The sequence below is a fragment of the Streptomyces sp. HUAS TT7 genome (assembly GCF_051550175.1).
GTDB lineage: Bacteria > Actinomycetota > Actinomycetes > Streptomycetales > Streptomycetaceae > Streptomyces.
The window spans coordinates 4,585,819-4,642,428 of record NZ_CP196175.1; the positions used below are offsets into that span (position 1 = coordinate 4,585,819).

52 protein-coding genes and 1 tRNA gene (1 of these 53 only partly in view) are annotated in these 56,610 nt (G+C 71.3%); 35 read left to right on the forward strand and 18 right to left on the reverse strand.

The features are described from left to right. Positions 1–651: 651 nt before the first annotated feature. A complete protein-coding gene (locus ACSHXC_RS20710) occupies positions 652–1,794 on the forward strand; it encodes a Dyp-type peroxidase (RefSeq protein ID WP_438292999.1) in 1,143 nt (380 codons plus the stop codon). Between the two features lie 362 nt (positions 1,795–2,156). Here ACSHXC_RS20710 and ACSHXC_RS20715 read toward each other — a convergent pair whose 3' ends face one another. Genes ACSHXC_RS20715 through ACSHXC_RS20735 form a run of 5 tightly spaced genes read right to left on the reverse strand, consistent with a single transcriptional unit; the run spans position 2,157 to position 7,830 of the window. Then, positions 2,157–3,146, reverse strand: coding sequence for an ABC transporter ATP-binding protein (locus ACSHXC_RS20715; RefSeq protein WP_438293000.1), 990 nt, complete (start codon positions 3,144–3,146; stop codon positions 2,157–2,159). Beyond that, entirely contained in the window at positions 3,143–4,141 is a 999-nt protein-coding gene (locus ACSHXC_RS20720; protein WP_438293002.1) for an ABC transporter ATP-binding protein, read from the reverse strand. The genes ACSHXC_RS20715 and ACSHXC_RS20720 overlap by 4 nt, the downstream gene beginning before the upstream one ends. A gap of 8 nt (positions 4,142–4,149) precedes the next feature. Continuing rightward, complete coding sequence (locus tag ACSHXC_RS20725) at positions 4,150–5,136, reverse strand: ABC transporter permease (protein WP_438293003.1); 987 nt, start codon at positions 5,134–5,136, stop codon at positions 4,150–4,152. Then, positions 5,133–6,068 carry an ABC transporter permease gene (locus tag ACSHXC_RS20730; protein WP_438293004.1) on the reverse strand — a complete coding sequence of 312 codons (936 nt, stop codon included), beginning with the start codon at positions 6,066–6,068 and terminating at the stop codon, positions 5,133–5,135. The genes ACSHXC_RS20725 and ACSHXC_RS20730 overlap by 4 nt, the downstream gene beginning before the upstream one ends. Before the next feature lie 13 nt (positions 6,069–6,081). Further along, entirely contained in the window at positions 6,082–7,830 is a 1,749-nt protein-coding gene (locus ACSHXC_RS20735; RefSeq protein ID WP_438293005.1) for an ABC transporter substrate-binding protein, read from the reverse strand. Between the two features lie 186 nt (positions 7,831–8,016). Here ACSHXC_RS20735 and ACSHXC_RS20740 point away from each other — a divergent pair, with 186 nt between their 5' ends. From ACSHXC_RS20740 to ACSHXC_RS20755, 4 genes are all read left to right on the forward strand, one after another. Then, the gene (locus ACSHXC_RS20740; protein ID WP_438293006.1) at positions 8,017–9,225 is read left to right on the forward strand and encodes an NAD(P)/FAD-dependent oxidoreductase; all 1,209 of its coding nucleotides are present in this window, start codon (positions 8,017–8,019) and stop codon (positions 9,223–9,225) included. Positions 9,226–9,255: 30 nt separating this feature from the next. Continuing rightward, complete coding sequence (locus ACSHXC_RS20745) at positions 9,256–9,570, forward strand: (2Fe-2S)-binding protein (RefSeq protein WP_438293007.1); 315 nt, start codon at positions 9,256–9,258, stop codon at positions 9,568–9,570. Further along, entirely contained in the window at positions 9,545–11,089 is a 1,545-nt protein-coding gene (locus tag ACSHXC_RS20750) for an NAD(P)/FAD-dependent oxidoreductase (RefSeq protein WP_438293008.1), read from the forward strand. Before ACSHXC_RS20745 ends, ACSHXC_RS20750 begins: the two co-directional genes overlap by 26 nt. Positions 11,090–11,415: 326 nt before the next feature. Beyond that, positions 11,416–12,123, forward strand: coding sequence for a GntR family transcriptional regulator (locus ACSHXC_RS20755; protein WP_189967787.1), 708 nt, complete (start codon positions 11,416–11,418; stop codon positions 12,121–12,123). 15 nt (positions 12,124–12,138) lie between these two features. Here the strand turns inward: ACSHXC_RS20755 and ACSHXC_RS20760 are convergent, their stop codons facing one another. Then, entirely contained in the window at positions 12,139–13,020 is an 882-nt protein-coding gene (locus ACSHXC_RS20760) for an AraC family transcriptional regulator (protein WP_438293009.1), read from the reverse strand. A 217-nt stretch (positions 13,021–13,237) separates the two neighbouring features. Here ACSHXC_RS20760 and ACSHXC_RS20765 point away from each other — a divergent pair, with 217 nt between their 5' ends. Continuing rightward, on the forward strand, positions 13,238–16,402 hold the full coding sequence (locus ACSHXC_RS20765) for an ATP-binding protein (protein WP_438293010.1): 3,165 nt from the start codon (positions 13,238–13,240) through the stop codon (positions 16,400–16,402). On the opposite strand, the gene ACSHXC_RS20770 is transcribed toward ACSHXC_RS20765, so the two are convergent. From ACSHXC_RS20770 to ACSHXC_RS20795, 6 genes are all read right to left on the reverse strand, one after another. Further along, entirely contained in the window at positions 16,380–17,171 is a 792-nt protein-coding gene (locus ACSHXC_RS20770) for an ABC transporter permease (RefSeq protein ID WP_438293012.1), read from the reverse strand. The two genes, ACSHXC_RS20765 and ACSHXC_RS20770, sit on opposite strands and share 23 nt — an antisense overlap. Continuing rightward, complete coding sequence (locus tag ACSHXC_RS20775) at positions 17,168–18,148, reverse strand: ATP-binding cassette domain-containing protein (protein WP_438293014.1); 981 nt, start codon at positions 18,146–18,148, stop codon at positions 17,168–17,170. Before ACSHXC_RS20775 ends, ACSHXC_RS20770 begins: the two co-directional genes overlap by 4 nt. Positions 18,149–18,391: 243 nt before the next feature. Beyond that, a complete protein-coding gene (locus ACSHXC_RS20780) occupies positions 18,392–18,811 on the reverse strand; it encodes a TOBE domain-containing protein (protein WP_438293016.1) in 420 nt (139 codons plus the stop codon). A 466-nt stretch (positions 18,812–19,277) separates the two neighbouring features. Continuing rightward, complete coding sequence (locus tag ACSHXC_RS20785; protein WP_438293018.1) at positions 19,278–19,925, reverse strand: disulfide bond formation protein B; 648 nt, start codon at positions 19,923–19,925, stop codon at positions 19,278–19,280. A 14-nt stretch (positions 19,926–19,939) separates the two neighbouring features. After that, entirely contained in the window at positions 19,940–20,101 is a 162-nt protein-coding gene (locus ACSHXC_RS20790; RefSeq protein ID WP_438293019.1) for a hypothetical protein, read from the reverse strand. 571 nt (positions 20,102–20,672) lie between these two features. Continuing rightward, positions 20,673–20,746 (reverse strand) — tRNA-Gly (locus ACSHXC_RS20795). A gap of 229 nt (positions 20,747–20,975) precedes the next feature. On the opposite strand from ACSHXC_RS20795, the gene ACSHXC_RS20800 reads away from it, so the two are divergent. The 3 genes from ACSHXC_RS20800 (at position 20,976) to ACSHXC_RS20810 (ending at position 22,325) form a co-directional block, all read left to right on the forward strand. Beyond that, positions 20,976–21,161, forward strand: a complete 186-nt coding sequence (locus ACSHXC_RS20800) for a hypothetical protein (RefSeq protein WP_159047789.1) — start codon at positions 20,976–20,978, stop codon at positions 21,159–21,161. A gap of 79 nt (positions 21,162–21,240) precedes the next feature. After that, positions 21,241–21,816, forward strand: a complete 576-nt coding sequence (gene dcd / locus ACSHXC_RS20805) for a dCTP deaminase (RefSeq protein ID WP_167158741.1) — start codon at positions 21,241–21,243, stop codon at positions 21,814–21,816. A 2-nt stretch (positions 21,817–21,818) separates the two neighbouring features. After that, complete coding sequence (locus ACSHXC_RS20810) at positions 21,819–22,325, forward strand: phosphoribosyltransferase (protein WP_114040692.1); 507 nt, start codon at positions 21,819–21,821, stop codon at positions 22,323–22,325. Positions 22,326–22,397: 72 nt separating this feature from the next. Here ACSHXC_RS20810 and ACSHXC_RS20815 read toward each other — a convergent pair whose 3' ends face one another. Then, complete coding sequence (locus ACSHXC_RS20815; protein WP_438293021.1) at positions 22,398–23,357, reverse strand: YIP1 family protein; 960 nt, start codon at positions 23,355–23,357, stop codon at positions 22,398–22,400. A gap of 97 nt (positions 23,358–23,454) precedes the next feature. On the opposite strand from ACSHXC_RS20815, the gene ACSHXC_RS20820 reads away from it, so the two are divergent. Then, positions 23,455–23,643 carry a hypothetical protein gene (locus ACSHXC_RS20820; RefSeq protein WP_438293023.1) on the forward strand — a complete coding sequence of 63 codons (189 nt, stop codon included), beginning with the start codon at positions 23,455–23,457 and terminating at the stop codon, positions 23,641–23,643. A gap of 213 nt (positions 23,644–23,856) precedes the next feature. After that, positions 23,857–24,924 carry a hypothetical protein gene (locus tag ACSHXC_RS20825; RefSeq protein WP_438293025.1) on the forward strand — a complete coding sequence of 356 codons (1,068 nt, stop codon included), beginning with the start codon at positions 23,857–23,859 and terminating at the stop codon, positions 24,922–24,924. Between the two features lie 106 nt (positions 24,925–25,030). On the opposite strand, the gene ACSHXC_RS20830 is transcribed toward ACSHXC_RS20825, so the two are convergent. Further along, the gene (locus tag ACSHXC_RS20830; protein WP_438293026.1) at positions 25,031–27,322 is read right to left on the reverse strand and encodes a (Fe-S)-binding protein; all 2,292 of its coding nucleotides are present in this window, start codon (positions 27,320–27,322) and stop codon (positions 25,031–25,033) included. Positions 27,323–27,571: 249 nt separating this feature from the next. Here ACSHXC_RS20830 and ACSHXC_RS20835 point away from each other — a divergent pair, with 249 nt between their 5' ends. The 9 genes from ACSHXC_RS20835 to ACSHXC_RS20875 all read left to right on the forward strand — a co-directional run bounded on the left by ACSHXC_RS20835 (position 27,572) and on the right by ACSHXC_RS20875 (position 36,690). Beyond that, the gene (locus ACSHXC_RS20835) at positions 27,572–28,426 is read left to right on the forward strand and encodes an NAD-dependent epimerase/dehydratase family protein (protein ID WP_438293028.1); all 855 of its coding nucleotides are present in this window, start codon (positions 27,572–27,574) and stop codon (positions 28,424–28,426) included. 13 nt (positions 28,427–28,439) lie between these two features. Next, the gene (locus tag ACSHXC_RS20840; protein ID WP_438293030.1) at positions 28,440–29,480 is read left to right on the forward strand and encodes an MraY family glycosyltransferase; all 1,041 of its coding nucleotides are present in this window, start codon (positions 28,440–28,442) and stop codon (positions 29,478–29,480) included. Further along, on the forward strand, positions 29,477–30,244 hold the full coding sequence (locus ACSHXC_RS20845) for an FkbM family methyltransferase (protein WP_438293031.1): 768 nt from the start codon (positions 29,477–29,479) through the stop codon (positions 30,242–30,244). Before ACSHXC_RS20840 ends, ACSHXC_RS20845 begins: the two co-directional genes overlap by 4 nt. A gap of 147 nt (positions 30,245–30,391) precedes the next feature. After that, complete coding sequence (gene dnaK / locus ACSHXC_RS20850) at positions 30,392–32,254, forward strand: molecular chaperone DnaK (RefSeq protein WP_438293033.1); 1,863 nt, start codon at positions 30,392–30,394, stop codon at positions 32,252–32,254. Continuing rightward, a complete protein-coding gene (gene grpE / locus ACSHXC_RS20855) occupies positions 32,254–32,892 on the forward strand; it encodes a nucleotide exchange factor GrpE (RefSeq protein WP_438293034.1) in 639 nt (212 codons plus the stop codon). The genes dnaK and grpE overlap by 1 nt, the downstream gene beginning before the upstream one ends. Before the next feature lie 45 nt (positions 32,893–32,937). Beyond that, positions 32,938–34,122, forward strand: a complete 1,185-nt coding sequence (gene dnaJ / locus ACSHXC_RS20860; protein ID WP_438293036.1) for a molecular chaperone DnaJ — start codon at positions 32,938–32,940, stop codon at positions 34,120–34,122. Between the two features lies 1 nt (position 34,123). After that, on the forward strand, positions 34,124–34,591 hold the full coding sequence (locus ACSHXC_RS20865; RefSeq protein ID WP_438293038.1) for a heat shock protein transcriptional repressor HspR: 468 nt from the start codon (positions 34,124–34,126) through the stop codon (positions 34,589–34,591). 161 nt (positions 34,592–34,752) lie between these two features. Beyond that, positions 34,753–35,727, forward strand: coding sequence for a LuxR C-terminal-related transcriptional regulator (locus tag ACSHXC_RS20870; RefSeq protein ID WP_438293039.1), 975 nt, complete (start codon positions 34,753–34,755; stop codon positions 35,725–35,727). Positions 35,728–35,901: 174 nt separating this feature from the next. After that, positions 35,902–36,690: a helix-turn-helix transcriptional regulator gene (locus ACSHXC_RS20875; protein ID WP_438293040.1), complete on the forward strand. Its 789-nt coding sequence runs from the start codon at positions 35,902–35,904 to the stop codon at positions 36,688–36,690. A 5-nt stretch (positions 36,691–36,695) separates the two neighbouring features. On the opposite strand, the gene ACSHXC_RS20880 is transcribed toward ACSHXC_RS20875, so the two are convergent. Beyond that, positions 36,696–37,673 (reverse strand): helix-turn-helix transcriptional regulator, encoded by a 978-nt coding sequence (locus tag ACSHXC_RS20880; protein WP_438293041.1) that lies wholly within the window; start codon positions 37,671–37,673, stop codon positions 36,696–36,698. Positions 37,674–38,013: 340 nt separating this feature from the next. Here ACSHXC_RS20880 and ACSHXC_RS20885 point away from each other — a divergent pair, with 340 nt between their 5' ends. Further along, the gene (locus ACSHXC_RS20885) at positions 38,014–38,346 is read left to right on the forward strand and encodes a (2Fe-2S)-binding protein (RefSeq protein WP_053726447.1); all 333 of its coding nucleotides are present in this window, start codon (positions 38,014–38,016) and stop codon (positions 38,344–38,346) included. Between the two features lie 112 nt (positions 38,347–38,458). Here ACSHXC_RS20885 and ACSHXC_RS20890 read toward each other — a convergent pair whose 3' ends face one another. Continuing rightward, positions 38,459–38,872, reverse strand: a complete 414-nt coding sequence (locus ACSHXC_RS20890; protein WP_438293042.1) for a pyridoxamine 5'-phosphate oxidase family protein — start codon at positions 38,870–38,872, stop codon at positions 38,459–38,461. Positions 38,873–39,004: 132 nt separating this feature from the next. Between ACSHXC_RS20890 and clpB the strand changes: the two genes are divergently transcribed. Together clpB and ACSHXC_RS20900 are read left to right on the forward strand one after the other, a co-directional pair. Continuing rightward, positions 39,005–41,611: an ATP-dependent chaperone ClpB gene (gene clpB, locus ACSHXC_RS20895; protein WP_438293043.1), complete on the forward strand. Its 2,607-nt coding sequence runs from the start codon at positions 39,005–39,007 to the stop codon at positions 41,609–41,611. Positions 41,612–41,732: 121 nt separating this feature from the next. Then, entirely contained in the window at positions 41,733–42,266 is a 534-nt protein-coding gene (locus tag ACSHXC_RS20900) for a YbjN domain-containing protein (protein WP_438293044.1), read from the forward strand. Positions 42,267–42,279: 13 nt separating this feature from the next. On the opposite strand, the gene ACSHXC_RS20905 is transcribed toward ACSHXC_RS20900, so the two are convergent. Further along, positions 42,280–43,410 (reverse strand): hypothetical protein, encoded by a 1,131-nt coding sequence (locus ACSHXC_RS20905; RefSeq protein WP_438296719.1) that lies wholly within the window; start codon positions 43,408–43,410, stop codon positions 42,280–42,282. Between the two features lie 185 nt (positions 43,411–43,595). After that, positions 43,596–44,810, reverse strand: coding sequence for a pyridoxal phosphate-dependent aminotransferase (locus ACSHXC_RS20910; RefSeq protein WP_438293045.1), 1,215 nt, complete (start codon positions 44,808–44,810; stop codon positions 43,596–43,598). Positions 44,811–44,923: 113 nt separating this feature from the next. Between ACSHXC_RS20910 and ACSHXC_RS20915 the strand changes: the two genes are divergently transcribed. The 12 genes from ACSHXC_RS20915 to kynU all read left to right on the forward strand — a co-directional run. Then, positions 44,924–45,223: a hypothetical protein gene (locus tag ACSHXC_RS20915; protein ID WP_438293047.1), complete on the forward strand. Its 300-nt coding sequence runs from the start codon at positions 44,924–44,926 to the stop codon at positions 45,221–45,223. A 390-nt stretch (positions 45,224–45,613) separates the two neighbouring features. After that, complete coding sequence (locus tag ACSHXC_RS20920; RefSeq protein WP_438293048.1) at positions 45,614–46,138, forward strand: DUF2617 family protein; 525 nt, start codon at positions 45,614–45,616, stop codon at positions 46,136–46,138. 84 nt (positions 46,139–46,222) lie between these two features. After that, positions 46,223–47,800 carry a polyamine aminopropyltransferase gene (locus tag ACSHXC_RS20925; RefSeq protein ID WP_438293050.1) on the forward strand — a complete coding sequence of 526 codons (1,578 nt, stop codon included), beginning with the start codon at positions 46,223–46,225 and terminating at the stop codon, positions 47,798–47,800. 73 nt (positions 47,801–47,873) lie between these two features. Next, complete coding sequence (locus ACSHXC_RS20930; protein ID WP_438293051.1) at positions 47,874–48,755, forward strand: SRPBCC domain-containing protein; 882 nt, start codon at positions 47,874–47,876, stop codon at positions 48,753–48,755. Between the two features lie 78 nt (positions 48,756–48,833). Further along, positions 48,834–49,622: an aldose 1-epimerase gene (locus ACSHXC_RS20935; RefSeq protein ID WP_438293053.1), complete on the forward strand. Its 789-nt coding sequence runs from the start codon at positions 48,834–48,836 to the stop codon at positions 49,620–49,622. A 24-nt stretch (positions 49,623–49,646) separates the two neighbouring features. Further along, a complete protein-coding gene (gene pyrE / locus ACSHXC_RS20940; RefSeq protein ID WP_053726438.1) occupies positions 49,647–50,195 on the forward strand; it encodes an orotate phosphoribosyltransferase in 549 nt (182 codons plus the stop codon). Between the two features lie 245 nt (positions 50,196–50,440). Then, positions 50,441–51,463 carry a class II fructose-bisphosphate aldolase gene (fbaA, locus tag ACSHXC_RS20945; protein WP_438293055.1) on the forward strand — a complete coding sequence of 341 codons (1,023 nt, stop codon included), beginning with the start codon at positions 50,441–50,443 and terminating at the stop codon, positions 51,461–51,463. Positions 51,464–51,637: 174 nt separating this feature from the next. Next, positions 51,638–53,092, forward strand: coding sequence for an MFS transporter (locus tag ACSHXC_RS20950; protein WP_438296721.1), 1,455 nt, complete (start codon positions 51,638–51,640; stop codon positions 53,090–53,092). Positions 53,093–53,453: 361 nt separating this feature from the next. Continuing rightward, complete coding sequence (locus tag ACSHXC_RS20955) at positions 53,454–53,867, forward strand: DUF3151 domain-containing protein (protein ID WP_344377267.1); 414 nt, start codon at positions 53,454–53,456, stop codon at positions 53,865–53,867. 178 nt (positions 53,868–54,045) lie between these two features. Further along, positions 54,046–54,876, forward strand: coding sequence for a DUF3152 domain-containing protein (locus ACSHXC_RS20960; protein WP_438293057.1), 831 nt, complete (start codon positions 54,046–54,048; stop codon positions 54,874–54,876). 102 nt (positions 54,877–54,978) lie between these two features. After that, positions 54,979–55,839, forward strand: a complete 861-nt coding sequence (locus ACSHXC_RS20965) for a tryptophan 2,3-dioxygenase family protein (protein ID WP_386159863.1) — start codon at positions 54,979–54,981, stop codon at positions 55,837–55,839. Further along, positions 55,832–56,610, forward strand: the 5' portion of a protein-coding gene (gene kynU, locus ACSHXC_RS20970) for a kynureninase (RefSeq protein ID WP_438293058.1). Its footprint extends 412 nt past the window's final position; 779 of the gene's 1,191 nt are visible here — the first part of the coding sequence; its start codon is at positions 55,832–55,834; its stop codon lies beyond the right edge, outside the window. The genes ACSHXC_RS20965 and kynU overlap by 8 nt, the downstream gene beginning before the upstream one ends.

Genomic DNA, 56,610 nt, shown 5'->3' on the forward strand with positions numbered 1-56,610 from the left:
GCGCTGGGTAGGCTCCCTGGGTGACCCACGCCCCTGGACGGCCCCCGGATCCCGGGCCCGCACCGACGCCGGACATCACGTACACGCGGTGCAAGCGGTGCGGTACGGAGTTGGCGGGGCTTGACGGGCGGTATTCGTGCGGGGTGTGCGGGTGGTCCAACCACTGGTCCGAGGGGCATCGGCCGCTGCCCGTCGCCGGGGATGATCCGGATGCGCCTCCGCCGCCGGTCAATCCCTTGGGGGAGCAGTAACGGACCGGTGTTTGGCTTGAGTTGGGGGCGGCGGGGTGCGCTGGGGCTCCGCCCCAGACCCCGGGAGGCCCCTCCCCACCCCTTCCCGCTGTGACACTCTGCGGCTCCGCCGCGTGGCCGCCGGGGGTGTGGGGAGGGGATTCCGGGTGTGGTTTCTGGGTGCGGGCTGGTCGCGCACACGCGGCGGAGCCGCACAATGTCACAGCCCCGCGCCCCTTGGGGGCTGCCCAGCAGCGGACCGTGAGTGGGTGCTCGCGCAGGGGCAAGGGGCAGGGCGTACGGGGCGCCCCCACCGGCGGCCCGCCGCGGCACGCAGGGCCGGGGAAACCCGGTGACCCGGCGACGTAGGTGTATCGTGCGCAGCACCTTCGTCACGAAATGTACTGTTTTGTACGATGACTTGAGTGTTCCCAGGCTCTCCAGGATCCGTCGCCGCACCCTCCTCGCCACCCTGCCCGTGGCTTTCGCGGTGAGCGGATGTGACTCCGCGCCCCCGCGCGAGGCCTCGCGGCGGCCCGCTGAGGGGGCGCCCCGCGGGCCCGTGCGGCAGGCCGGGGTGACCGAGCCGCGGGCTCAGCACGTCCTCGTCCTCTCCTACGACCTGACGCCGGGCACGCGAGGGGCCCCTGGGCGGGACGCCGTACGGCGGCTGCTCGCGCGGTGGAGCGAGGCGCTCTCCGGGATCGAGGCGGGAGCCACCGCGACCGTCGGGATCGGGCCCGCGCTGCCGGCGAGGCTCGGTGTCGGGGCACCCGAGGGGCTGCGGGAGCTGCCCGCGTTCGACGGGGAGCACCTCGACGCGGGGGCCGGCGGCGGTGAGATCGGGGTACAGATCTGTGCGGCGGACCCGTGGGCGTGCGAACGGGCCGCCGGGCTGCTCGCGGGCGCCGGCACCGGGGTGCTGCGGCCGCGCTGGCGGCAGGCCGGGTTCCTGCCGGGCGAGCTGCCCGGGCCGCAGTCCGGTCCCTTCACGGCCGTGCGCGACGGCGAGACCCCGCGCAATCCGCTCGGCTTCAAGGACGGTACGACGAATCCCACGACCGAGGAGAGCGAGCGGTGGGTGTGGCTGCCGGGGCCCGGTCCGTACGCGGACGGCACCTTCCTCGTCGTACGCCGGGTACGGCTGCGTGCCGAGGAGTTCGGGCGGCTGCCCGTTGCCCGGCAGGAGCAGATCATCGGGCGCCGCAGGCGTGGGGGTGAGCCGTTGGGGGGTGGCTCCGAGCGCGACGGGGCGGACCTGGACGCGCGGAGTCCGGAGGGCGGTTACGTTCTGCCCGCCGATGCCCATGTGCGGCTTGCGAACTCCCGGCTCGACGACGGTGCTCGCATGCTGCGGCGCGGCTACTCCTACGAGAACAGCCGGGCTGACCGGGGGTTGCTCTTCCTGGCCTACATGAAGGACCCCGCGCTCTTCGTGCGGGTGCAGCAGCGGTTGGTCGCGGGCGACGCGCTCAACTCCTTTGCCGAGCACTATGGTTCGGCGCTGTTCTATGTGCTGCCGGGGGCGGGGGAGGATCGGCCGCTTGGCAGCGGGGTGCTCTGACGCTCCGCTGGGGGTGGGGGGATTTCGGGTGCGCCTTTCGGGTGCGGGCCGGTGGGGGCTGGTCGCGCAGTTCCCCGCGCCCCTGGCGGGGTGGGGTTCGGGCTCCCTCGGGCCGTGCCCCGAACCCCCTGACGTCCGTCAGCCTGCGGGCTGTGGGTGGCTGGTCGCGCAGTTCCCCGCGCCCCTAGCCGGATCGATCCTGGCCAGTGTCGGCATCTTCAGCCCGTCCGGCGTTTGAGGACGAGCGCCCTTTAGGCGCGAACGGGGTCTGGGGCGGAGCCCCAGGACCAGCCGACGGGCCGCAGCAGAGCAGCCATCCCCCGGAGGGTCTCGGGAAGGGGCGGGTAGGGGAGCAACCAGCGTCAGCCCGCCCCCGGGAAGTGGCAGGCCACCTCCCTTCCCTCCCCCGGGATCACGGCCCGCAGCACTGGCGCCTCCGTACGGCACACCGCCGCCGCCCGCGCGCAGCGCGGATGAAACGCACACCCCGCCGGCGGCGACGCCGGGCTCGGCGGGTCGCCGAGGAGCGTGATCCGCTCGCGGGCCCGCTCCGCCGCCGGGTCCGGCAACGGCACCGCGGACAGCAGCGCCTGCGTGTACGGGTGGGCCGGCGCCCCGTACACCCGCTCCTTCGCGCCGATCTCCACCACCCGCCCCAGATACATCACCGCCACCCGGTCACACACCCGCTTCACCACCGACAGGTCATGCGCGATGAAGAGATAGGCCAGGCCCAGTTCCTTCTGCAAGCGCTCCATCAGGTTGACGATCTGAGCCTGGACCGAGACGTCCAGGGCCGACACCGGCTCGTCCGCCACCACCAGCTTCGGGTCCAGGGCCAGGGCCCGGGCTATGCCGATCCGCTGGGCCTGGCCTCCCGAGAACTCGTGCGGGTAGCGGTCGATGTGCTCGGGGATGAGCCCTACGAGGTCCATCAGTTCGACCGCCCGGGCGCGGGCGTCGGCGGCCGAACACCCGTGGGCCAGAAGGGGATCAGAGATGATCCGGGCCACCGTCTGGCGCGGGTTCAGGGACGAGTGCGGGTCCTGGAACACCATCTGGAGGTCCTTGCGCACCGGCCGCAGCTCGCGCCGGTTCAGACGGCTGATGTCGCGGCCCTCGTACGCGATCGTGCCCGATGTCGGTTCGAGCAGCCGCACGATCATGCGGCCCGTCGTCGACTTGCCGCAGCCCGACTCCCCGACCAGTCCCAGCGTCTCGCCCGCCGCCACGTCGAAGCTCACGCCGTCCACCGCCCGCACGGGCGCCGAGCGGCTGCCCCGGCCCGGGAAGTGCATCCTCAACTCCCTTACGGACAACAGGGGTTGGAGGGAAGGGGAAGCATTGCTCATGACGTCACGCCTTCGTACGCGGGGAGGTGGCAGGCCGCCGGGTGGCCGGCCGGGCCGCCGAGCAGCGGGCGCTCGGTCGAGCAGCGGTCCTGCAGCGCCGTACTCGCGCCCGCCGCCCGCGGGCAGCGGGGTGCGAACGCGCAGCCCGGGGCCGGGTCGAGCAGGGAGGGCGGGCTGCCCGGGATGGCTCGCAGGGGGGAGTCGTCGCTGTCGTCCAGGCGGGGGAGCGAGTCCAGCAGGGCCCGGGTGTAGGGGTGGGCCGGCGTGGCGAACAGGGCGTCCACCGGGGCCTGTTCGGCCGCCCGGCCCCCGTACATCACCAGGACCTCGTGAGCCACCCGGGCCACCACCCCCAGGTCGTGGGTGATCATGACGACCGCCAGGCCGCGCTCCTGCTGCAGCCGTGCGAGCAGTTCCAGGATCTGGGCCTGGACGGTGACGTCGAGAGCCGTCGTCGGCTCGTCCGCGATGAGCAGCTCCGGCTCGCAGGCAAGGGCCATCGCGATCATCGCCCGCTGCCGCATGCCGCCGCTGAACTGGTGCGGGTACTCGCCCGCACGCCGCGCCGGCTCCGGGATGCCGACCTCGGCGAGCATCTCCACGGCCCGCTTACGAGCTTGTGCGCGCCGGGAGTTGAAGTGCACCCGGTGGTGCTCGGCGATCTGCTCGCCGACCGTGTAGTACGGGTGCAGGCTGGACAGCGGGTCCTGGAAGATCATCGCGATGCGGCGGCCGCGCACCCGGTTCAGGGCGCGTTCGGGCAGGCCCACCAGCTCCTGCCCGTCCAGGGTGATGGAGCCGGTGACCTCCGCGCCGGTGTGCAGGCCGAGCACGGCCATGGACGTGACGGACTTGCCGGACCCGGACTCGCCGACGATGCCCAGGGTGCGGCCCCGGTGCACGTCGAAGGAGAGCGAGTCCACGGCCCGTACCGGACCCCGGGGAGTCGGGAAGGTCACGCTCAACTCCCGTACGGACAGGAGCAGTTGATCCATGGACGGCATCACAGCCTCACTCGCGGGTCGACAACCGCGTACAGAAGGTCGACGGCCAGGTTGGCGACGACGATGAAGGTCGCGGCGAGCAGCGTCACGCCGAGGATGACGGGCTGGTCGCCGGTGGACAGGGCGCCGTAGAAGAGCCGGCCGATGCCGGGCAGGCCGAAGATGGACTCGGTGATGACCGCGCCCGCGAGCAGCCCGCCCAGGTCCATGCCGAACAGCGTCAGGATCGGGGTCATCGCGGAGCGCAGGCCGTGCTTGACGACGACCGTGCGACGCGGCAGGCCCTTGGCGCGGGCGGTGCGGATGTACGGCTCCGCCATCGTCTCGATCATCGAACTGCGGCTCTGGCGGGCGTACATGGCGGCGTACAGGATGGCGAGCGCGATCCAGGGGAGCAGCAGGTTGGACGCCCAGTGCACGGGGTCGGAGGCGAGGGACACGTACTGGGGGTAGGGGAGCAGGCCCGCCACCCGGATCAGGCCGTAGATCAGCATGACCGAGGTGAAGTAGACCGGCATCGAGGCCGCGGCGACCGCGCCGACCATCAGGGCGCGGTCGGTGAAGGTGTCCTTGCGCAGGGCCGCCGCGACCCCCGCGGACAGGCCGAGCAGCAGCCAGAGCACGGCCGCGCCGAGTGCGAGGGAGGCGGAGACCGGGAGGCGGTCCATGAGGAGCGACCAGACGGACTCGCTGTTCTCGTACGAGTAGCCCAGGCACGGGAAGTCGCAGTGCAGGGCGTACTGGCCGGTGCCCATGGTGCGGCCGGTGAAGATCCCGGAGGCGAAGTCCCAGAACTGGCGCCACAGCGGCCGGTCCAGGCCCATGTGGGCGCGGATCGCCTCCAGGCGCTCGGCGCTGCACGACTTGCCGCAGGCGGCGGCCGCCGGGTCGGAGGGCAGGACGTAGAAGATGGTGAAGGTGACGGCGGCGATCGCGACGAGCACGCCGATGACGCCGAGGATCCTGCGGGCGAGGTAGCGGGTCATGTGCGGCTGCCCCTCGGGTCGAGGACGTCGCGCAGCGCGTCGCCGAGCAGGGTGAACGCGAGGACGGTGAGGAAGAGGCAGGTGCTCGGGATGACGAAGTACATCGGGTCGGTGTCGTAGAACGACACGCTCTCGGCGATCATCTGGCCCCAGGACGGGGTGGGCGGGCGCACGCCGACGCCGAGGTAGCTCAGCGCGGCCTCGGTGGCGATCATGCCGGGGACGATGAGCGTGGTGTACGCGATGACGGGGCCGGCGACCCCGGGCAGGATGTCGCGGGTCAGGATGCGCCAGGGGCCGGAGCCGCCGACGCGGGCGGCGTCCACGTACTCGCGGTGTTTGAGGGAGAGGGTCTGGCCGCGTACGACGCGGGCGATGCCGGGCCAGCCGAACAGGCCGATCACGGCGGTCATCAGGAGGATGCGGTTGACGTCCTTGGCCACCGACATCATCGCGATCATGAAGATGAGGGACGGGAAGGACATGGTGAGGTCCATCAGACGGGACAGGACCGCGTCGGTGCGCCCGCCGAAGTAGCCGGCCGCGATCCCGGCGGCCGTGCCCGCGACCACCACGATCGCGGTGGCGGTCAGGGCGATGAGCAGGGAGACCTGGGCCCCGTACACGACGCGGGCGAACAGGTCGCGGCCGGTGACGGGTTCGACGCCGAGCCAGTGGTCGGCGGAGATCCCGCCGAGCGGGCCGAGCGGCTGGCCGCCCAGGTAGGGGTCGATGGCCGTCTTGTCGAACGCGTCGGGCGACCAGCCGCCGAGCGCCCCGAGCAGCGGGGCGCCGGCCGCCATGAGCAGGAAGAGCACGACGACGGCGAGGGAGATCTTCACGGAGGTGCGGCGGCGCAGTTCCGCGCGGGCGAGCTGCCAGGGCCCGCGGCCGGTCGCCGGTACCGGCGGTTTCAGCAGAGTGGTGGTCATGGCCGGGCGAGCCTCAATTCCCGCTCTTGGCAGGGTTCTTGAGCCCGACGTTGGCGTAGTCGAGCTGGCCGCCGAAGGAGGTCTGGCCGTAGCCGCCCGCGATGTTGGTGCCGAGCACCAGCGGCCAGCGCCGCACCAGGACGGGGACGGCGGGGGACTTGGCGAGGATCTCGCCGTCGAGTCGCTGCCAGGCCTGGGTGGCGGCCTTGGTGTCGGTCATCGCCGAGATCTCGTCGACCCGCTTCATGGTCGCGTCGTCGCGGAAGAGCGACTGGTTGCCCTGGTTGCCCTTGTCCTTGATGTATCGGCCGTCGAAGACGAACGGCAGGAACGTGGAGCCCGACGGGTAGTCCGGGCACCAGCCGGTGTACACGACGTCGGTGCGGTTCTTGGTGTCGCCGATGGTGGCGTAGAAGGCGGACGGGTCGACGGTCTCGATGGTGACCTTGATCCCGGCCTTGGCGAGCGACTCCTGGATGGCCTCGGCGCGGCCCTTGTCGCCGGTGGAGACGGTCATCTTCGTCTCGAACCCGCCCGGCTTGCCCGCCTCCTTGAGGAGCTCCTTGGCCTTGGCGACGTCACCGGTGGCGGGGACCTTGAGGGTGTCGGGCTGCTTGCCGTCGAAGAGGGTGGCCGGCATGTAAGCGGTGGACAGGTCGTTGAACGCGGGCCCGCCGGAGGAGGTGAGCACCGCGTCCTTGTCGAGCGCGTACAGCACCGCCTGACGCACCTTCACATCGGTGAACGGGGCGCGCCCGGTGTCCATTTGGACCATGTCCGTGCAGTTGGTGGACTCGGCGAGGAGGCGGGAGCGCACCGACGCGTTCGGCAGGACCTTCGACGCGCTCTCGGGGCGCAGCGCACCCCAGGAGACGGCGGAGGCGTCGGCGCCCTGGCTGGCGATGAGGCGGTCGTCGATCTGGGTCGCCTTGAGGCCCATCGTCACGACGATGCGGTCCGGGTAGGCCTTGCGGACCTGGTCGCCGGCGGGGTCCCAGTGGGGGTTGCGGACGAGGGTGAGCTGCTTGTTCCGCTGGTACGACTCGACCTTGTACGGGCCTGACGAGAAGGGTCTGTTGTCGTACTTGGGCCCGGTGTCCTGCGCCTTGGGCACGGGCGCGAAGGTCGGCATGACGGTGGCGTTGGGGAACTCGGCGAAGGGCTTGCGGAGTTCGAAGACGATGGTGTGGTCGTCGGGGGTCTTGATGGAGTCGAGGTGCTTGCCCTGGGCGGGGCCCTGGTAGCCCTCGGCGCCGGTGAGGTAGCGGGCCGCGTAGTCGGCGCCGCCGGGCAGGTCGGGCGAGAAGGACCGCTCGACGTTGTACTTCACGTCCTGCGCGGTGATCGGGGAGCCGTCCTCGTAGGTGAGGCCCTGTTTGAGGTGGAACGTCCAGGTCCTGGCCCCGTTGGAGGAGGTGCCGAGGTCGGTGGCGAGGTCGGGCGTCAGCTCGCCGCCGCCGGCGCCGGGGACGGCCTTGTAGGTCACCAGGGTGCGGTAGAGCAGCCGGGTGCCGAAGTCCATGTCGCTCATGACCCAGTTGCGGGCCGGGTCGAGGTGGGTGAAGTCCTGGTTGGACAGGACGGTGAGGGTGCCGCCCTTGACCGGGGTGCCACCGACGACCTTGCCCACGTTCGCGACGGCCGGGTTCTTGCCGCCCTCCTCGCCCGCGCCCGTGTGCTTCCCCCCGGAGCAGCCGGCCGTGCCGAGGGTGAGCGTCGCCGCGAGGGCGACGGCGAGGGCGGTGCAGGTGCGCTTGTTCATCAGCGGTCACTCCGTGAACAGGTTCGGACAGCCGGACAGCCTGAGGGCCGACAGCTGGAATGTGACCCGTAACATAGTAATGTGAAATTGCACTGACAAGGTGTCGGGAGTTCTTTTATCCGATCCGGGCGAGTCCTTGGCAGGGGCAGTGCCATGTGAAATATTACCGAGGTGCCCACGGGATCCATGAGTTCCAGGAGATCTACGAGATCTACGCGTTCTGCCGGTTCTGCCGGTTCTGCGACGAGCGCCTCGGACGTCATCGTCGTCGGGGCCGGGGCCGTGGGGGCCGCCTGCGCCTACTACGCAGCCCGGGCCGGTCTGAGCGTCACCGTGCTCGACCGGGGCCCGGTGGCGGGCGGCACCACGGGATCGGGCGAGGGCAACCTCCTCGTCTCCGACAAGGAACCCGGACCCGAGCTCGAACTCGCCCTGTTGTCGAGCCAGTTGTGGCAGGAGCTCGCCGAGCTGCTGCCGCGCGGGGTGGAGTACGAGCCCAAGGGGGGTCTCGTCGTCGCCCGTGACGAGCCCGGCATGGCCGCGCTGCGCACCTTCGCGGCGGGCCAGGAGAAGGCGGGCGTGACCGTGCGCGAAGTGGCGGCCGACCGGCTGCCCGACCTGGAGCCGCACCTGGCGCCGGGTCTCGCGGGGGGCTTCCACTATCCCCAGGACGCCCAGGTCATGCCCGCCCTCGCCGCCGCCCACCTGCTGCGCGCCTCGGGGGCCGAGGTCCGGCTCGGGCCCGGCGAGGAGGTCACCGGCTTGCTCACCGGGCCGGGCGGCGAAGTGCGGGGGGTGCGGACCGCCTCCGGCGCGCTGTACGCCCCGCACGTGGTGAACGCGGCCGGTACCTGGGGCGGCGAACTCGCCCGGCTTGCCGGGGTGTTGCTGCCCGTGCTGCCCCGGCGCGGCTTCGTCCTGGTCACCGAGCCGCTGCCGCGCGTGGTGCGGCACAAGGTGTACGCGGCGGACTACGTGGCCGACGTGGCCAGCGGTTCGGCCGCGCTCCAGACCTCGGCGGTGGTCGAGGGCACGCCGGCGGGCCCGGTCCTGATCGGCGCGAGCCGCGAACGCGTCGGCTTCGACCGCACGCTGTCGGTGGAGGCCCTGCGCCGGCTCGCGGCCGGGGCGACGGAGCTCTTCCCGGTTCTGGGGGGCGTACGGACGATGCGTACGTACGCGGGCTTCCGCCCGTATCTGCCGGACCACCTTCCGGCGATCGGGCCCGATGCGCGGGTGCCGGGGCTCTTGCACGCGTGCGGGCACGAGGGGGCGGGGATCGGGCTCGCCCCGGCGACGGGGCGGATCATCGCGGGGTGCCTTGCCGGGGACCAACTCCCTTTGGAAATAGACCCGTTCGACCCGGCGCGGTTCGAGGCCGAGGAAAGTCGTTAGTCGCTTGGACGCTTGGAAAGGAGGGCCGTGGTGGCCCGAACCCCCAGGGAGCTGGCCGGGGCGCGGCCGGGCCCGGCTTTCGAGATCACGCTGGACGGCCGCCCGGTGCCGGCGCTGCCCGGCCAGTCCGTCGCCGCCGCGCTGTGGGCGGCGGGCATCCTGTCCTGGCGGACGACCCGGGGAGGCGGCCGGCCGCGGGGGGCGTTCTGCGGGATAGGCCAGTGTTACGAGTGCCTCGCGGTGATCAACGGGGTGCCCAACCGGCGGGCCTGCCTGGTTCCGGCGGGGGTTGGCGACGAGGTCACCACACAGGAAGGGAATGGCCGTGCCGGACTTGCCGTCTGAGTCACCCGGGCCCAGCTCGGTGGGCGGTGTCGGGGGCGGGCCCCGGGCTGTGCTCAGCCGTTCTGCTGCTGCGCCGGAACAGGGCGAACCGTACGACCTCGCTGTCATCGGGGCCGGGGCCGCCGGGCTTGCCGGGGCTGTTACCGCGGCTGAACTCGGCTTGCGAGTCGCTCTGTTGGACCTGTCCGACCGGATCGGTGGGCAGTTCTACCGGCAGCCCGCAGCCGCTCTGCGTGCTGTGCGGCCCGAGCGGCTGCACCATGACTGGGAAGCATTCAGGGACCTGCGGGGGCGGCTCGAAGGGAGCGGGGTCACGCATCTCGCCGGGCACCACGTCTGGACCGTCGAGCGGATCGGCGGCGGTGCCGAGTGGGCCGTGCACGCCGTGACCGGGGCCGATGGCGGGGAGGAGCGGCCCGTACGGGTTCGGGCGCGGGCCGTGCTGCTCGCCACCGGGGCCTATGAGCGTCAACTCCCCTTCCCCGGCTGGACGTTGCCGGGGGTCGTCGGGGCCGGTGGGGCGCAGGCCATGCTCAAGGGTGGGCTCGTGCTGCCCGGGAAGCGGGTGGTCGTCGCGGGGAGCGGGCCGCTGCTGCTTGCCGTCGCCTCCTCGCTCGCCGAGGCCGGCGCGGAGGTCCCGGCCGTGATCGAGGCGTCCGGATATCTGGGGTACGCCCGCCACCCCCGCGCGCTCGCCGCCAACCCGCACAAGCTCGCCGAGGCCGTGACGCATGGCGCGGTGCTCCTTCGCCACCGGGTCGCGCTGCGCACCCGCAGTGCGGTGACCGAGGTGCACGGGGCCGAGCGCGTGGAGGCGGTCACCGTCGCGCGGCTGGACGAGCGGTGGCGGCCGGTGCCGGGTACGGGACGCAGGATCGCCTGCGACGCGCTGGCCGTCGGCCACGGCCTGATCCCCGGGATCGAACTGGCCACCACCCTCGGCTGCGCCACCCGCCGCACTCCCGACGGCGCCCTCGCCCTGGTTCTGGACGCCCGCCAGGAAACCTCGGTACGCGGACTCTGGGCGGCGGGCGAACCGGGCGGCATCGGAGGTGCCCAACTGGCCTGTGTGGAAGGGGAGTTGGCGGCACGGGAGATCGCCGCCCGGCTCGGCAGGAACCCCGGCTCGGGCGGGCGCGTGCGGCAGTTGAAGTCCCGCCGCACCAGACTGCGCACCTTCGCCGAAGCCCTGGCAACCACGCACGCGCCGGGGCCCGGCTGGACCGACTGGCTCCCCGACGACACCGAGGTGTGCCGCTGCGAGGAGGTGACCGCGGGCCGTATCCGGGAGGCGGTCCAGGACTACGGCGCCCGGGACGCCCGCACGGTCAAACTGCTGACCCGGGCCGGGATGGGCTGGTGTCAGGGCCGCACGTGCGGGCCGGCGGTGTCCTGCCTGGCGGGCGACGCCGACCCCCCCTCGGAACGCCGCCCGTTCGCGACCCCGGTCCCGCTGGGGGTGCTGGCGGGGCTTTCCCCCGCCCCGCCCCTTCCCGAAACCCGCCGGGGGTTGGAGTAAGGGGGAGGCCGGTTTCCTGGGGCTCCGCCCCAGACCCCGTTCGCGCTTTAAGGGCGCTCGTCCTCAAATTCCCCCAAGGTCTTAAGGTCCAGGGGGACCCCCATGACGGGCTGAAGATGCCGGTGCCGGCCAGCAATGACGCTGCTAGGGGCGCGGGGCTGTGACATCTGCGGCTCCGCCGCGTGGGCGCGAGCAGCCCCCACCGGCCCGCAGGCTGACGGACGTCAGGGGGTTCGGGGCGCAGCCCCGGGGGAGAGCAGGACCGGCCCGTAAAAGCAACGTGACATTGTACTCTGGGTCTCCGCTCGGTACGGAGGAACAGCAGCATGGGTCACCTGAAGCAGAGCAAGGTCATCACCACCACCGAGCGGCTGCGCGACCAGGTCGCCCACGCGCTGCGTGCCGCGCTGATCTCCGGCGAGCTCCGCCCCGGTCAGGTCTACTCCGCGCCAGGCCTCGCCGAGGACTTCGGGATCTCCGCGACCCCCGTGCGCGAGGCCATGCTCGACCTCGCGCGCGAGGGGCTGGTGGAGCCCGTCCGCAACAAGGGCTTCCGGGTCACCGAGGTCAACGAGCGCGACCTCGACCAGTACACCGAGATCCGCGCGCTGATCGAGGTCCCCATGGTCGGCCGGATCACCCGCACCGCCGACCGCGCCGACCTCGAAGCGCTGCGGCCGGTCGCCGAGGAGATCGTGCGGGCCGCCCGCGACCACGACCTCATCGGCTACCTGGAGGCCGACCGGCAGTTCCACCTCTCGCTGCTCGCCCTGGGCGGCAACGAGCGCCTGGTCGAGACCGTCGGCGACCTGCGCAAGCGTTCCCGCCTGTACGGGCTGACCGCCCTCGACCAGCGCGACGAACTCATCCCCTCCGCCGAGGAACACGTCGAACTCCTCGACCTCATGCTGGCCGGTGACGCCCGCGCCGCCGAGAAGTGCATGACCCGCCACCTCGGTCACGTCCGCTCGCTGTGGGCGCGGAGCGAGGCCGCCGAGCCCAAGCCGAAGCGCCGCCTCGGCGCGAGCCGCTGAGCCCGTCCGTACGGTTTACGGTTTACGAGTTCCGGGCTCGGTCCGCTCGACCGGGATCCAGAGCACGGCGTCCGTCACGTCGCCGGTCTCCGCCGGCCGGGTGCGCAGGATTTCCGGCCCCGGGCGGCTCTGATACGGATTGGACGGGAACCACTCCGTGAACACGTCCCGCCACAGGAACTGGAGCGCCTCCGGGAACGGGCCGGTGCTCTCGAAGACCGCCCAGGTGCCGGCGGGCACGAGGAGCGAGTCGAGGTCCTCGGGCGGGGCCGCGTGGGTCAACGCGGCGTGCCAGTAGTCGAGTTCGGTGCCCTCGGCCCGGCTGGGGTCGAGGTCGTCGCAGGCCGAGACGATGCCCTCGGGCTCCTGGTCGGACAGGCGGTGGATGCGCAGCGCCGTCTCCTGCCCGATGCTCCGGATGAACTCGGCGATGGCCGGGTTCACTCCCTCGTGCACGAGCGGAACCCGCGCCTTCCGCCCCACCAAATGGAACGCTTCCTTCTCCACGACCCGGTACCGCATGCTGGTGCTCCCTTCGACGACGAGACGGAAGGACATCCGGGGCTGGGACCGCAGAGCCGCGCCGGTGCGGCGGGCCTCGCCCGGGCCGACGCCGTGCACGGCACGGAACGCCCGCGCGAACGCCTCCCCCGACGTGTAGCCGTACCGCACCGCCACATCGAGCAGCGTGCGCTGCCCCGCGAGCACCTCGGCGCCCGCGACGGTCAGCCGTCTGCGCCGTACGTACTCCGACAGCGGCATCCCGGCCAGCGCGGAGAACAGCCGCCGGAAGTGGTACTCCGACGTCATCGCGATGCGGGCGAGTTCGCCCACGTCGATCTCCCCGGTGAGCCGGTCCTCGATGTGGTCCATGGCCTGGTTGAGCCGCTTCAGCATCCCGGCCCCCTTCCTTCCTTACGCGCTCCACGCTAGGAGCGGCCCACCCCGCCCGACCCGACATTCTGTGCCCGCCCCGATCGGCCCCCCCGGACACGCCGCCCATGCGGGCCCCAGCCCCAGGAAACCCGGCTAACCCCTTTCCACCAACCCCCGGAGGGTCTCGGGAAGGGGCGGGGAGGGGGCCCAAAGCCCCGCCGCTGGCTACTCTGCACGGGTGACCACCGAGTTGACCTTGCTTACGCGCGTCGCCTACCGGGGCCAGGAAGTGACCGCCCCCCGCCTGCGCGGCCTCCTCGCGCTGCTCGCCGAAGACCTGCGGGCGGGCTGCAGCACGGGCCGGCTGGTCGAGGGGCTCTGGCCCGAGGAGCAGCCCGAGCGGCCCGGCAAGGCCGTACAGGTGCTGGTCTCGCGGGCCCGGTCGCAGCTCGGGGCGGAACTCATCGCCAGCACCCCCACCGGGTACCGGCTCGCCCTCGCCGAGGAGCAGGTCGACAGTTCCGCCCTGCTGCTGCACGCCGCCGCCAGCGAGGCGCTGGCCCGGGCCGGCGAGCACGACGAGGCGCTGGCCAAGGCCGAGGCCGGGCTCGCCCTGTGGGACGGAGCAACCGGAGACGGAGACGACCTGCACGACCCAGTCGCAGCCCTCTGCCTCGCCCGCGCCGGAGCCCACCGCACCCTCGCCCGCGCCAGGGCCCTCGCCCTCGCCCGGGTCGGCAGGAAGGCCGACGCGGTCAAGCCGCTCGCCCGGCTCGTCCGCGAACTGCCCCGGGACGAAGAGGTGCTGGCCGAACTCATACGCTGCGAGGCCGCCACCGCCGGACCTGCCGCCGCGCTCACCCGGTACGACTCCTACCGGCGCGCTCTGCGGGACGAGCTCGGGGCCGACCCGGGCCGTGAACTCAGGGCGATTCACCAGGAGTTGCTGCGCGGGGAGGCCCCCGTCGTCCGGCGCGGCGTGCTGCACGAGCCGAACCCGCTGCTCGGCCGGGACGCCGATGTCGCCGCGGTCACCAGGCTGCTGCGCAGCGCCCGGGTCGCCACTGTCGTCGGCCCCGGTGGGCTCGGCAAGACGCGGCTCGCGCACGCGGTGGGCCGCGCGGCCGAGCAGCGCGTGGTGCACTTCGTGCCGCTGGCCGGTGTCACCCTCGACGACGATGTGGCCGCCGAGGTCGCCTCGGTGCTCGGGGTCGCCCTGCGCACGCCCGGGCCCGCCGGGATCGTCGCCGGCATCGTCGGCGCGCTCGGCCCGGGCCCCGTGCTGCTCATCCTCGACAACTGCGAGCACGTCATCCGGGGCGCCGCCGAGCTGGTGCGGGCCCTGGTGTCGGGCTCGAAGGAGCTGCGGGTGCTCGCCACCAGCCGGGCCCCGCTCGGCCTCACGTCGGAGTCTGTGTACGCGCTGCCCGAGCTCGGCCTCGTATCCACCGTCGAGTTGTTCCGCCAGCGGGCCCGCGCCGCGCGGCCCGACGCAGAGCTGCCCGAGCGGGCGGTCGAGGAGCTGTGCCGCCAGCTGGACGGTCTGCCGCTGGCGGTCGAGCTGGCCGCGGCGCGGGTGCGGGTGCTGTCCGTGCCCGAGATCACCCGGCGGCTGCGGGACCGGTTCGCGCTGCTGCGCGGCGGCGGGAGGGACGTACCGGAACGCCACCGCACCCTGCGCGCCGTCGTCGAGTGGAGCTGGAACCTCCTTGAACCCGAGGCCCAGGCCGCCCTGCGCGTCCTGTCGGTGTTCCCCGGCGGCTTCACCGAGGAGGCGGCCGAGCACGTACTGGCCGGGGACGACGCGCTGTTCCTCCTGGAGCAGCTCGCCGACCAGTCGCTGATCAAGGCGGCCGACACCGCGTCCGGGGTGCGCTTCCACATGCTGGAGACCGTACGGGAGTTCAGCGCCGGACGCCGCGCGGAGGCGGGTGAGGAGGAGCTCGTCATCGACCGCTTCCTCGCCTGGGCGCGGGACTTCGGCCGGATGCACAACGACGCGCTGTTCGCCGCCGACTCCCTGAAGGTCTGGGAGTTGATCAGGACGGAGCAGGACAACCTCGTCCTCGCGCTGCGGCACGCGCTGGCCCGTGAGGACTGTCCCGCCATCGCGGCCCTCACCGCCGTGCTCGCCTCCCTGTGGGCCACCGATTCCAACTACACCCGCCTCACCGACCTCGCCGCCGACTCCGGGGGGCCGCTCTCCCACTTCCGGCCGGGCCCCGAAGACATCGAGTCCGCCCGCAGCGCCGCCGTGGTGTGCACGCTGAGCCTGTTCATGGGCTACGGGCCGCACGCCGTACGTCAGTTGGTGACCCTGCGCAGGCTGCCGCCCGCCGAGCCGGACACCCTGCTCAAGGGCCTGGACCGGGTGCTGCGCGTCCTGCCCGAGGTGCGCCCGCCCCACTACACGCAGCTGTTGGAGCTGTGCGCCTCCGAGCACCCGGTGCTCGCCGGCGTCGCCGAGTGCTTCGCCAGCTATGTGTGGGAGCACGAGCACGAGATGGACCGCGCGCTGGAATCGGCCCGGCGGGGCCTCGAAGCCCTGACGCGGGTGCGCAATCCGGCCACCGAGATGCTCGGCCACGGCCGCATCAGCGAGCTGTGCCTGCAGAGCGAGCGCGGCGAGGAGGCGTACCGGCATCTGATGGCCGCGCTGAAGGTCCTTGAGCGGACAGGGGACTGGTCCGAGTCCGCCGGCTGGCACGACACGGTCGGCGTCCGCTGGGGGCTCGTACTCGCGTGCCTGCAGCTCGGCGACGTCGAAGAGGCGGAGCACTGGCTGAACCTGGCGACCCTGGAGTCGGAGTCGGAGTCGGAGCCGGATTCGCTGCGGGCCTTCAGCCCGGACCTCGCGGACCGCGCCGAGATCGCGCTGCTGCGGGGGCTGACCGAAGTGGGGCTCGGCCTGTGGCGTCAGGCGGTGGGGACAATCCGCGGTGTCGACGCGCTGCACGCCAACGATCCGTTCGTGCAGGCGTGGTCGCTGCAGATCCAGTCGGCCGCCGTGGCCGCGCACGCCCGGCACGACCGGCTCGGGCCGGTCGAGGACGTCGCCGCCCACCTGCGCGTGCGCGTACTGGAGTTGCTGACAAAGCCGCGTGCTGAGGACAGCCCCGCCGAGCTGCCGGTGGCCGGCACGGTGCTGCTCGCCGTGGGCCTCGCCGAGATCGCCGAGGGCGACACCGCCTCGGGCGTGCGGCTGCTCGCGCTGGCCGAACGGCTGCGTGTGCACCGGGAGTTCCCGACGATGTCCACCGCGCGGGCCCGGCAGTCCGCCGAAGACGCCGACGGGGCGGCGTATGCCGACGCGGTGTCGGAGTACGCCGCCCTGGGGCGGAGCGGACTTGAGGCGGCCGCCGCGCGGTTGCTGCGCGGCATCAGCGCTGCGGATCCTGATTGAACTTCGCCTTCGACCAGAAGTAGCCGAGGACGGTGAGGCCGAGCGACCAGGCGATGGCGAGCCATGCGTTGTTGCCGATCTCGGTGCCGAGCAGCAGGCCGCGCAGGGTCTCGATGGCCGGGGTGAAGGGCTGGTACTGGGCGATCGGCTGGAACCAGCCCGGCATCGAGTGGAGCGGCACGAATGCGCTGGACAGCAGCGGCAGCAGGATCAGCGGCATCGCGTTGTTGCTGGCGGCCTCGGCGTTCGGGCTGATCAGGCCCATGCCGACGGCGATCCAGGTCAGCGACAGGGAGAAGAGCACGAGCAGGCCGAGGGCTGCGAACCACTCCAGGACGGTGGCGTCGGTGGAGCGGAAGCCGATGGCCACGCCGACCGCGCCGACGAGGACCACGCTGACGATCGACTGCAGCACGCTGCCGATGACGTGCCCGACGATCACCGAGCCGCGGTGGATCGCCATGGTGCGGAAGCGGGCGATGATGCCCTCGGTCATGTCGTTGGAGACGGAGATCGCGGTGCCGACCACGGTGCTGCCGATGGTCATCAGAAGCAGGCCGGGGACGATGTAGGCGATGTACTTGGCGCGGTCGGGGCCGCCGCCGATGCCCATGCTCATGGTGTCGCCGAAGATGTAGACGAAGAGCAGCAGCAGCATGATCGGCGTGAGCAGCAGGTTCAGGGTGAGCGACGGGTAGCGCCGGGCGTGCAGCAGGTTGCGGCGCAGCATCGTCGAGCAGTCGCGTACGGAGAGGGACAGGGAGCTCATCGGACGTTCTCCTTCAGGGCGGCCGGGGCGGCGGGGGCGGCGGTGGGGTGGCTGGTCAGGGCGAAGAACACGTCGTCGAGGTCGGGCGTGTGGACGGTGAGTTCGTCCGCCTCGATGGCCGCCGCGTCCAGCCAGTCGAGGATGGCGCGCAGCTCGCGCTGGCTGCCGCCGCTGGGGATCTGGAGCGAGAGGGACTCGTCGTCGCGGGTCGCCTCGCGCAGGGCGACGGCGGCGCTCTGGTACGCGACCGGGTCGGTGAAGCGGAGCCGGACGTGGCCGCCGGGGACGAGCCGCTTGAGCTCGTTCGCGGTGCCCTGGGCGACGAGCCTGCCGCCGTTCAACACCGCGATCCGGTCGGCGAGTTCGTCGGCCTCGTCCAGGTACTGGGTGGTGAGGAAGACGGTCACGCCGCCCGCGACGAGGCCGCGGATGATGTTCCACATGTTGTGCCGGCTGCGCGGGTCGAGGCCGGTGGTCGGCTCGTCCAGGAAGATGATCCGCGGGTTGCCGACCAGCGTCATGGCGATGTCGAGGCGCCGGCGCATGCCGCCGGAGTAGGTGGAGGCGGGCTTCTTCGCGGCCTCGACGAGGTCGAAGCGCTCCAGGAGCTCGGCGGCGACCCGGCGGCCCTCGCGGCGGGACAGGTGGTGCAGGTCCGCCATGAGCAGCATGTTCTCCTCACCGGTGATCAGGTTGTCCACCGCCGAGAACTGCCCGGTGACCCCGATCGCGGCGCGCACCTTCTGGGGGTGGGAGGCCAGGTTGTGTCCGCCGACCCACAGCTCGCCGGCGTCGGGGGTGATCAGCGTGGAGAGGATCTGCACGGCGGTGGTCTTCCCGGCGCCGTTCGGCCCGAGCAGCGAGAAGACGGTGCCCGCCGGGACGTGCAGGTCGATGCCGTCGAGGACGCTCTTGTCCCCGTAGGCCTTCCGCAGCCCGGTGGCCGCGATCGCGAGTTCGTTCGTCGTCGAGTTCATGCCGCAGAGCTTGCGGCGGCCCGGGTTCAGCGCGGTTTCAGCGCGGTTTCAGGGGCCGTGGGCCGGTGAGTCCGGCACGGGGAAGGCCCGCCGGACGCGTGCCGCCGGGCGGCACGGTCGCCATTGGCGCTACCCAACTGGCAATTGGAGCACGGGAGTTGATGGCCGAGGGGGTTACGCATGCCGATGGGCCCGGTACCTGGTCGGGTACAAGGCCCATCAGCGCGTGTGTGGCGGGGTTGATCAGGCGGCGGCGAGGGAGATCTCGGTCGACTTGATCAGGGCGACGACGGAGGTGCCGGGGGCCAGGTTCAGGTCGGCGACGGCGTCCTTGGTGATCGCGGCGGTGAGCTCGCCGCCCTGGACGTCGACCTTGACGGAGGCCATGGCGCCGCCGGTGGCGACGTCGGCGATGGTGCCCGGGATTTGGTTCCGGATGGACAGGCCCTCGACCGGGCCGGTGGCCAGCGAGACCTCGGTGGACTTGATCAGGGTCTTGACCGCGGATCCCGCGGCGAGGCCGAGCTCCTTGACGGCTTCGAGGGTGATCGCGGCGGTGATGTCCTGGCCGCCGTCGAGACGGACCTTGACGGTCGCCATGACCTCGCCGGGGGTGACGGCGGTGACGGTGCCGGCGATCTGGTTGCGGATGCTCAGGCTCATGAAGAAACGCCTCACGTAGGTGGTGCCGATTTGTCAGGCTTTGGCCTGCAACATGCTCCACGCTATCGGCGTACGGGGGCCGCGTTTCGAAGGGTGTCGCATCCGCGAGCCTCATCGGCGGCGAGGGTGGCAGATCCGCCGCGCCCGAAGGCCCCGACTTTTCCGGGCCGTTCGACCCGGCGGTACGGGGGGCTTTGGGCCTTGGGGGGTGGGGGTGGGCTCTGGTAACGGGGACCGCCTGACTGGGCTCTGGATACGGATACGGGTACGGGCCTTGCCTCCCCCTGCGGGCCTCGCCCAGCTCGGCTGCGGCCCGGCACCCGACCGGGAGCTGGTCGCGACCTCGTTCCGGGGTGACGTCCTGCGCGGCTGCCGCAGCGGTGGCCGCGCTGCTGTCCGTCGCGGCGCCGGCCTGTGGCTGTCACCCGGCAAACGGGGGCGGCCCGCGCCCCCCAGGGCCGCCGCCTCAGAGACCGAGGTCGGTGAAGAACTGGTAGCTGGTGGGGTCGCCGGACATCTGCCAGTTGACGCCCTGGAGGAGGAAGCAGGCGACCAGGTTGCTGGCGGCGAACACGGTGATCACGGCCAGGGTGACGGTGGCGGCCTTGCGCAGCAGGGGCGAGGCGGCGGTGGCGTTCAGGGGCTCGGCCCGGGGGGTCAGGAAGAGGGCGGCTCCGGCCGCCACGGCGGCGCCGAGGAAGGCGATCAGGGCCCAGGTGTACAGGTGCAGGCCGAACAGGGCGCCGGCGTAGCCGGGGTCGGGGGGCACGATGTGCATCAGGACCTGGGTGGCCGAGACGACGCTGCCGATGAGGGCGGCCATGATGGCCCACCCCCATCCGGAGGCCCACTCGCGGGTGGTCACCTCGCCCTTGCGGGAGCGGGCGATGATCCAGGCGGGGCCCACCGCGCTGAGCAGGAAGAACATCCGCTGCAGCAGGCACATGGGGCAGGGGTACTCCCACAGCCCGAACTGGAAGAAGTACGCGCCCGCGAGGGTGCCGCACAGTCCGACGACGTAGGCGTGGGCGAACCAGAGGCCCAGCCGGTTGGAGAGCCGGGCGGGGCTGGTGGTGGTCGCGGTGGCGGTGGCGGTGGCGGTTGCAGTGGTCATGGGAACTCTCCCCCTCAGAGGGCGATGTGGAAGGTGTGGGTGATGACGTGGGGGAGGAACGCGATCGCCGTGGCGGCCAGGGTCCCGGCCCAGAGCAGGCTGCGGGCGCGGGCCGGCCAGTCGCGGAGCACTGCCATCACACACAGGAAGATGAGGAGGAAGAGGAGGGTGTACATGAGGTCCCAGCTTCATCGGGGGGTCCGTTGTTGATTTCCTGCCCCCACTCTCCGCCCGGCCGCCCGGGGCGGGTAGCCGTAACGAACCAATGCATCCATAGAGCGGATCTATGCCCTCGATCCGTGGGTGGGCGGGTGGCCGGGGCCGCACACCTCAGCTGGAGCAGGCCCTTCGTACCAGGGGCGCGGCATCCCCGGCATCCCCTGCACCCCCGCATCCCCGGTACCCCGGCACACCCGGCCCACCCCCATGGGGCGTGAACCCTCGTACGGAGCCGATGCGGGCCGGGAGCCGCCCTCGGTGGGCGAGTGGCCAGATCGCTTCCTTGTGACGCCGCTAGGCGTTGCCTAGCGTCGATTCCGCATCGGCAGAGAGTCACGTCCGCCGCGGCCGTGCGCGCGCACACCTCTCAAGGAGATCGCGCAAGGCGCCCCATCGCACCCACCCGTCCGACACCCTGCCCCAAACCTCGGAATCCTGGTGAGCGAGGCCAGTTGAGGCGTGCGGGGGCCCAGGGCGGCCCGGGACAACAAACAACCCCCAAGCCGGGGGCCTGGGGGTTCAAAGAACTGGAGCGAGTGACGGGAATCGAACCCGCGCTCTAAGCTTGGGAAGCTTATGTTCTACCATTAAACTACACTCGCGTGATCGTTCCCCATGGGGAAGCGGTCGTCGCTCACTCTACCCCATGCTCGGCCCCCGGTGGATTCACCGGGGGCCGTCGCGTTGTCGCGGGCCGGGATCGCCGTGCGGGCAGGGGGAGTTGGGGCGTACCGTGAAGGGCGTGTGTGTGGTCGGAGTGCCGCGTGGAGTGGCGTCCCGTTCATCCCCTAATGTGGTGGTTTCTCCGTCCATGCTTGTTGGGGAAGGGACTTGAGCGACTTGATGGACTCGTTGGAGCGCACCGTCGTCCGCTGCGCCGGAGGGCACGTCTTCACCACGGATTCGTTTCCGATGCAGCAGCTCGGCACCGGCCGGATCGGGCCCGGTCGGCTGATCCGCTGTCCGCGGTGCGCGCGGTTGCGTCATGCCGTGCCCGTACTGCCCGAACAGCGGTAGCGCCCCTTCGTACCGGGGCCCACAGGCGCGCGGGACCGTCCGATTGGGGCGGGCCGCGCGCCTTGCGTATCCTCGGGGAGTGCTTCTCTCAGACAAGGACATCCGGGCCGAGATCGACTCCGGGCGGGTACGGATCGATCCCTACGACGAATCCATGGTGCAGCCGTCCAGCATCGACGTGCGCCTCGACCGCTTCTTCCGGGTGTTCGAGAACCACCGCTACCCGCACATCGACCCCGCCGTCGAGCAGGCCGACCTCACCCGGCTCGTCGAGCCGGAGGGCGACGAGGCCTTCATCCTGCATCCCGGTGAGTTCGTGCTCGCCTCGACGTACGAGGTCATCACGCTTCCCGATGACCTTGCCAGCCGGCTTGAGGGCAAGAGCTCGCTCGGGCGGCTCGGGCTCGTCACGCACTCCACCGCCGGGTTCATCGACCCCGGGTTCTCCGGTCACGTAACCCTTGAGCTCTCCAACGTCGCCACGCTTCCGATAAAGCTGTGGCCCGGGATGAAGATCGGGCAGCTTTGTCTGTTCCGGCTCAGTTCGTCCGCCGAGGAGCCCTACGGGTCCCAGCGGTACGGCTCTCGTTACCAAGGCCAGCGCGGGCCCACCGCCTCGCGGTCCTTCCTCAATTTCCATCGGACCCAGGTGTGAGCATGAACGACCAGAACGACGTGCGCGAGAACCTCACCTACGAGAAGTTCGGCGGCGCGATCCGCGAGCTCGCGCAGACCATCGCCGACGACGGCTACGAGCCCGACATCGTCGTCTCCATCGCGCGCGGCGGCGTCTTCGTCGCCGGCGGGCTCGCCTACGCCCTCGACTGCAAGAACATCCACCTGGTGAACGTCGAGTTCTACACCGGTGTGGGCACCACCTTGGAGATGCCGGTCATGCTGGCCCCCGTGCCCAACGCCATCGACTTCTCCGGCAAGAAGGTCCTGATCACGGACGACGTCGCCGACACCGGCAAGACGCTCAAGCTGGTGCACGACTTCTGCCTCGACCACGTCGCCGAGGTCCGCAGCGCCGTCATCTACGAGAAGTCCCACTCGCTCGTCAAGTGTGAGTACGTCTGGAAGCGGACGGACGAGTGGATCAACTTCCCTTGGTCTGTCGAGCCGCCCGTTGTCCGGCGTGAGGGGCAGGTGCTGGACGCCTAGTCCGGCCCCCAGGAACTGCGAAGGGCCCCGCCGGGTCGTACAGCCCGGCGGGGCCCTTCCGCGTACGTACGGCTAGATCGTGCCCAGTTTGATCAGTGAGAGCAGCGCGATCAGCTGGATCGCGGACGCGCCGAGTGCCTTCGGCCACGGCAGGTCGTGGGACTTGCTCACCATCGACGTGAACAGGGCGCCGGCCGCCAGCCAGGTCGCCCAGCCGAGGATCTGGACCACGCTGTTGTTGCCGCCCAGGAACAGGGCGAGCAGCAGGCGCGGGGCGTCCGTCAGGGACATGATCAGCATGGAGAGGCCCACCGTCGGCTGCCACGCGCCGTCGCCGCCGAGCTGGCGGGCCAGGGTGTGGGTGACCGCGCCGAGGATCAGGCCGCCGACCACGAACACGACGCCGGTGGTGAGGACCACCGGCACCGCCTTGGACAGCGTGGTGCTGATGACGTCCTCGCGGGCCTTGTCGAAGCCGAAGATCGCCAGCATCCCGTAGAGGAACGTGATGATCAGCGCCGGGCCCCACACCGGGTAGTCCCGCATCTGCCAGAACGTCGGGCCCGGCCGCAGCACGATGCCGGACACGAGCTCCTTCCAGTGCAGGCGGGGGCCGCTCGGCGGGGCCGTGACCGCGCCCGCCCGGTAGGTCGCGCCGTCGCCGTACGGGTCCTCGCCGACGCTGAACGCCTGGGTGTGGCCCGGGTTGTTCGCGTACGGGTCCTGGGCGGGGGCGTAGCCCTGCGGCTGACCCTGGTCCTGGTAGTACGGGTCGCCGAAGTACTCCGGCTCGTCCTGCTGCGGGTAGGGCCCCCGGTACTGCGGCTGCCCGCCCCCGTACTGCGGCGGTTGTCCCTGCCCGTAACTCTGCGGTTGCTGCTGTGCGTGCCCCTGCCCATGCCCGTACTGCGGCTGCTGCCGGCCGTCCGGCCACTGTTGTGCCGGTGCCTGCTGCTGCCCTTGTTGTTGCGGTTGCCGCGGGGGGCGGTTGTTGTTGTCCCGGCCGCCGCGTCCGATCCTGAATCCAGCCACGAATCGAACGTACCTGTTCCGCTGGTACGCCAACCGGGGGCCGCCGGAACCGGACGCCTTTGCGGCTGAGCTGTGACATCCCCTAGGGGGAGCTTTCGTGCCGTGCCTCGACGACAACGTCCGCCCGCAGTTCACGATGCGGCTCGTGGACCGGCCCATCGCCGCCGACAAGGACTTCGGCCTGCTGATCGTGCCGGGCGCCGAGCACATCTGCATGGGCTACGAGCACTACGTGACCCGGCGCCGCGGGGGGACTTCCTGTGACTCGGTGGTCGGCGCTCGGTGACGAGGTGAATGCGCAGGGTGTCAATTCCTGACCGTTTTGGTTGAATTCCGAGCGATTTACACGGCCGCGGGCGAAGTAGGAGGAAGCCGTTACATTGCTTACGCATTACCCAAACATCGCACTCGTAGCTTTGTTGATGTCGCCGCCACAAAGGGCCACAGACACGACATAACAAACAGGCTTCACGCTTCTACGTTACGAGGAAGAGCACCCATGCGCGCCACCCGCCGTACCATCCGCACCGCCGCCATCGCCACCGGAGCCATCGCCGCGCTCGCCCTCCCGGCCGGTGCCGCCTTCGCCGACTCGCCCACCACGCCGTCCGACCAGCAGGGCCGGCAGCAGGTGCTGCCCGGCACCGAGGACCCGAAGGACCAGAAGGACCAGGTCCTGCCCGGCCAGGACGACGAGAAGAAGGACGAGTCCAAGAAGGACGAGACCGACAAGGGCGGGAAGAAGGACGAGTCCAAGAAGGATGACTCCAAGAAGGACGACACGAAGAAGGACGTTCGCTCCTTCGTGAAGTCCGTCAAGCTCGCGGACGGTTCGGTCGCCAAGGTCTACAAGCTCGGCCAGAACCACTACGAGGCCGAGATCTGGGCGAACGGCAGCAAGCTCGACACCCTCGTGGCCAAGGGCGCCTCCGCCACCGGTCAGAACAACGGCCTGTACATCGTGCTGAACCCGGACGGCAGCGTGACCTCCTGGGGCGAGGGCGGCAAGAAGGACGAGTCCGAGAAGAAGGACGAGCGCAAGGACGAGCGCAGGAAGGACGAGCGGAAGAAGGGCGACAAGAAGTCCGACGTGATCTCCTCCGTGAAGATCACGATGCCCGACGGCCGCATAGCCAAGCTCATCAAGACGACCGACGGCCCGCGCGTCGAGATCTCCATGCCGAACGGGAACTTCCTCGGCGCCATCGACCTCAAGGACCCGTCGGCCCTCAACGACGGCTGGACCTACAAGATCGTCAACGCCGGCAAGGGTGTCTACAAGTTCGTCGTCATCGACGGCAAGAACGGTGGCAGCAGCTGGGTCTACGACTTCAACGGCAAGCTGATCGAGAAGTACACCGTCCAGAAGGACGGCAAGAAGAAGCAGCAGCCGGTGAAGACCGCCGCCGGCGTCGTTCCCAAGGGCGGCGTCAAGGCCGGTGCCGAGGGCGTCTCCAACACCTCCTCCGACCAGGCGCCGATGATCGCCGCCGGTGGCGGTCTGGCCGCCGCGGGTGCCGCGGGCCTCGGCTTCGCGATGCTGCGCCGCCGCGGCGACCAGCGCTGACGACGCCGGGTACGAGGCACTCCGTCCGGCAGGCCGCGTACAACGGAAAGCGGCCGGTTCCGCCCTTGGGCAGAACCGGCCGCTTCCGTACGTCCGTGAACCGGTGTTACTTCACCGGCTCGGGCTCCGGCGCGTTCTCCGCCTCGGCGGTGCCGGCCGGGTCGACGGGGGTCTTCACCGAGTCGAGGAGCAGCTGCGCCACGTCCACGACCTGGAGGTTCTCCTTGGCCTTGCCATCGTTCTTCTTGCCGTTGACGGAGTCCGTCAGCATGACGAGGCAGAACGGGCAGGCCGTCGAGACGATGTCCGGGTTGAGGGACAGGGCCTCGTCCACGCGCTCGTTGTTGATGCGCTTGCCGATCCGCTCCTCCATCCACATGCGCGCACCACCGGCGCCGCAGCAGAAGCCGCGCTCCTTGTGGCGGTGCATCTCCTGCTGGCGCAGGCCCGGGACGGCCGACATGATCTCGCGCGGGGGCGTGTAGACCTTGTTGTGACGGCCCAAGTAGCACGGGTCGTGGTAGGTGATCAGACCGTCGACCGGGGTGACCGGGACCAGCTTGCCCTCGTCGATGAGGTGCTGGAGCAGCTGCGTGTGGTGGATGACCTCGAACTCGCCGCCCAGCTGCGGGTACTCGTTCGCGATCGTGTTGAAGCAGTGCGGGCAGGTCGCGACGATCTTCTTCGCGGACTTCGGCTTCTTGGTCGCCGGGTCCTCATCGTCTTCCCCGTACGCCATGTTCAGCATGGCCACGTTCTCCTGGCCGAGCTGCTGGAACAGCGGCTCGTTGCCGAGGCGGCGGGCCGAGTCACCGGTGCACTTCTCGTCGCCGCCCATGATCGCGAACTTGACGCCCGCCATGTGCAGCAGCTCCGCGAAGGCCTTGGTGGTCTTCTTCGCCCGGTCTTCGAGGGCGCCCGCGCAGCCGACCCAGTACAGGTAGTCGACCTCGGTGAGGTCCTCGATGTCCTTGCCGACGATCGGGACCTCGAAGTCGACCTCCTTGGTCCACTCGACGCGCTGCTTCTTGGCGAGCCCCCAGGGGTTGCCCTTCTTCTCCAGGTTCTTGAGCATCGTGCCCGCCTCGGACGGGAACGCGGACTCGATCATCACCTGGTAGCGGCGCATGTCGACGATGTGGTCGATGTGCTCGATGTCGACCGGGCACTGCTCGACACAGGCGCCGCAGGTGGTGCAGGACCACAGGACGTCCGGGTCGATGACGCCGCCCGCGGCGAAGCCGCTGTCAGATGCAGCCTCGACGGTGCCGATCAGCGGGCGCTCGGCCTCCGCGAGGGCGGCCGCCGGGACGTCCTTGAGCTGCTCCTCGGTCGCCTTCTCGTTGCCCTCCATGTCCTTGCCGCCACCGGCCAGGAGGTACGGGGCCTTGGCGTGCGCGTGGTCGCGCAGGGACATGATCAGGAGCTTGGGGGAGAGCGGCTTGCCCGTGTTCCAGGCGGGGCACTGCGACTGGCAGCGCCCGCACTCGGTGCAGGTGGAGAAGTCGAGGATGCCCTTCCAGGAGAAGTGCTCGATCTGCGAGACGCCGTAGACGTCGTCCTCGCCCGGGTCCTCGAAGTCGACGAGCTTGCCGCCGGAGGCCATCGGCTGGAGCGCGCCGAGGGCGACGCCGCCGTCCGACTCGCGCTTGAAGAAGATGTTGGGGAAGGCCAGGAAGCGGTGCCAGGCGACGCCCATGTCGGTCTTGAGCGCGACCGTGATCATCCAGATGAACGACGTCGCGATCTTCAGACCCGCGAAGAAGTACGTGAGGTTCTGCAGCGTGGACAGGTCCATGCCGCGGAACCAGGCGACGACCGGGTACGAGACGAAGAACGAGGCCTCGTAGCCGTCGACGTGGTGCTGGGCGCCCTCCAGCGCGTGCAGCGTGAAGATGCAGATGCCGACGATGAGGATGACGGCCTCGACGAAGTACGCCTGGCCCGTGTTGGAGCCCGCGAACCGGGACTTGCGGTCCGGCCGGCCCGGCCGGTTCAGCTGCCGGATGACGATGAGCGTCAGGATGCCGAGCGCGGTCATCGTGCCGAGGAACTCGACGAACACGTTGTACGGCGCCCAGTCGCCGATGACCGGCAGGATCCAGTCGGCCTTGAAGAGCTGGCCGATGGCGTTGACGATCGTCAGGAGCAGCGAGAAGAAGCCCACGGCCACGAACCAGTGCGCGACGCCGACGATGCCCCACTTGTTCATGCGGGTGTGGCCGAGGAACTCCTTCACCACGGTGACCGCACGCCGGTAGGGGTCGGCCGTGCGGGTACCGGCCGGCACGGCCTGGCCGAGCCGCACGAAGCGGTAGATCTGCACGAGGGCACGGCCGAACAGCGCTACGCCGACCGCGATTAGGACCAGCGACACGATGATCGCGGCGAGTTGCATGAGGGGGCTCCTCGGGCCTGCGAGGTGGGTTACGGGGACGGGCCCGGACGCATTACTAAGCAGTAACTTATCCAGTCCACCTGAGCGTACCCACTTCTACCGCCGCACTGTAGCCGCGCAAGCGGTGATCTGTGTCGCTCAGCGTGCCCTTGGTCGGTGCCGGATATCCATCGTGTTATTCACCACATATGCGGACATAACAAACTAACTTGTTGTCCGCAACGTCGGCCGAACCGAATGGGCGTCCCCATGCCAGCTCCCGCCACGTACCTCGTCACCGGTGGTGCCGGATTCATCGGCTCGCACCTCGCCGATGCGCTGCTAGGCCAGGGCCACACCGTGCTCGTGCTCGACGACCTGTCCACCGGCGCCCGCGCCAACCTCGCCGCCGCCTGGTCCGATCCGCGGCTGCGCTTCGTGCGCGGCTCGGTCCTGGACGAGCGCCTGGCCGACGAACTCACCGCCTGCTGCGACACCGTGGTCCACCTCGCGCCCGTGACCGGTGCCATCGGCGCGGCCGCCCTGCGGCACGGCAGACGGCTCGTGATCGCGGCGGCGGACGGCCGCGGCGAGGCGGCCTCCGGCGCCACCGTCGTACGCCACGGCGACACCGTCGGGCCGCGCCAGTCGCCCGGCCACGCGACCCTGCTGACCCGGCTCGTGCGCCGGGTGGTCGCGGGCGATCCCCTGGTGGTGCACGGCGACGGCACCCGCGGGTGCCGCTTCCTCGACGTCGCCGACGCCGTCGACGCGCTGCTCGCCCTGCTCGACCGTCCCGGCGCGGCGGGCGCCGACTTCGACATCGCAGGCAGCGAGGAGATCACCGTGATGGCCCTGGCCGAACGCACCCTGGCCCGCGGCGGCGGCACGTCCGCCGTCCGCCACTACCCGTACGTCGTCGACCGCGTCCCGCACGAGGCGTACGCGAAGCACGTCCGGCCCTTCGACACGGCGCCGCTGCGCGAGCTGACCGGGTGGCGGCCGGCCCGCTCCCTCGACGACATCCTGGACGCGGCGATCGCCCGGGCCCGCGCCGAAGCCCCCGTCGTCCCGCCCGGCCTCCGAGAGCCCGCCGCGTCGCCGGCCGGGCAGCACCTCGGCTGAGGGGGCGGCCGACATGCTGCACGGGCTCGCGGCCGCGACGTCGGCCGTCGTGGTGACCGCTCTGCTCGCCGCCCTGATCCGCGCCGTGATGCTGAAGTTCGGCCGCAAGGGCGGCGACGTCACCCCGCACCTGGGCGGCATCGCCGTCTGTCTCACCACCCTCGGGGTGGCCTGCGCGGGGCCGGTGCTCGACATCGCCGAGCTCGGCGAGGGGGTCGCGCCGCTGCTCGCCGCGTCCGGCGCGGTCGCGCTGATCGGCCTGGTCGGTGACCTGTGGCCGCTGGGCGCACGGGTCCGGCTCGTGGTGGAGGCGGCCGCGGCGACCGCCGTCGTCACGCTGGCCGGGCTCTCGCCGGGCGCGGGGGCGCTCGCGGTGCTGTGGATCGTCTTCGTCACCCACGCCTTCCAGCTCCTGGACAGCTCCGACGGCGCGATGGGCGCGGTCGCCGCCGTGACCGCGCTCGGCCTCGCGGTGTGCGCGATCGCCGAGGGGCGCCCCGGGCACGGGCTGCTCCTGAGCGTGCTGGCCGCCGCGCTGACCGGGTTCCTGCTGCACAACTGGTACCCGGCCCGCATCCATCTCGGCGACTGCGGCTCTCTGTTCACCGGGTTCCTGCTCGCCTCCTCGGCGGTCGCCGTGCACACCCGGGAGCCCGGCGCGCAGACCTGTGCCGAGCTCTTCGCGCTGACCCTCGTCGTTCTCAGCGACACCCTGCTCGTGCTGGTCTCGCGGCGCCGCGCGGGCCGCCCGATACTGCGCGGGGGCGGCGACCACATCGCCCACCGGCTGCGGAAGATGGGGCTCAGCACGCAGGGCGCGGCCGTTGTCCTCGGTGTCGCGGCCCTTGCCGCCACGCTGGTCGGCCTCCAGATCCACGACGGGCGCATCGACCCGGTCGCGGCGCTGCCGCTGGGTCTCGTCGTGCCCGTCGCGGTCGTGCTGCTCCTGCGGGTGCCGGTGTACGGGGACGCCGCTCGCCGCCGCGCCCCGCACGCCCGCACCCCCAACGAGAGCGCCGGCGCTCCCGTCGACCTCGCGGGAGGCCGAGGATGAACCCGTTCCGGGCACTCCGGCGCCCCGCACACGCCGCGATGCGCTGGTTCGGCATCGACGTGGGCCGCCACCACCCCGGCGACCGCGAACTGGTCCGCCTGCTCGCCCGGTACGAGATCGACCTGGTCCTCGATGTCGGCGCGTACCGCGGCGACTTCGGCGCGATGCTGCGCGAGGCCGGCTACCGCGGCCGCATCGTCTCCTTCGAGCCGCTGCGCGAACCCCGCGCCGAACTGCGCCACCGCGCGGCCTCCGACCACACCTGGAGCGTGCTGCCGTACGCGCTCGGCGACCGCACCGGCCAGGCCACCCTCAACGTCTCCGGCGACTTCGGCCCCGCCAGCTCCCTGCTCCCGATGCTGCCCCGCCACCCCCGCACCGTGCACACGGGCAAGGCCATCGTGGAGACCCGGCGCCTGGACGGGCTCTGGGAGCAGCTCGTCGCCCCCGGCGAGCGGGTCTTCCTCCATCTGGACGTGCAGGGGTACGAGGCTCAAGTCCTGGGCGGCGTCGGGGAGTTCGGGGACGAGATCTGCGGCGTGCGGATGGGGGCGCCGCTGGTGCCGCTCTTCGCGGGCGGCCGGCTCTTCGACGACCTGCTCGCGCTGGCCCGGGAGCGGCTGGGCCTGACCCTGATGTCCCTCGCGCCGGGCCTCACCGACCCGAGCGACGGCCGGATGCTGCGGTGCGACCTGGTTCTGCTGAGGGAGGGGGCCCTCGACCCGTCGGGGCGGGTGCCGGTGCCTGCGGCGCGGGCGGAGTAGCGGGATTTCAGCCGGCCGTGGACAGGCCGGGCGCACCTAAGCGCAACATAAAAGTTGAGTGCCCTAGACTCAGCTCTGTTGACCGGGCGGGACGGATGGTGCATTCTTGAGCCAGTTCCACTCAAGTAGTCAGCAGGAGGAATCGAAATGGCACGTGCGGTCGGCATCGACCTGGGCACGACTAACTCCGTCGTCAGCGTTCTTGAAGGCGGCGAGCCCACCGTCATCACCAACGCAGAGGGCGCCAGGACCACGCCGTCCGTCGTCGCCTTCGCGAAGAACGGCGAGGTGCTGGTCGGCGAGGTCGCCAAGCGCCAGGCGGTCACCAACGTCGACAGGACCATCCGCTCGGTCAAGCGCCACATGGGCACCGACTGGAAGATCGAGCTCGACGGCAAGAGCTTCAACCCGCAGCAGATGAGCGCCTTCATCCTGCAGAAGCTGAAGCGCGACGCGGAGGCCTACCTCGGCGAGAAGGTCACCGACGCGGTCATCACCGTGCCGGCGTACTTCAACGACTCCGAGCGCCAGGCGACCAAGGAGGCCGGCGAGATCGCGGGCCTCAACGTCCTGCGCATCGTCAACGAGCCGACGGCCGCCGCCCTGGCCTACGGTCTCGACAAGGACGACCAGACCATCCTCGTCTTCGACCTCGGTGGCGGCACCTTCGACGTGTCCCTCCTGGAGATCGGCGACGGCGTCGTCGAGGTGAAGGCCACCAACGGTGACAACCACCTCGGTGGTGACGACTGGGACCAGCGCGTCGTCGACTACCTGGTCAAGCAGTTCCAGTCCGGTCACGGCGTGGACCTGTCCAAGGACAAGATGGCCCTCCAGCGCCTCCGCGAGGCCGCCGAGAAGGCCAAGATCGAGCTGTCCTCGTCCACCGAGACCTCGATCAACCTGCCCTACATCACGGCGTCCGCCGAGGGCCCGCTGCACCTGGACGAGAAGCTCACGCGCGCCCAGTTCCAGCAGCTGACCAGCGACCTCCTGGAGCGCTGCAAGACGCCGTTCCACAACGTCATCAAGGACGCGGGCATCCAGCTCTCCGAGATCGACCACGTCGTTCTCGTCGGCGGTTCCACCCGCATGCCGGCCGTCGCCGAGCTCGTCAAGGAGCTGACCGGCGGCAACGAGGCCAACAAGGGCGTCAACCCGGACGAGGTCGTCGCCATCGGCGCTGCCCTCCAGGCCGGTGTCCTCAAGGGCGAGGTCAAGGACGTCCTGCTCCTCGACGTCACCCCGTTGTCCCTCGGCATCGAGACCAAGGGAGGGATCATGACCAAGCTCATCGAGCGCAACACCACGATCCCGACCAAGCGGTCCGAGATCTTCACGACGGCCGAGGACAACCAGCCGTCCGTGCAGATCCAGGTCTACCAGGGCGAGCGCGAGATCGCGGCGTACAACAAGAAGCTCGGAATGTTCGAGCTGACCGGTCTGCCGCCGGCCCCGCGCGGTGTCCCGCAGATCGAGGTCGCCTTCGACATCGACGCCAACGGCATCATGCACGTGACCGCGAAGGACCTCGGCACGGGCAAGGAGCAGAAGATGACCGTCACCGGCGGCTCCTCGCTGCCGAAGGACGAGGTCAACCGCATGCGTGAGGAGGCCGAGCAGTACGCGGAGGAGGACCACCGCCGCCGCGAGGCCGCCGAGAGCCGCAACCAGGGCGAGCAGCTCGTCTACCAGACCGAGAAGTTCCTCAAGGACAACGAGGACAAGGTCCCGGGCGAGGTCAAGACCGAGGTCGAGGCCGCCGTCGCCGAGCTGAAGGAGAAGCTCAAGGGCGAGGACTCGGCGGAGATCCGCACCGCCACGGAGAAGGTCGCCGCCGTCTCGCAGAAGCTGGGCCAGGCCATGTACGCCGACGCCCAGGCCGCGCAGGGTGCGGCCGGCGCCGCTCCGGGTGCCGAAGCCCCGAACATGTCGAAGGAAGACGACGTGGTCGACGCCGAGATCGTCGACGACGAGAAGCCGCGTGACGCGAAGGGCGGCGCCGCCTGATGTCTGAGGAGACCCCGGGCTTCGAGGAGAAGCCCGACGTCCCCTCCGGCGCTCAGGAAGACGCCGAGCCGAAGGCCGCCGACTCCTCCGAGGAGGGGAAGGCGGCCCCGGCCGGGGACGCGGCCAAGGAGATCGCTCTGCAGGCTCAGCTGGACCAGGCCCAGACGGCGCTCACCGAGCGCACCACGGACCTCCAGCGGCTGCAGGCCGAGTACCAGAACTACCGCCGTCGCGTGGAGCGGGACCGCGTCACGGTCAAGGAGATCGCCGTCGCAGGCCTCCTGACCGAGCTGCTGCCCGTGCTCGACGACATCGGCCGGGCCCGTGAACACGGCGAGCTGCAGGGCGGCTTCAAGTCGGTGGCCGAGTCTCTTGAGACGGTCGCCGCGAAGATGGGCCTGCAGCAGTTCGGCAAGGAGGGCGAGCCCTTCGACCCGACGGTCCACGAGGCCCTGATGCACAGCTACGCGCCGGACGTCACCGAGACGACCTGCGTGGCGATCCTGCAGCCGGGCTACCGGTTCGGCGAGCGTACGATCCGCCCCGCGCGGGTCGCGGTGGCCGAGCCCCAGCCGGGCGCGGCCGCCAAGGAAGAAAAGTCGAGCGACGAGGAGAGCGGTGGCCCCGACAAGGGCTGACGCAGCGGTCATTGAAGAAGTGATCGTCCGGGAGGAGGGACGTCGATGAACACGAAGGACTTCGTCGAGAAGGACTACTACAAGGTTCTCGGCGTCCCCAAGGACGCCACCGACGCAGAGATCAAGAAGGCGTACCGCAAGCTCGCGCGCGAGAACCACCCCGACGCCAACAAGGGCGACGCCAAGGCGGAGGAGCGCTTCAAGGAGATCTCCGAGGCCAACGACATCCTCGGCGACCCCAAGAAGCGCAAGGAGTACGACGAGGCGCGCGCCCTGTTCGGCAACGGCGGCTTCCGGGCCGGTCCGGGCGCGGGCGGCGGCAGCTTCAACTTTGACCTGGGCGACCTGTTCGGCGGGCAGCAGCCGGGCGGCGGCGCAGGGGCCGGCGGCTTCGGCGGCGGGCTCGGCGACGTGTTCGGCGGCCTGTTCAACCGGGGCGGCGCGGGCACCGGCACGCGCACCCAGCCGCGCCGCGGGCAGGACCTGGAGTCCGAGGTGACGCTCAGCTTCACCGAGGCGGTCGACGGGGCCACCGTCCCGATCCGGCTGTCCAGCCAGTCCCCCTGCAAGGCCTGCTCGGGCACCGGCGACAAGAACGGCACGCCCCGCGTGTGCCCGACCTGTGTCGGCACCGGCCAGGTCTCGCGCGGCTCGGGCGGCGGCTTCTCGCTGACCGACCCGTGCGTGGACTGCAAGGGCCGCGGCCTCATCGCCGAGAACCCGTGCGACGTCTGCAAGGGCAGCGGCCGGGCGCGTTCCTCGCGCACCATGCAGGTCCGCATCCCGGCGGGCGTCAGCAACAGCCAGCGGATCCGGCTGCGCGGCAAGGGCGCGCCGGGCGAGCGGGGCGGTCCGGCGGGCGACCTGTACGTCGTGGTCCACGTCGACGCGCACCCGGTGTTCGGCCGCAAGGACGACAACCTCACCGTCACGGTGCCGGTCACCTTCACGGAGGCCGCCCTCGGCGCCGAGGTCAAGGTGCCCACCCTCAGCGGCCCGCCGGTGACCCTGAAACTGCCCGCGGGCACCCCCAACGGCCGTACGATGCGGGCCCGCGGCAAGGGCGCGGTCCGCAAGGACGGCACCCGGGGCGACCTGCTTGTCACGGTCGAGGTGACCGTGCCGAAGGAACTGGACGACAAGGCCCGCGAGGCCCTGGAGACCTACCGCGAGGCGACTGCGGGCACCGATCCGCGGGCAGAACTGTTCCAGGCCGCGAAGGGAGCATGAGATGGACCCCCGCCAGCGTCGACAGCCCCAATTTGCTTCTAGGGCTTACGAGTTGAACGAAGAGACGCCGGTGTACGTCATCTCGGTGGCGGCCCAGCTCTCGGGCCTCCACCCGCAGACCCTGCGGCAGTACGACCGCCTCGGCCTGGTCTCGCCCGACCGCACGGCCGGGCGCGGCCGGCGCTACTCGGCCCGCGACATCGAACTGCTCCGTACGGTGCAGCAGTTGTCGCAGGACGAGGGCATCAACCTGGCGGGCATCAAGCGCATCATCGAGCTGGAGAACCAGGTCGCCGCCCTCCAGGCCCGGGTCGCCGAGCTGTCCTCCGCGGTCGAGGGCGCGGCCGTCGCCATGCAGCAGCGCGAGGCCCAGGTGCACGCCTCCTACCGGCGGGACCTGGTCCCGTACCAGGACGTCCAGCAGGCCAGCGCGCTGGTCGTCTGGCGCCCGAAGAGGTCGTCGGAGTAGCCCGAGGTCGGGCCGACTCCTCCACGCGTCCGACAAGGCCCGCTGTCCCCTTCGGGGGCGGCGGGCCTTTCGCGTTCGGCGATCACCCGGCGATCACCATGAACGCGGGGCCCGATGGGGATAAGGTCATCGGGCTCGGTCGCAGGGAGGCGGGGGAGAGCATGTCTGAGCAGGTGGCGCATCCGCATGGCGCGGACCGGCTGTGCGCGGCCGGGGAACGGGCGTACGCGGACGCGCTGCGCGCCGGACGCCTCGCGCGCGAGGCCGCGGGCGACGCCACCTGCCTGATCGACCTCGGCCTCCTGCACCCCGACCCGTGCGCCCCCGAATGGCTCCTGCCGACCTCCCCGCAGGCGGTGATGGCACGGCTGCTGCGCGGCATCCACGAGGACATCGCGGCGAGCCAGGCCCGGACGGGCGTGGTGGCGGCGGCATTCGAGCGCTTCGCCGCCCTGGACGCGCCCGCGCCGGCCGGCACCGAGGCCATCCGCGTCCTGGACGGCATCCCCCGCATCAACGCGGCCATCGACGACGCGATCGCCGGCTGCGCCACCGAGGCGCTCACCATCCAGCCCCGCGGCATCCGCCCCGAGCACGTCCTGTCGCAGGCGCTGCCGCGGGCCCTGGACATGGTGGGGCGCGGGGTGCGCATGCGCACCCTGTACACCCATGTCGCCCGCTACGGCACCGGTCTCACCGACTACCTGCACCAGCTGGAGGGCCGCGCGGTCGAGGTGCGCACCCTCGACGAAGTCACCGACCGCCTCCTCCTGTTCGACCGTACGGTGGCGATCATCCCGGCCGCCGCGGACGACAGCAGCGCCCTGGAGCTGCGCCACCCGGCGCTCGTCGAGTACCTCGCGACCGTCTTCGAGCGGCTGTGGCGGCTCGCGGTGCCGCTGACCGAGGCCGTGCCCGCGGCCACCGACATCGAGGGCGTCACGCACCGGGAGCGGGTCATCGCGGCGCTGCTCGCCGAGGGCCACCAGGACGCGGTGATCGCCCAGCGGCTCGGCATCAGCGTGCGCACCTGCCGCCACCACATCAGCCGCCTCGCCGACGTGCTCGGCAGCAGCAGCCGCACCCAACTCGGCGTCCGCATCGCCCAGTTGGGCCTCGATGCGCACCCTCGGTAATCCACGGCGTACGCAACATGTGGACATGTCGAGCTTTATTCCACCTCCAGTTGATGCAGTGCAGCAACATGATGGTGGTGGCCCGGCGGCTCCCGATGCATCGTGGTGTTCAGAATGAACAGCTCAACTCACGGGGATGCAGGGCCGGGGGGCGGCGAGGTGGACGCCGCTGCCGTGGCTCTCCTTGTGCGCGGCATCCACGACGGCCTGGCCGACACGCGGCACCGCGCGGGCCGGATCGCCGAGGCCTTCGAGCGGTACGCGTCGATCGGCCCGTGTGCCCCCGAGCCCTGCGCGGCCGTGCGGGTGCTCGACGGCTTCGACGAGATCGACGCGGCCATCGCCGCGGCCTCGGCCGCCTGCACCACCGAGATGCTGACCGTGCAGCCCGAGGGGATCCGCTCCCCGAGCATCCTGGCGCACGCCTCGACGCGGGACCCGGCGCTTGTGGACCGCGGCGCGCGGATGCGCACCCTGTACACGCACGTCGCCCGCTACGGGCAGGCCCTGACCGCCTACCTGGAGCGGCTCGGCGACGGCGCCGAGGTGCGCACCCTGGACGAGGTCACCGACCGGATGATGGTCTTCGACCGCACGGTGGCGTTCCTGCCCGCGAACCCCGAGCGCACCAGCGCCCTGGAGCTGCGCCAGCCCGCCCTCGTCGGCCACCTGGTAACGGTCTTCGAGTGCCTGTGGAACCGGGCGGTCCCGCTCGCCGAACCCGTACCGGCCGCGACCGGCATCGCCGGCATCACGCACCGCGAGCGGGTCATCGCGGCGCTGCTCGCCGAGGGCCACCAGGACGCGGTCGTCGCGCAGCGGCTCGGCATCAGTGTGCGCACCTGCCGCCACCACATCGGCCGCCTCGCCGAGGCGCTCGGCTCCTCCAGCCGCGCACAGCTCGGCGTCCGTATTGCCCGGGCCGGCCTCGGCGGCCCCGCGCACCCGGTCGCCCCGCGGTGACGGCTTCAGGCGTCTTGGTCCAGGATGCCGGACTGTGCGATGAGGAAGCCGAGTTGGGCCCGGCTTCCGCTGCCGAGCGCGGCCGCCAGCTTGGCGATGTGCGCGCGGCAGGTGCGTACGTTCATGCCGAGGCGGCGGGCGATCGCCTCGTCCACGTGGCCCTCCACCAGAAGCTTGGCGATGGAGCGCTGGACGCCGGTGATGCCGGCCGTCTCCAGGTGGTAGGGCACCTCGTCGTCCCAGGGGGTGGCGTACTGCCAGAACTGGTCGAAGACGCCCACCAGGTACTGCACGAGCCCCTCGTGCCGCAGTTCCAGGGCGACTTGGCGGTCGCTGCGCGCGGGGATGAAGGCGACCTTGCGGTCCATGATGATGAGCCGGTCGATGATCTCCTCCAGGGTGCGCACCTCCAGTCCGTACGGAGCGATCCGTTCCACGTAGCCGATGGTGGCGGAGTGGTGGCGGGCGGTGTGCTGGTAGAGGGTGCGCATCTCGACGCCGCGGGCGAGCAGCGGCTCTATGCGGCGCAGCCCCGCCTCGAAGCTCTCGGGCCTGCGGCCGCTGCCGGGCTGGATGACGAGCAGTTCCTCGGTGCACTCGTTGATGACGCGGTCGAGGGTCGCGTTGATCAGTTCCAGGCCTTCGAGGACCGTGATCGCGTGCGTGCCGGTGGTCGCGGGCGTCGCGATCGACATGAATGGCTCGAAGGTGTCGGCGAGGGCGACCGACTGCTTTCTGCGCTCCTGGATCTCGCGTTCCAGCGGCTGGGTCAGCAGGTTGAGCACCACCGTGGGCGGAACCGGGCGCAGCAGCTGGGCGTCGTCGGGATCGGGGCGCAGCAGGGTGAGGTCGACCAGACACGGGGCGGAGTCGGCCTCTGAGCGGGTAATCCCGCCTGTACGCAGGGCAAGGGCGTACAGAGCCGTTCCTGTCTCGCACAGATCAACTGGGCCGTGATCGTGTCCTATGTGCCCTTGTTTCAACCTAGTTGCACCCCCCTCATCCTTTTGAATTACAGGAACATGATGCCTGGCTGCGCTGGTGCAAGTGGCCGGAGTGGGCCATCGTCGTATCCGCGGGGGGAGGTAATGATCAAAAGAGGTGGAGATCGGCCATGAGCAGGATGGTTCGAGCACTAAGCACGACAGCCGTTGTGGCGGCTGCTCTCTGCGCTCTCTCGGCGCCTGGGGACGTCACTTGGGAGACCCACCCCGCGAAGTCCTCAGCCACGACCGCACAGGACGTCACCTGGGAGATCGCACCGAAGGTCGCGGCGATAGGCGGGGACGTCACCTGGGAGTCCGCCCCTAAGGGTGCTGTCGCATGAGCTTCCCGCCCGACGACCGCACCTTCCGTCGCGAAATGGCCACGGCCTACCGCTCGGGGTGGCACTTCATCGACCTCGCCACAGCAGTTCCTTTTCGTGGCGATTCGTTGATGGTCACTCTGCTCGGTGAGCCGATCCTGATCGCCCGTGAGGACGACGAGGACGTCCGTGCCTACCGGTGCCTGCGCCGGCCGCGCGGGGCACCGCAGCCCATTCGCTGTGTTGTCCGGTACGGCATGGTCTTCGTGAATCTCGACCAACGTGACCACCAGCTTTTCGAGTCGGAGGCTCAACCCGATTCATCCACCGCCACCCCCCGCAGTGCCTGACGCGATCCCCCGTCGTTGTACATCGCGCAGGTGCTTCCCCCACACAGCGGCGCCATCGTGGACCTGAACACGGTGGCGCCGCTGTGCTGTCCGGGTACGGACGGCCACCGGATCAGGTGTTGCCCATCGCCCTGGTCAGCCTGATCTCGATCAGCACCCGGTCCGGGTTCGGGGCCGGGGTCCGCTGGTAGCGCACGGCGTAGCGCTCCACCGCGTCCGCGATCGGCTCGGGTTCCGTGCGCACGACCGCGCGGCCCTCCAGCGTCGCCCAGCGCCTGCCCTCCAGCTGACAGACCGCGACCCGCGCGCCCGCCGGGTCCACCGCGAGCGCCGCCAGGACGTTGGCGACCTTCCGGCTGTTCTTGTTGCAGATGATCCGGGCGAGCCCCCCTTCCGGGTCGTACGTCACTCCCACCGGCGTCACGTGCGGCGAGCCGTCCGGCCGCTGCGTCGTCAAGGTGCAGATGTGGCGCTCGCGCCAGAAGCTGAGATAGGCGTCGTCGGGCTTGCGTACGTCCATGGCCATGGCCAAGCAACCTAGCCCCTCACCCTCCCTTCCTCATGCCTTGAGCGGAATGGACTCAACTTTGTGTACGTTGGAAGGGTCATAGGTGGTGAAGCCATTGCCAAGGCGTACGACGAGGAGGAGCGAACGCACGTGGATGCCGAGCTGACGAACAAGAGCCGGGACGCGATCAACGCCGCGAGCAACCGGGCCGTCGCCGGGGGCCACCCGGATCTGACCCCCGCGCATCTGCTGCTCGCGCTCCTGGAGGGCCAGGACAACGAGAACGTCATCGACCTGCTGGCCGCCGTGGAGGCGGACCAGGCCGCGGTGCGCTCCGGCGCCGAGCGGCTCCTGGCCGCGCTCCCGAGCGTGACCGGCTCCACCGTCGCCCCGCCCCAGCCCAACCGCGAGCTGCTTGCCGTCATCGCGGACGCGGCCCAGCGGGCCAAGGAGCTGGGCGACGACTACCTGTCCACCGAGCACCTGCTGATCGGCCTCGCCGCCAAGGGCGGACAGGCCGGTGAGATCCTCTCCCAGCAGGGGGCGAGCGCGAAGAAGCTCCTTGACGCGTTCGAGACGAGCAGGGGAGGGCGCCGGGTGACCACACCCGACCCGGAGGGTCAGTACAAGGCGCTGGAGAAGTTCGGTACGGACTTCACGGCGGCCGCCCGCGAGGGCAAGCTCGACCCGGTGATCGGCCGGGACCAGGAGATCCGCCGGGTCGTCCAGGTGCTTTCGCGGCGTACGAAGAACAACCCGGTGCTGATCGGCGAGCCCGGCGTCGGCAAGACCGCCGTCGTCGAGGGGCTCGCCCAGCGCATCGTGAAGGGGGACGTGCCGGAGTCGCTGAAGAACAAGCGGCTGGTCTCGCTGGACCTCGGCGCGATGGTGGCGGGTGCGAAGTACCGGGGCGAGTTCGAGGAGCGCCTCAAGACCGTCCTCTCCGAGATCAAGGAGAGCGACGGCCAGATCATCACGTTCATCGACGAGCTGCACACCGTGGTCGGCGCGGGCGCCGGCGGCGACTCGGCGATGGATGCGGGCAACATGCTCAAGCCGATGCTGGCGCGCGGCGAGCTGCGTATGGTCGGCGCGACCACGCTGGACGAGTACCGCGAGCGCATCGAGAAGGACCCCGCGCTGGAGCGCCGCTTCCAGCAGGTCCTGGTGGCCGAGCCGAGCGTCGAGGACACCATCGCGATCCTGCGCGGGCTCAAGGGCCGCTACGAGGCGCACCACAAGGTGCAGATCGCGGACGGCGCCCTGGTCGCGGCCGCCACCCTCTCCGACCGGTACATCACCTCGCGCTTCCTGCCCGACAAGGCCATCGACCTGGTCGACGAGGCGGCCTCGCGACTCCGTATGGAGATCGACTCCTCCCCCGTCGAGATCGACGAACTCCAGCGCGCCGTCGACCGGTTGCGCATGGAGGAGCTGGCGCTGAAGAACGAGACCGACGCCGGCTCGCTCCAGCGCCTGGACAAGCTCCGCAAGGACCTCGCCGACAAGGAGGAGGAGCTGCGCGGGCTCACCGCGCGCTGGGAGAAGGAGAAGCAGGGCCTCAACCGGGTCGGTGAGCTGAAGGAGCGGCTCGACGACCTGCGCGGCCAGGCCGAACGCGCCCAGCGCGACGGCGACTTCGACTCCGCCTCCAAGCTCCTGTACGGCGAAATCCCGGGCCTGGAGCGGGAGTTGGAGGAGGCCGCCGAGGCCGAGGCCGAGCAGGAGAAGTCCAAGACTGGTGACACTAAAAGCAGCATGGTCAAGGAGGAGGTGGGTCCGGACGACATCGCGGATGTGGTCGGCGCCTGGACCGGCATCCCCGCCGGGCGCCTGCTGGAGGGCGAGACGCAGAAGCTGCTCCGCATGGAGGGCGAGCTGGGCAAGCGCCTGATCGGCCAGTCGGAGGCGGTGCAGGCCGTCTCGGACGCGGTGCGCCGCACCCGGGCCGGGATCGCCGACCCGGACCGGCCGACCGGATCGTTCCTCTTCCTCGGCCCGACGGGCGTCGGCAAGACCGAGCTCGCCAAGGCGCTCGCCGACTTCCTCTTCGACGACGAGCGGGCCATGGTCCGCATCGACATGTCGGAGTACAGCGAGAAGCACAGCGTGGCCCGTCTGGTCGGCGCGCCTCCCGGCTACGTCGGCTACGAGGAGGGCGGCCAGCTCACCGAGGCCGTCCGCCGCCGCCCGTACTCCGTGGTGCTCCTGGACGAGGTGGAGAAGGCGCACCCCGAGGTCTTCGACATCCTGCTCCAGGTCCTCGACGACGGCCGCCTCACCGACGGCCAGGGCCGCACGGTCGACTTCCGCAACACCATCCTGATCCTCACCTCCAACCTGGGCAGCCAGTACCTGGTCGAGCCTTTGACCAGCGCGGAGGAGAAGAAGCAGCAGGTCCTGGAAGTGGTGCGGGCCTCCTTCAAGCCGGAGTTCCTCAACCGGCTCGACGACCTCGTGGTCTTCTCCGCGCTCACCAAGGACGAGCTGTCCCACATCGCCGGACTCCAGATCGACCGCCTGGCCAAGCGTCTGGCGGACCGCCGGCTCACCCTGGACGTCACCCCCGAGGCCCTTCAGTGGCTGGCCGACGAGGGCAACGACCCGGCCTACGGAGCGCGCCCGCTGCGCCGCCTGATCCAGACCGCCATCGGCGACCGGCTCGCCAAGGAGATCCTGGCGGGCGAAGTCACCGACGGTGACACGGTTCGGGTCGACCGATTCGGGGAGGGGCTGATCGTGGGGGCGGCGAAGTAAGGCCGATCCTGCCACCCCGGCCCGATTCGGTCAGCCCGCAGCGGATACCCGGGGGCAGGGGTTGCCACCCCTGCCCCGGCATGGGGGAGGATGACCGGAACCGTACGAAGGAAGATTCACGATGAGCATCGACCCGTCCTCGATTCCGAATTTCGGGGCTCAGCAGGGCCCGCAGTCCGGCGGTGCGCCGTCCGGGCCCGTCGTTCCCGACCAGGACCTGGTGAAGCAGCTCCTGGACCAGATGGAGCTCAAGTACGTCGTGGACGACGAGGGCGACCTCGCCGCGCCGTGGGAGGATTTCCGTACGTACTTCATGTTCCGCGGCGAGGACGACCAGCAGGTCTTCTCGGTGCGGACGTTCTACGACCGGCCGCACAGCATCGACGACAAGGTCCAGATCCTGGAGTCGATCGACGACTGGAACCGCCGCACCCTGTGGCCGAAGGTCTACACGCACACCCACGACGACGGCACCGTCCGCCTCATCGGCGAGGCGCAGATGCTGATCGGCACCGGCGTCGCCCTGGAGCACTTCGTGTCGTCCACCGTGAGCTGGGTCCGTGCCTCGATCGAGTTCGACAAGTGGCTCCTGGAGCAGCTCGGCCTGGAGAAGGACGTCGAGGGCGGCGAGGCGGGCGAGTCCGACTCCGAGTGACCCTTCGGGTGATTCACAGCGCCATGGTGGCCTGCGTCAGCAGATAGGCCCCGTAGCAGAACGAGAGCCCGGCCAGGGCGACGGTCACCGCGACCGCCGCCCGGGGCCGGGCTTTCGTCAGTGCGAGTGCGAGCGGGACGAGCAGCGGGAACGCGGGCAGCAGGAAGCGCGGCTTCGACTCGAAGAACCCTGCGCCGCCGACCGTGATCAGCACCAGGATGGCCGTGTAGATCAGCAGGGGCACGGGCGGCCGGTCAAGGACGAACAGCACGAACAGCACGACCATCACCGCGGTCAGCAGCGCCGCCATCGTGAACCCCAGGTCGTACGGGGCCGTCGCGAGCCTCTTCACGAACTCCAGCGTGCCCGCGCCGAAGTCGAACCGGGACGTCCAGCCGGCCTGCACCGCGAAGTAGCCGCCGAGCAGATCGCCCTTGCGCACCCCGACCCACAGCACGTAGCCGCACCAGCCGAGCGGCGCGAGCAGCGCGCCCGCCCACGGCCGCCAGGAACGCCGCTCACCGCGCCAGATCGCGTAGCCTGCCGCCGCCATCACCGCCGCGGTCACCGCGACGGCGTTCGGCCGGGAGAGCCCGGCGAGCAGCGCGAGCGAGCCCGCCCACAGCCAGCGCCGCTCCAGGACCGCCCACAGCGACCAGGCCGCAAGGGCCGTCATGACGGGCTCGGTGTACGCCATCGTCAGGACGACGGAGTGCGGAAGCAGCCCCCACAGCAGCACCAGCAGGGTGCCCACCGGGCGGCCGTACAGGCGCTCGCCGATCAGGTAGATCCCGGGGGCCGCGGCGGCCGCCGCCGTCCACGAGACGATCAGCCCCGCGGTGCCGCCGGTGACCGGCAGGACGGTGGTCACGGCGCGGATCAGGCCCGGGTAGAGCGGGAAGAACGCCAGGTCGCTCTGGACCGAGCCGTCCGGCCAGGACAGGGTGCGGCCGTAGCCGTGGGCCGCGATCCGGGCGTACCAGTCGGCGTCCCAGGAGGTTGCGAGCCGCGCGCGGGGCGAGAACCCCCGGTGCCAGGCCGCCGCCGCGACCACCAGGAGCCCGGTCAGCCGCGCGGCCGCGAACAGGCCCAGCGCGGGGGCCGCCCGGCGCAGCGCGCCGATCCAGGGCGGGGCGCTCGTGATGCTCCCTGCCCGGCGGCCGCGGGCGGGGACGGTGATCTCGGCGGACAGGGGACACCTCCGGTCGCGCGTTGGTCGTTCAGACCGACCATCAGCGCGGATCCGGCTTCCCGCGACCGGTGCGCCCCCGACCGGGTAGAACTCCGCCCACCCGGCGGTGCGCACGCGGGTCGCGGCGACCGTGCGCCCTAGCCCGCCAGGGCCTTCAGCCGGGTGACCGCCTCTTCGAGTACGGCCGTCTGCTTGCAGAAGGCGAACCGGACGAAGGGGGCGCCCTCTTCGCGGTGGTCGTAGAAGACCGCGTTGGGGATCGCCACGACGCCGACGCGCTCGGGCAGCGCGCGGCAGAACGCGAAGCCGTCGCTCTCGCCGAGCGGGCGGATGTCGGTGGTCACGAAGTACGTCCCGGCCGGGCGGAACACCTCGAACCCGGCCGCCGCGAGCCCCGCGCTCAGCAGGTCCCGCTTGGCCTGGTGGTCCGCGCGCAGGTCGGCGAAGTAGGAGTCCGGCAGCCGCAGCGCCTCGGCCACCGCGTACTGGAAGGGCCCCGAGGCCACGTACGTCAGGAACTGCTTGGCCGAGCGGACCGCGGCCACCAGCTCGGGGGCCGCCGTCACCCAGCCGACCTTCCAGCCCGTGAACGAGAACGTCTTGCCCGCCGAGCCGATGGTGACCGTGCGCTCGCGCATGCCGGGGCAGGAGGCGAGCGGGATGTGCTCGGCGCCGTCGAAGACGAGGTGCTCGTACACCTCGTCGGTGATCACCAGGAGGTCACGCTCGCAGGCGAGCTCGGCGACCGCGGCGAGTTCGGCGCGGGTCAGGACCGTGCCGGTCGGGTTGTGCGGGGTGTTGAGGAGGATCAGCCGGGTGCGCGGGGTGACGGCCGCGCGCAGCTCGTCGAGGTCGAGGACGAAGTGTCCGTGTGCGGCTCCGCCGCGGGGCCCTTCGGCGGGGCGCAGGGTGACCGGCACACGGGTGGCGCCCGCCATCGCGATGCACGCGGCGTACGAGTCGTAGTACGGCTCCAGGGCGATGACCTCGTCGCCCGGTTCGAGCAGCGCGAGCAGGGAGGCGGCGATCGCCTCCGTGGCGCCCGCGGTGACCAGGACCTCGCGGTCCGGGTCGAAGGTGAGGCCGTACCGGCGCCGCTGGTGGTCGGCGATCGCGGTGCGCAGTTCGGGGACGCCGGGGCCCGGCGGGTACTGGTTGCCCCTGCCGTCGCGCAGGGCGCGGACCGCCGCCTCCCGTACGGCCTCGGGGCCGTCGGTGTCGGGGAAGCCCTGGCCGAGGTTGATGGACCCGGTCCGCTGGGCGAGGGCGGACATCTCGGCGAAGATCGTCGTCCCGAACTCGGCGAGGCGGCGGTTGAGGAGAGGGCGCGCGCTGGAGGTCATGACCGCCATCCTGCGGGCAACCTCTGGAGTTGCTCAAGTGCGCTTTGGCCGTTGGCGGCCGGGGGCATTCCTCCACCACGCGGGACAACGGGGGACCGCGGCACGAAAGGACGGTGGGGGAAATGGACATCGCGATCGAGATGGGGATCCTCGTACTGGTGGTGCTGATCTTCGCGTGCACTCCGGCGGCGCGACGGCGGCGCAGGGCCATGGCGGCGCGCAAGCGGTCGAGGTGGTCGTCCTCCGGCAGCTCCGGGAGCTCCGGCAGCTGGTGGGCCGGGGCCGGGGACGGCGGTTCGTCCGGCGGGAGCGGTCACCACGGGCACCACGGGGGCAGCCACCACTCCTGCGGCGGCGGGCACCACTCGTGCGGCGGCGGCCACTCGTCCTGCGGGGGCGGCGGAGGCTGCGGTTCCAGCTGAGCGCCGATGCCTGAACTCCGCGCGAAACAGCTGGAGTTCGGGCCCAAGGGCCGACGGGGCGACAGGGGCAGATGCGGTCGCGGCTGTCACGGGGCAGCCGATTCCGCCGCCGGTCGTGCCCGTTGTGCGCCCGGTCGGTTCCGGCCGGCCGGGCGCCTTCTTTCACGCCTGTAGTTGAACGTTTGAACCGAGTGGCCCCCGAGGGGATGGAAACCCCATCAAGTTGGGTAAAAAAGCTGTGAGCGCCGCGCACTTCATGATTCCCTCGCAGATGAGAACGACGCAGCCCTCGGACTCCGGGCGATCAGAGAGCGGTCCCCCGTCCTACGTTGCGGTCCGAGGCGACCTCGGTCACCCACCCGCCACATGTGTGTTTTGCGGAGCCCACCCATGCTCACGACCCTCAAGACCGCCTACACCGACACGCGTGCCGCCGACCTCGCCTGGGCGCTGGGCCGCGAGCCGCTGCCCGCCCTCGCCGTACTCGACCTCGAACTGACCGGCGCCAAGCTCCAGTTGAGGCTGCTGGGCGCCTCGCACCAGGTGCTCCTCGACGAGGAGGCCGGCACCTGCTCGGAGACCGTCGCCTGCATGCCCGGCAGCAGTACGCCGCTTCCGCTCGGTGTGGCGAAACGTCTCGGGGAGTGGGACTACGAGTTCGCCGCCCGCGTCGAAACGCTCTCGCGCGGTTCGTTCGCGGGGCGCGCGCAGGAACTCCTCGCGCTCGTCGCCGACCATCCCAACGGACTGGCGGGAACGTTTCCGGGCTCGCCGCACGCCTTCACGGCGATGCTCGCGCAGCGCGGCGACGGCCAGGTGTGGTGGCGCACCTGGCACGCCTACCCGCAGGAAGGGCAGTTGGTGGTGACCCGGACCCGGGTCGGCGTACGGGTGCCCGCGCCCGCCGGGCTCTGAGGCGCTCGATCCCCGGACGGTTGGCTCCAGTTGAACCCGTGTGGGTGACAGGATGCAAACGGAGTGTGACGTAGCGTTCGCATCATGATCGAACCGTTCCCCGCTCCCGTGAGGAGGCCGCGGTCGGGTCGGTTCCTCGTCCTGGCCGTCGTGTTCATCTGCGCCGCCTGCGGCCTGGTGTACGAGCTCGAACTGGTCGCCCTCGCCTCGTACTTGATCGGAGACTCGGTCACCCAGGCCTCGGTGGTCCTCTCGGTGATGGTCTTCGCGATGGGTGTCGGCTCGCTGCTCGCCAAACGGCTGCGCTGCCGGGCCGCCGTCGGCTTCGGCCTCATCGAGGCCGCGCTCGCCCTGGTCGGCGGCTGCTCCGCGATGGCGCTGTACGCGACGTTCGCCTGGTTCGGCGGCTCGCGGTACGCCCTGGTCGCGTTCTCGCTCGCGATCGGCATGCTGATCGGCGCCGAGATCCCGCTCCTGATGACGCTCATCCAGCGCGTCTCGCGGCGCGCCGAGGGCGATGCGAGCGGCACGGTGGCCGACCTGTTCGCCGCGGACTACGTGGGCGCGCTCGTGGGCGGCCTCGCCTTCCCGTTCCTGCTGCTGCCCCAACTCGGCCAGCTGACCAGCGCGTTGCTCACCGGCGCGGTCAACGCGGTCGCGGGCGGCGCGCTCGTCCTGCTGCTCTTCGGCCGCGACCTGACCCCGCGCGCCCGCTGGGTGCTGCTCGCCGCCAACGCGCTCGTCCTGGCCGTGCTCGCGCTGACCACCGCCATGGTCGACGACTTCGAACAGGCCGCGCGCCGCGCCGTGTACGGGGGCCAGGTGCGGGTCGCCGTGCAGACCCACGTCCAGGAGATCGTCCTGACCGGCAGGGCCGGCCATCCCCTCGACCTGTTCCTCGACGGGCGGCTTCGCATCAACGGCCGCGACGAGTCCCGTTACCACGCGGCCCTGGTGCGGCCCGCGCTCGACGGCGGCCCGCACGGCCGCGTCCTGATCCTGGGCGGCGGCGACGGGCTCGCCGCCCGCGAAGTGCTGCGCCACCCCGGAGTGCGCTCGGTGACCCTCGTCGAGCTCGACCCCGGCCTCGTCCAACTCGCCAGCCACGACCCGGAGTTGGCGGCCCTGAACGGCCACGCCTACCAGGACCCCCGGCTGCACGCGGTGATCGCCGACCCCTTCAACTGGCTGCGCGGCGACGGCTACACCTCGGGAACGTACGACGTCGTCGTCACCGATCTTCCCGACCCCGGCATCACCGCGAGCACCAAGCTGTACTCGCAGGAGTTCTACGGGCTCGCCTCGCGCGTGCTCCGCCCCGGCGGGCGGCTCGTGGTGCACGCGGGGCCGGTGAAGGGCCGGCCGCGCACGTTCTGGACGGTCGCCTCGACGCTCCGCGCGGCGGGCCTGACGACCTTCGCGTACCGGGCGACCGGGCGCAGCGCGGGGTTCACCGCGGGCCCCGACCGCGCCCTGGACTCGGCGAAGTCCCCGCACGACTGGGGTTTCGTCCTGGCCGCGAGGCCCGCCCCGCATCCGTTCTCGGCGGGGGGAGCGCCCTCGGGCGTGCGGCTGCCCGCCGGCACGGAGTCGCTGACACCGCCCTCGGACGCGGCCGCCTTCCCGCCGTCGACGCTGGTGCATCCGCGGTATGCGGACTGAAGGGCGGCCGAGTCCGGCATCGGCGCCGCGTTGGCGCAGACGCGGCGGCCGGTGCTGAGTAGGCTCGGTGGCTATGGAGCATGAGGTGTTCGTTCCGGTTGAGGCCCAGTCACTCCGGCAGACGCTGCGCGATCCCGCCCGGGTCGCGCGCTGTGTGCCGGGGCTCCAGCAGGATGCGGGCGAGCCGCCCATCGCGGGCCGGCTGAGGGTCCGCGTCGGCGGGAGCACCATCACCTACCGCGGCGCGCTGCGCATCACCGAGCAGGACGACGACGTGTTCGCCTTCGAGGGCGAGGGCGTCGAGGTCCGCGGCGCGGGCGCGGCCAAGCTCACCCTGACCGTACGGCTGGCCCCGGCCTCCGGCGGCACCACCCTCGCCTTCGCGGGCACGGCGCTCGCGGAGGGCCGGGCGACCGAGGTGCCGGCCGACGCGGCCCGGGCCTCGGCGCTGCGCCTGCTCGACCGGTTCGCGGCGGAGCTGGCCCGGCCGGCGCGGGACGAGCCGGGCCTCGCGGACGGGTCCGGCGGGCCGGACGCCGCCGACACCGACCTCAACACGGATCTGGCCGACGGGCCCGGGGAGCGGCCGGCCGGACGTGACCCCGGCCTGGACCCCGAACGTGACACGGACCTCAACACCGACCTGGACTCGGAGAGCCTCGCCTCCGTCTTCGACGCCGAGGTGCCGCCGCCGTCCCTGGACTCGCTCGCCGACGAGGAGTTCGCCATCGAGGTCGGCGAACCGATGCCCGCCGAGGCCGCGCACGCCCGCCGCACCATGATCGGCCGCAGCGCCGAGGAGGTCGACCACGCACCGCCGCGCGGCCGGTACGCCCCCGTACCCGCGCCCTCGGGCGGCAACGCCGGTGCCACCCTGCGCTGGGTCGCCCCGGCCGCAGCCCTCGCGCTGGCGTCCGCGGTCGTCGTCGGCCGCGCGCTGAGGCGCCGGCGCTGAGAACCCGCCCGAGGCTGTCCGGATCTCGGGCGCGGGCGCTGACCCCACACCCGCGGCTCACCGGCTAGGGTCGGACGCGTGAGCAGTGACCAGATCACATTGGGCGCCGGCGCCGTGGAACTGACCGTCGACGCGGGCAACGGCTGCCGGATCAGCAGCCTGCGGATCGACGGCACCGAGGTGCTGCGCCAAGGCGACAAGTACGGCTGCTTCCCGATGGTGCCGTGGTGCGGCCGCGTCGAGAACGGCCAGTTCCGTGACGGCGGCGTGAAGTACCAGCTGCCGCTCAACTCGCCCCCGCACGCCATCCACGGCACCGCCCGCGACCACGCCTGGAAGACCGCGCGGGTCTCCGACACCGAGGCCGTGTTCACCTACGAGCTGGCCGAGCCCTGGCCGTTCACCGGCAAGGTCACCCAGATCTTCGAGCTGACCCCGGACGCGCTGACGGTGACGATGGGCGTCGAGACGTACGACAACTCCTTCCCTGCGCAGGCCGGCTGGCACCCCTGGTTCGTGCGGGAGCTCGACGGCAGCCGGGTCGAGCTCGCCTTCGACGCCGAGTGGCAGGAGGAGCGCGGCGACGACCACCTGCCCACCGGACGGCGCATCGCACCGCTGCCGGGTCCCTGGGACGACTGCTTCGGGATGCCGGACGGTGTCGACGTCACCCTGACCTGGCCCGAGCGGCTCGAACTGAAGGTGACCAGCCCCACCGAGTGGGTCGTCGTCTACGACGAGCAGGACGAGGCCGTGTGCGTGGAGCCGCAGTCGGGCCCGCCCAACGGCCTCAACACCCTGCCCCGCCAGGTCACCCCCATCGAGCCGCTGGAACTCGCGACGACGTGGACCTGGCGACGGCTGTGACCGGCCGCCTTTAAGCTGGCTGGCATGACTGACGTACGAGCTGACCTGCTCCAGCAGATCAAGGACAAGGCCGTGGTGCACGGCAAGGTGACCCTCTCCTCGGGGATCGAGGCCGACTACTACGTCGACCTGCGCCGGGTCACCCTTGACGGCGTCGCCGCGCCGCTGGTCGGCCAGGTGATGCTCGACGTCACGGCCGAGTTCGACTTCGACGCGGTCGGCGGACTGACCATGGGCGCCGACCCCGTGGCCGGCGCGATGCTGCACGCGGCCGCCGCCCGTGGCCGCACCCTTGACGCGTTCGTCGTCCGCAAGGCCGCCAAGGCGCACGGCATGCAGCGCCAGGTCGAGGGCCCGGACATCAAGGGTCGCCGGGTCCTGGTCGTCGAGGACACCTCCACCACCGGCGGCTCCCCGCTGACCGCCGTCGAGGCGGTCCGCGCGGCCGGCGCCGAGGTCGTCGCCGTCGCGACGATCGTGGACCGGGCGACCGGCGCCGCCGAGAAGATCACCGAGGGCGCGGGCGTGCCGTACGTCTTCGCGTTCTCCTCGACGGAACTGGGTCTCGCGTAAACCTCGCACAACCGTCGTAACCGAGGTGCGAAAGTCGTGACCTAGGTCCCGGGGCTCGGGCATCCGACCCGCTGACCTGCGCGTTTTTCAAGGGGCGGGCCGTTTCACGTGAAACGGCCCGCCCCTGGTGCGTCCGCCGGGTGGAGCCACGGCCAGAGTCTGGAAAGATGGGCGGCGACGATGACGTCGCCCCCAGGTCAGGGCCAGCACATATCGCACACCCGCACATCACAAGGAGCGGACAGATGCCCATCGCAACCCCCGAGGTCTACAACGAGATGCTCGACCGGGCGAAGGCAGGCAAGTTCGCCTACCCGGCCATCAACGTGACCTCGACCCAGACCCTGCACGCTGCGCTGCGCGGCTTCGCGGAGGCCGAGAGCGACGGCATCATCCAGATCTCCACCGGTGGTGCGGAGTTCCTGGGTGGCCAGTACAACAAGGACATGGTCACCGGTGCGGTCGCCCTGGCCGAGTTCGCGCACGTCGTCGCCGCCAAGTACGACATCACGGTCGCGCTGCACACCGACCACTGCCCCAAGGACAAGCTGGACGGCTACGTCCGCCCGCTCCTTGAGGTCTCCGCCGAGCGCGTCGCCAAGGGTCTGAACCCGCTGTTCCAGTCGCACATGTGGGACGGCTCCGCCGAGACCCTCGCGGACAACCTGGCCATCGGCCAGGAGCTGCTCGCCAAGGCCGCCGCCGCGAAGATCATCCTTGAGGTCGAGATCACCCCGACCGGCGGCGAGGAGGACGGCGTCAGCCACGAGATCAACGACGAGCTGTACACGACCGTCGACGACGCGCTGCGCACCGCTGAGGCCCTGGGCCTGGGCGAGAAGGGCCGCTACCTGCTTGCCGCGTCCTTCGGCAACGTCCACGGCGTCTACAAGCCGGGCAACGTCGTGCTCCGCCCCGAGCTGCTCAAGGACCTCCAGGCGGGCGTCGGCGAGAAGTACGGCAAGCCCTCGCCGTTCGACTTCGTCTTCCACGGCGGCTCGGGCTCCACGGCCGAGGAGATCGCCACCGCGCTGGAGAACGGCGTCGTGAAGATGAACCTCGACACCGACACCCAGTACGCCTTCACCCGCCCTGTCGCGGACCACATGTTCCGCAACTACGACGGCGTCCTGAAGGTCGACGGCGAGGTCGGCAAGAAGTCGACGTACGACCCGCGCACGTGGGGCAAGCTGGCCGAGGCGGGCATGGCCAAGCGGGTGGCCGAGGCGTGCGCGAACCTGCGCTCGACCGGTACGAAGCTGAAGTAATCCGGCGCGCTGCACTTCGGGCCCGGCTCCCCTTCGGGGGTGCCGGGCCCGTTTGCCGTCTGCGGGCCGTGCGTGGCCGGTCGCGCAGTCCCCGCGGCGGGGCGCCAGGGGTGGCTCCGGGTTTCGGGGAGGGGCGGGGCGGGGGACAGATCCGCTGTGGCGGACAACGTACGCATGGGCACCGGCCCCGGCCGCTGGGTGCTGCTCACCACCGTCCTCGGATCGGGCATGGCCCTCCTGGACTCGACCGTCGTCAACGTCGCCCTGCCCCACATCGGCACTGACCTCGACACCGACATGGCCGTGCTCCAGTGGACCGTCAACGCCTACATGCTCACCCTGGCCGGACTCATCCTGCTCGGCGGCGCCCTGGGCGACCGGTACGGCCGGCGGAAGGTGTTCGTGATCGGGGTGGTGTGGTTCGCCGCCGGATCGCTGCTGTGCGGGCTCGCCCCGAACGCCGGGGTGCTCATCGCCGCCCGCGCCCTCCAGGGCATCGGCGGCGCCCTGCTCACCCCCGGCTCCCTCGCCATCATCCAGGCGGGCTTCCACCCGGACGACCGGGCCCGCGCGGTCGGCGTGTGGTCGGGGCTCGGCGGGGTCGGGGCGGCCGTGGGCCCGTTCCTCGGGGGCTGGCTGGTGGACGGCCCCGGCTGGCGCTGGGTGTTCCTGATCAACGTGCCGCTGGCCGCGGTCTGCGTACCCGTCGCCCTGCGCCACGTGCCGGAATCGCGGGACCCGCGCACCCACACCGGCCGCTTCGACGTGATGGGTGCGGCGCTGGGTGCGCTGACCCTCGCCCTCGTGACGTACGCGCTGATCGAGGCGCCCGGGCAGGGTTCGTCGCGGCTGGTCGTCGGGGCGGGGGTGGCCGGGCTCGGCCTGGGCGCGGCCTTCGTACGGCGTGAACGGCATCTGCCCGACCCCATGCTGCCGCCGGACATCTTCCGCTCGCGGGTTTTTACGGCCGTGAACCTGGTGACGGTGTGCGTGTACGCCGCCTTCGGCGGATTCTTCTTCCTCGCAGCCCTCCAGCTCCAGGTCGTCGCCGGGTACTCGGCGCTCGGCGCGGGTGCGGCGCTGCTGCCGACGACGGTGCTGATGCTGCTGCTCTCGGCCCGTTCGGGCGAGCTGGGGCAGCGGATCGGGCCGCGCATCCCGCTGACCGTCGGGCCGCTGCTGTGCGCGGCGGGGATGCTGCTGATGCTGCGGGTCGGCGAGCGCGCGTCGTACGTACGTGACGTCCTGCCCGCGCTTGTCGTGCTCGGCCTCGGCATGGTCACCCTGGTGGCGCCGCTCACCGCAACGGTGCTCGCGTCGGTCGACGAGGGGCGGGCGGGGCTTGCCAGCGGCATCAACAACGCGGCCGCGCGGGCGGCGGGCCTGATCGCGGTGGCGGCGTTGCCGCTGGCCGCGGGGATGGGGCCGGAGGCGTACCGCTCGGCGGCGGAGTTCGGGGCGACGTTTCGGCGGGCCATGCCGATGTGTGCGGGGGCGCTGGCGCTGGCCTCCCTGGTTGCCTTTCTGACCGTACGGCGGCCGGCGGAGGCGGTTGTGCCGGCTTGCCGGATGCAGTCCGGGGTACCGGGCCCAGCCATCGAGCCCGACCATGGCGAGCCCACCCCCTGAACCCCGGGGCTCCGCCCCGGACCCCGTTGAGTCCCCACCCCGCCCCTTCCCGAGACCCTCCGGGGGTGCGTGGGTTGGGCTCCGGCCGGTGATGGGTGGTCATTCGGCTGCGGGCCGTGCGTGGCCGGTCGCGCAGTTCCCCGCGCCCCTGGCAGCGCTGGACTTGCCAGTGTGTCCGTGCAGGCGTCCCCAGCCGTCAGATGATCACGGACGTCAGCCCACCACTAGCCCGTCCGGCGTTTGAGGACGAGCGCCCTTCAGGCGCGAACGGGGTCTGGGGCGGAGCCCCAGGCAACCCGGCTTCCCGGCGGGGAAAAATCGGCCAGCTGCCGCTGGCCTTCGCGGTGGCAGACTTGGGCGCATGTCCATTCACGAGAACCTCCTCGGGGGCCCCGCCCCGACGCACCTCCCCGACGACCCGGAGCCGCGCGAGCTGCTCGCCGGCGGCACCGCGCCCGCCGACGTCGCCGCCAAGTACCCCACCTCCTCCCTCGCCTGGGCGCAGCTCGCCGACGACGCGTTCGACGGTGGCCGCACCGTGGAGTCGTACGCCTACGCCCGTACCGGATACCACCGCGGCCTGGACTCGCTGCGTCGTGCCGGGTGGAAGGGGCACGGCCCGGTGCCGTGGGAGCACGAGCCCAACCGCGGGTTCCTGCGGGCCCTGCACGCCCTCGCCCGTGCCGCGCAGGCCATCGGCGAGGACGCCGAGTACGAGCGCTGCACCACCTTCCTGCGGGACTCCTCGCCGCTCGCCGCCGACACCCTGGGCTGACCCACCCCGGGCCGATCGGGAACGTACGGGCCGTCCGTGCCATCTGTATGGCTGACACGGACGGTTCGGGCGGCTGCGGACGGCACCATCGCACGCGCGCCCGGCCGCATGGACAGGCTGGCGCAGAGGCCCCACTCCTCTCCCCCCAACCCAGCCGGGAGCAGGGGAGTACTCCGTCTTGGGCAAGCGCGGCGCCCACAGCGCACAGCAGCATCACGCAGACCGCAGGGGACGGCGGCGTTCCCGCATCCTGCTCCTCACCGGGTGTCTGCTCGGTGGCACGCTCGTCGGCGGGATCGCCCTCGCCCAGTGGCCCGGCGGGGCGCACAAGCCCGTCGTCGAGCCCGGCAACGTCTCGGCCAGCCCCATGGAGGAGCGGTCCCCGCTGCCCATCGAGGCGCCGCCCGCCAAGCCGTCCCCGTCCGGCGGTACGAAGGCGGACGTACCCGCCTCGGGGCCCGGCACCTTCACCACCGCCCAGGCCTCCGGCAAGGTCGTCGGCACCGGCGGCCCGCTGCGCCGCTACGAGGTGCAGGTCGAGGACGGCGTGGATGTATCCGCGACACAGGCTGCCCTCGACGTCCAGACGATCCTGTCCGACCCGCGCAGCTGGGCCGCCCACGGCAAGGGCCGTTTCCAGCTGGTGTCCAGCGGCGGCGATGTCGTCATAAAGATCGCCACGCCCAAGACCACCGACAGGCTGTGTGCTGCCAATGGTGACACCGGCGGCGAGCTGAACTGCGAGGTCACCGGTGGTGTCATCGTCAACCTCAAGCGCTGGGTGACCGGTTCGCCGCAGTACGACGGGCCGCCCGCCGAGTACCGGCACCTGATCATCAACCACGAGATAGGCCACATGATCGGCTACCACCAGCACATGGCCTGCCCGGGGCCCGGAAAGCCCGCTCCGGTGATGATGCAGCAGATCAAGGGCCTGAACGGCTGCAAGTCCAACGCATGGCCGTACACCGCGGACGGGACGTTCGTCACGGGGCCCTCGGTGCCCTGACGAAGCGCGCGGAACCGTGCTTATGATGCCGGTGGGGACCGGGGCTCCGATGCCGACCAAGGAAGGGGCGGACCGCTACCCGGACACATCGAGGAGACAGCGATGTCATCACAGATGTCCGAACCGGTCACGCCGCCCGAACAGGGCGATGAGCCGGAGACCCCGAATCTGGACTTCGAGGGCACGACACCGTACGAGGACTACGTCCAGGCGGACGTCCTCACCCACCTCCAGCATCTGCGCTCGGACGACCCTGGCGAGATGGTCTTCCTGGTCACCACCCAGGTCATGGAGCTGTGGTTCACGGTCATCGTGCACGAGTGGGAGACCGCGTCGCGGGCGCTGCGCGCGGACCGGGTGCCGGTCGCGATCGACGCCCTGAAGCGTTCGGTACGGGAGCTGGAGGCGCTCAACGCCTCGTGGACGCCGCTGGCGCAGCTGACCCCCGCCCAGTTCAACTCCTACCGGGCCGCTCTCGGCGAAGGCTCCGGGTTCCAGTCGGCGATGTACCGGCGGATGGAGTTCCTGCTCGGCGACAAGTCGGCGTCGATGCTGGTGCCGCACCGGGGCGCGCCCCGGGTGCACGCCGAGCTGGAGAAGGCGCTCGGCGAGCCGAGCCTGTACGACGAGGTCCTCGCGCTGCTCGCGCGGCGCGGGTACGCGGTTCCGTACTCGGTCCTGCAGCGCGACCTGACCCGTAAGTACGAGCCGTCCGCCGAGGTCGAGGCGGTCTGGGCCGAGCTGTACGCGGGTGACCAGAACGGTGAACTGGTGCGGCTGGGCGAGGCGTTGACCGATGTCGGCGAACTCGTGTGGCGATGGCGCAACGACCACCTCGTGGCGACCCGGCGGGCCATGGGCGCCAAGTCCGGCACCGGCGGTTCGGCCGGAGTGGCCTGGCTGGAGAAGCGGGCCACCAAGAACGTGTTCCCCGAGCTCTGGACGGCCCGCAGCCATGTCTGAGGCACTGGCCAAGAAGGCCGCGGCACTGGACGCCGCAGACGAACTCGCCCGGCACCGCGAGCTGTTCGCCCTCGACGACGGTGTGGTCTACCTCGACGGGAACTCGCTGGGCGCGCTGCCCCGGCACGTTCCGGCCCGTATGCAGGACGTCATCGCCCGCGAGTGGGGGCAGCTGCGCATCCGGTCCTGGGAGGAGAGCGGCTGGTGGACCGCGCCGGAACGCATCGGCGACCGGATCGCCCCGCTCGTCGGCGCGGCGCCGGGCACGGTCGTGGTCGGCGACTCGACGAGTGTGAACGTCTTCAAGGCGCTCGTGGCGGCGGTCCGGCTCGCCGGTGACGACCGGGACGAAATCCTGGTCGACGCCTCGACGTTCCCCACGGACGGGTACGTGGCGGAGTCCGCGGCTCGCATGACGGGCCGTCAGATCCAGGCCCTGGCGCCCGCCGACATCCCGGGCGCGCTCGGTCCGCGTACGGCGGCGGTCCTGGTCAACCACGTGGACTACCGCACGGGGCGCCTCAACGACCTCCCTGCCATGACGACGGCGATCCGGTCGGCCGGGGCCCTCGCGGTCTGGGACCTGTGCCACAGCGCGGGCGCGCTGCCGGTCGGCCTCGGCGCGCACGGCGTCGACTTCGCGGTGGGCTGCACGTACAAGTACCTGAACGGCGGGCCGGGTTCGCCGGCGTACCTGTACGTACGCGGCGACCACCAGCCCCGCTTCGACACCCCGCTGCCCGGCTGGAACTCGCACGAGGACCCCTTCGG

Coding starts and splice junctions, on each gene's coding strand:
- ACSHXC_RS20715 (WP_438293000.1), bottom strand. CDS start 3,146: ATGAGCAATGCTTCCCCTTCCCTCCAACCCCTGTTGTCCGTAAGGGAG.
- ACSHXC_RS20720 (WP_438293002.1), bottom strand. CDS start 4,141: ATGGATCAACTGCTCCTGTCCGTACGGGAGTTGAGCGTGACCTTCCCG.
- ACSHXC_RS20725 (WP_438293003.1), bottom strand. CDS start 5,136: ATGACCCGCTACCTCGCCCGCAGGATCCTCGGCGTCATCGGCGTGCTC.
- ACSHXC_RS20730 (WP_438293004.1), bottom strand. CDS start 6,068: ATGACCACCACTCTGCTGAAACCGCCGGTACCGGCGACCGGCCGCGGG.
- ACSHXC_RS20735 (WP_438293005.1), bottom strand. CDS start 7,830: ATGAACAAGCGCACCTGCACCGCCCTCGCCGTCGCCCTCGCGGCGACG.
- ACSHXC_RS20740 (WP_438293006.1), top strand. CDS start 8,017: ATGAGTTCCAGGAGATCTACGAGATCTACGCGTTCTGCCGGTTCTGCC.
- ACSHXC_RS20750 (WP_438293008.1), top strand. CDS start 9,545: ATGGCCGTGCCGGACTTGCCGTCTGAGTCACCCGGGCCCAGCTCGGTG.
- ACSHXC_RS20755 (WP_189967787.1), top strand. CDS start 11,416: ATGGGTCACCTGAAGCAGAGCAAGGTCATCACCACCACCGAGCGGCTG.
- ACSHXC_RS20760 (WP_438293009.1), bottom strand. CDS start 13,020: ATGCTGAAGCGGCTCAACCAGGCCATGGACCACATCGAGGACCGGCTC.
- ACSHXC_RS20770 (WP_438293012.1), bottom strand. CDS start 17,171: ATGAGCTCCCTGTCCCTCTCCGTACGCGACTGCTCGACGATGCTGCGC.
- ACSHXC_RS20775 (WP_438293014.1), bottom strand. CDS start 18,148: ATGAACTCGACGACGAACGAACTCGCGATCGCGGCCACCGGGCTGCGG.
- ACSHXC_RS20780 (WP_438293016.1), bottom strand. CDS start 18,811: ATGAGCCTGAGCATCCGCAACCAGATCGCCGGCACCGTCACCGCCGTC.
- ACSHXC_RS20785 (WP_438293018.1), bottom strand. CDS start 19,925: ATGACCACTGCAACCGCCACCGCCACCGCCACCGCGACCACCACCAGC.
- ACSHXC_RS20790 (WP_438293019.1), bottom strand. CDS start 20,101: ATGTACACCCTCCTCTTCCTCCTCATCTTCCTGTGTGTGATGGCAGTG.
- ACSHXC_RS20810 (WP_114040692.1), top strand. CDS start 21,819: ATGAACGACCAGAACGACGTGCGCGAGAACCTCACCTACGAGAAGTTC.
- ACSHXC_RS20825 (WP_438293025.1), top strand. CDS start 23,857: ATGCGCGCCACCCGCCGTACCATCCGCACCGCCGCCATCGCCACCGGA.
- ACSHXC_RS20830 (WP_438293026.1), bottom strand. CDS start 27,322: ATGCAACTCGCCGCGATCATCGTGTCGCTGGTCCTAATCGCGGTCGGC.
- ACSHXC_RS20835 (WP_438293028.1), top strand. CDS start 27,572: ATGCCAGCTCCCGCCACGTACCTCGTCACCGGTGGTGCCGGATTCATC.
- ACSHXC_RS20840 (WP_438293030.1), top strand. CDS start 28,440: ATGCTGCACGGGCTCGCGGCCGCGACGTCGGCCGTCGTGGTGACCGCT.
- ACSHXC_RS20845 (WP_438293031.1), top strand. CDS start 29,477: ATGAACCCGTTCCGGGCACTCCGGCGCCCCGCACACGCCGCGATGCGC.
- dnaK (WP_438293033.1), top strand. CDS start 30,392: ATGGCACGTGCGGTCGGCATCGACCTGGGCACGACTAACTCCGTCGTC.
- grpE (WP_438293034.1), top strand. CDS start 32,254: ATGTCTGAGGAGACCCCGGGCTTCGAGGAGAAGCCCGACGTCCCCTCC.
- dnaJ (WP_438293036.1), top strand. CDS start 32,938: ATGAACACGAAGGACTTCGTCGAGAAGGACTACTACAAGGTTCTCGGC.
- ACSHXC_RS20865 (WP_438293038.1), top strand. CDS start 34,124: ATGGACCCCCGCCAGCGTCGACAGCCCCAATTTGCTTCTAGGGCTTAC.
- ACSHXC_RS20870 (WP_438293039.1), top strand. CDS start 34,753: ATGTCTGAGCAGGTGGCGCATCCGCATGGCGCGGACCGGCTGTGCGCG.
- ACSHXC_RS20885 (WP_053726447.1), top strand. CDS start 38,014: ATGAGCTTCCCGCCCGACGACCGCACCTTCCGTCGCGAAATGGCCACG.
- ACSHXC_RS20890 (WP_438293042.1), bottom strand. CDS start 38,872: ATGGCCATGGACGTACGCAAGCCCGACGACGCCTATCTCAGCTTCTGG.
- ACSHXC_RS20900 (WP_438293044.1), top strand. CDS start 41,733: ATGAGCATCGACCCGTCCTCGATTCCGAATTTCGGGGCTCAGCAGGGC.
- ACSHXC_RS20910 (WP_438293045.1), bottom strand. CDS start 44,810: ATGGCGGTCATGACCTCCAGCGCGCGCCCTCTCCTCAACCGCCGCCTC.
- ACSHXC_RS20915 (WP_438293047.1), top strand. CDS start 44,924: ATGGACATCGCGATCGAGATGGGGATCCTCGTACTGGTGGTGCTGATC.
- ACSHXC_RS20920 (WP_438293048.1), top strand. CDS start 45,614: ATGCTCACGACCCTCAAGACCGCCTACACCGACACGCGTGCCGCCGAC.
- ACSHXC_RS20925 (WP_438293050.1), top strand. CDS start 46,223: ATGATCGAACCGTTCCCCGCTCCCGTGAGGAGGCCGCGGTCGGGTCGG.
- ACSHXC_RS20930 (WP_438293051.1), top strand. CDS start 47,874: ATGGAGCATGAGGTGTTCGTTCCGGTTGAGGCCCAGTCACTCCGGCAG.
- pyrE (WP_053726438.1), top strand. CDS start 49,647: ATGACTGACGTACGAGCTGACCTGCTCCAGCAGATCAAGGACAAGGCC.
- fbaA (WP_438293055.1), top strand. CDS start 50,441: ATGCCCATCGCAACCCCCGAGGTCTACAACGAGATGCTCGACCGGGCG.
- ACSHXC_RS20950 (WP_438296721.1), top strand. CDS start 51,638: ATGGGCACCGGCCCCGGCCGCTGGGTGCTGCTCACCACCGTCCTCGGA.
- ACSHXC_RS20955 (WP_344377267.1), top strand. CDS start 53,454: ATGTCCATTCACGAGAACCTCCTCGGGGGCCCCGCCCCGACGCACCTC.
- ACSHXC_RS20965 (WP_386159863.1), top strand. CDS start 54,979: ATGTCATCACAGATGTCCGAACCGGTCACGCCGCCCGAACAGGGCGAT.